A 57,671-nucleotide genomic window follows, 5' to 3' on the forward strand; every position below is an offset into this window, starting at 1 on the left:
GTTTCGCGCCGCCTACTCCTCCGGCACGTACCGGCGCCGCACCGGCGCGGTGGTGCGGGCCCGGGTGGCCAGCCAGGTGGTGCCGTGGACCAGTGGCTGGGTGGTACCGCGCACCTTGGAGGCCCCTCCCGAGCCGGAGACCGAGGAGGCGGGCGACGAGGAGGTCCTGCTCGACGTGGCCCTCGACCGGCTGCGCGACTCCGGCCCCGCCGCCCACCAGGTGTGGCTGCCGCCGCTGGACGAACCCTCCCCGCTGGACGCCCTGCTGCCCGGCATCGCTCCCGACCCGGCACGCGGCCTCAATGCCGCCGGCTGGTCCGGCACCGGCAGGCTGCGGGTCCCGGTCGGCCTCGTGGACAAGCCCTTCGAGCAGCGCCGCGACCCGCTGGTCGTGGACCTCTCCGGAGCCGGCGGCCACGTCGCCGTCGCGGGCGGTTCACAGAGCGGCAAGTCCACCCTCGCCCGCACACTGATCGCCGCCCTCGCCCTCACCCACACCCCCGCCGAGGTCCAGTTCTACTGCCTCGACTTCGGCGGCGGCGGCCTGTCGCAACTCGCCGCCCTTCCACACGTCGGCGGCGTCGCGGCGCGGCTCAACCCGGAGCGGGTGCACCGGGCCGTCGCCGAGGTGATGACGCTGCTCGCCCACCGCGAACAGTTCTTCGTGGACCACACCCTCGACTCCATGCAGTCCTACCGCCGCCGCAGGGCCGCCGGGGAGTTCCCCGACGAGCCCTTCGGCGACGTGTTCATGGTGGTCGACGGCTGGTCCACGGTCCGCCAGGACTACGACGACCTTATCCCGAAGTTCAACGAACTCGCCGCCCGCGGCCTCAACTACGGCATCCACCTGATCGTCACCACCACCCGCTGGGTGGAGCTGTCCGCCCAGGTCCGTGACCAGGCTGCCACCCGCCTCGAACTGCGGATGGGCGACCCGATGGACTCCGAGATCGACACCCGCAAGGCCCGATCGGTGCCGCGCAGCGGCGGTCGCGGCATCACGGCCGACAGCAAGATGCACTTCCTCGCCGGCCTGCCCCGGCTGGACGGCAGCGGCTCCCTCGACGACCTCGGGGAGGGCGTCGCCCACCTGGTCACCGAGGTCTCCCGGCACTGGCCGGGCGCACCCGCCCCGCAGGTCCGGATGCTGCCGCACCGGCTCCCGCTCGCCGAACTCCCCGCGCCCGAGCCCACCGAGGGCGGCGGTCTGCGCCTTCCGCTCGGTATCGACCAGGACGCCCTGGAGCCGGTCTGGCACGACTTCAGCCGTACCCCGCACCTGATCGTGGTCGGCGACACCGAGAGCGGCAAGACCAACCTGCTGCGCGGCATCACCCAGGGCATCACCACCCGCTACACCCCGGAAGAGGCGAAGATCATCGCGGTGGACTACCGCCGCACCCTGGTGGACGCCATCCCCGAGGAGTACCGCATCGGGCACGTGATCTCCCTGGACAACCTCAACGAAACCATCGAGGGCGCGGCCCGCGCGATGAAGACCCGCGTCCCCGGCGCCGACATCGCCCCCGCCCGCATGCGCCGGTGCGACTGGTGGACCGGCCCGCGGCTCTTCATCCTGGTCGACGACTACGACATGATCTCCGGCAACTCCTTCCAGAGTCCCTTCGAGCCGCTCTTCGAGAATCTGACCCTCGGCTTCGAGATGGGCCTGCACCTGGTCGTCGCCCGCAGCGCGATGGGCGCCGGGCGCGGCCTCGGCGACGGCCTCATCCGCCGCCTCGACGAGGCCAACAACCCCGCCGTCCTGCTCTCCTGCCCGCCCACGGAAGGCCGTCTCTTCGGCAACGCGAAACCCCTCAACCTGCCGCCGGGCCGCGCCCTCCACATCGCTCGCCGTCGGCCGCGGTTGATGCAGACGGCGCTGGCGGAGGAGAGCCAGGGGCAGCAGGACTGAGAGAACGCGAGGACGGAGGGCTGAACCCCTTCCCATTACGGGAAGGGTTCAGCCCTCTCCCGTTACACGCGCTCCCGCCGGACGCCATCCCCGGGCGCGGGCCCGGGAAAGGGCGAAGGTGCCCCAGAGGACGGCGAGGACGGCGGCGGAGCCGAGAAGGACGAAGAGCGTGGCCCTCCCAGTGGCGCGGTCGGCGGCGGAGGTGTCGCGGACGGTCACGGGATCTGCGGCAGACTCGGCGCGGGCGGGCGCGGCGGAGTCGCCGAGAACCGTGGTGACGGCGGCGTAGGCGTCCAGCTGGGGGATGTCCGCGGGGTAGGCGGTGGCGGTCAGACGGCGGATGACGGCGTCGGGCGAGTCGTCGGGGTGGGCGGCGCGGACCACCGCGGCGGCCCCGGCGGCGTAAGCGGTGGCCACCGCGGCACCGCCGCCGAGGTAGTGGCCCTCGCCGCGCGGGCCGCCGGAGACCACCCCGGCACCGGGGGCGGCCAGGTCGATGCCGCGGGTCGGCAGGGAGCCGTCCGGGCGCGCGCCGCCGGGCAGCATGTCGGCGACCGAGAGGACGCCGGGTTCGCCGGCCGGCCAGTAGGTGCGGGACGGGATCTCGTCGGTGGAGCCGCGGGACGGCGGGTCCGGGGTGGCCGCGGCGACCACCACCGCGCCCGCGCGGCGGGCCTCGGCGACCGCACGGGTCAGCGCCGCGTCCCGCCGCGGCAGGGCCACCGCGACCGCGATCACTCCGGCCCGGGCTGCGGTCGCCTCACGCAGCGCCTCCACGACCGGGCCGGGGCTCGCCTGCCCGCGCCGGTCGGTGCCGCGCAGGGCCAGGATCCGCGCGTCCGGGGCGACCCCGGCCAGACGGGGGTTGTCCCCGCCGGTCCCGGCGATCAGCCCGGCCAGGAACGTACCGTGCCCGACACAGTCGTCACCGGCCGTACCGCGGGCGGTGACCCGGCCGCTGAGCCCGGCCGCGCCGGGAGCGACACCGGTGCCGATCAACGCGACGGTCACGCCCGCACCGGTGCTGTGCCCGTGCAGCCGGTCCAGGTCGAGGCGCTGGCGCGACCAGTCCTGCTTCTTCGCCTTCTCGCGGGAGGCGGGGGTGCAGGCCACCTCGTCGGCCCCCGGATCGAGCGCGGAGGGCATACCGGGCAGTTCCTGGCCCTTCTTCCCGTCGGCCGCCGGGACGCCGGGACTCTTCCCGTCAGTCGCCGGGACGCCCGAGAGGGGCGCCGCCTGGGCCGCGACGGCCGCGGGCAGAAGCAGGACGGCGGCGATGCCGGCGCCGGACAGCAGGCGGGCGGCCCCGCGGACGGGCGGCCTCACCGGGGAGCCACCTTCGGTGCCGCGGCCGTGACGTCCCCGGGGAGGAGGACGCGCAGGTCGTCCAAGGTGGGCGCGGCCAGCGAACTGAGCCGTCCCGCTTGGCGGGTGACCATCGACTCGACCACCTGGCGGGCCAGGCGGGCGTTGCCGAAGGAGCGGTCCCGGGGCAGCGCGTCGAAGTACTCCTTGAGCAGCGGGCCGGTGCCGGGTCCGCACTCGTAGCCCATGTTCGCGGCCTGGGCGCGCACGATGGTGACCAGCTCGTCGGAGGAGTAGTCGGCGAAGGTGATCCGGCGCGGGAACCGGGAGGAAAGGCCCGGGTTGGAGGCGAGGAAGCGCTCCATTTCCTCGGTGTAACCGGCGACGATGACGACCACCTCGTCGCGGTGGTCCTCCATGAGCTTCAGGAGGGTGTCCACCGCCTCCTGGCCGAAGTCGGCGCCGCCGCCGCGTGGGGTGAGCGTGTATGCCTCGTCGATGAACAGCACGCCGCCGCGGGCCCGTTCGAAGACCTCGCGGGTGAGCTGGGCGGTGTGGCCGATGTAGCGGCCGACCAGGTCGGCGCGGGCCGCCTCGATCAACTGGCCCCGCTCAAGGACGCCGAGCTGGGTCAGGACCTCGCCGTAGAGGCGGGCGACAGTGGTCTTGCCGGTGCCGGGCGGGCCGGTGAAGACCAGATGACTGCTGAGCGAGGGGACCGGGAGACCGGCCGCGGCACGGTGGCGGGCCGTGGTGATGAGGTTGACCAGATCCGCGACATCGCGCTTCACCTCGGCCAGGCCGATCATGTCGCCGAGGCGGGTCAGCGGGTCGTCGTCCGGTACGGCGGTCCCGGCGGCCGTCGCGGCGGCAGTGGCGACAGCGGTGGCGGAGACGTCGTCCGGCAGCAGCAGTCGCAGATCGCGCTCACCGACCTGCGGCTGTGTGGAGAGCCGGACCGCCTGCCTGTCCACCATCTCCTCGAACACCCCCCGCGCGGCACGGCCGTTGCCGAAGCCGGCGTCCCGCGGCATCGCCTCGAAGTGCGCGGCCAGCGCCGCCGCGGTGCCCTCGCCGAGCTCGTACTGGTGCTGGGCGCACATGCTGTCCATGATCGCGACCAGGTCGGGCACCGAGTAGTTCTCGAATTCCACGGTCCGTGAGAAGCGGGAGGCCAGGCCCGGGTTGGAACCGAGGAAGGAGTCCATCTCGCGGGAGTAGCCGGCCGCGACCACCACCACGTCGTCGCGGTGGTCCTCCATCAGCTTCAGCAGCGTGTCCACGGCCTCCCTGCCGAAGTCGGCGCCGCCGTTGCCACTGTCCGCGGTGAGCGTGTACGCCTCGTCGATGAACAGCACACCGCCGAGGGCCCGTTGAAAGGTCTCGGTGGTCTTGATCGCGGTACCGCCGACAACCTGCGCGACCAGGTCGGCGCGTGAGACCTCCACCAGGTGCCCGCTGCGCAGCGAACCCAGCTCGGCCAGGATCGCGCCGTAGAGGCGAGCGACGGTGGTCTTACCGGTGCCTGGCGGACCGGCGAAGACCAGGTGTCTGCTCATCGGCGGTGCGGTCATGCCGAGTTGTTCGCGGCGCTGGGCGAGCTGGGTCAGGTTGACCAGGGTACGCACCTGTAGTTTGACGTTCTCCAGGCCGATCAGCGCGTTGAGGGCGCCGAGCGGGCCGTCCGCACGGTCCGGCGGGGGCGCGTCCGCGGCGCCGGATCCGGCCGGGTCGGTGTTCTCGGCGCTGCCGGTGCCCCAGGCGTCCCGCTTACCGTTGCCTATGCTGTTCAGCCCCTCCACCGCGAGCCGTTCGCCGTGCGCGGTCTGCACCAGGCCACCGCCCTCGTTCTCCCGGGCGAGGCAGTTGACGAGCGAGACCGGCTCGGTGGACTCCACCCGGAAGCCGTCCTGGGCACCGCCGGTGGCCTCGCAGCCGCTGAGCGAGGCGAGCGCGCCCTCGCGGAGCAGGAAGCCGTGCCCCTTGGCGGCGTGCGCCACGGTGCGGTTGGCGGTCAGCTCGCCGCCCGCGGCGACCACCACGCCCTCCTCGCCCGACATCTCGACGCGGAAGTCGCGGACGGTGACGTTGCCACCGTCCTCCACGACCAGGCCGCTGGTGGCGGCGTCGGAGGCCCCGCCACCAGCCAGGTAGAGGGTGCTGCCGGAGGCCACACGTACGCCCGCGCCCTTCGGCCGGACGATCTCGCAGTCCTCGGCGCGGCCCCGGGCATCCCTGGTCGCCGCGATGCCGTCGCCGGAGGGCTCCACCAGCCGCGCCCGGCGCAGCAGCGGGTTGGCGCCGCCGAGCACCGCGACCGCGGGCGAGCCGCCGATCACCTCCAGGCGGTCCAGTTCCGGCGCCGAATCCTCCTCGATGAGCAGCCCGACCCCATCGCAGTCGCGGACCGTCAGGCCGGTCAGCGCCGGGGAGGCCGCCCCGGCGACGCGCAGCGCCGCGCCCTGCGAGCCGTCCACCCAGCAGTCCTCGAAGGTGCCGCGCGCCCGGTCGGTGACCAGCACGCCGTGGCCGCGGACGCGCGAGACGCGGCAGCGGCGCAGCACCGGGTCGGTGCCTCCGGCCAGCGCGATCCCGTTCCCGGAGGCGCCGGTGACACGGACGTCCTCCAGCGTCGTACGGCCCGCGCTGCTCAGGTGCACGCCGGTGCTGGTGTCGTGCACCACGGTGCGGACCACCGAGACGGCGCAGTTCTGTTCCAGGGCGATGGAGGGCTTGTCGGTGGAGGAGATGTCGCAGTCCTCGACGCTGGCCCGGGTCTCGCCGTTGGCGAGCAGGCCGTTGCCGCGGGCGTCGCGCACCGTGCAGTCACGGATGCGTGCCTCGCCCTGCTCGGCGAGGACCAGGCCACTGGTACCCAGGTGTTCGAACGTGCAGGACTCCACGGTGGTGGGTGCGGCGGAGGTCACCACGATGCCCGCGCCCTGCGGGTTGCTCACCCGGCAGTCCCGCAGCGCGAGGGAACCCGTCCCGCCGGCCAGCATCGCGGTCCAGGCGGCGCCGACGATCTCGCAGCCGTCGAGCGCGGCCTGCCCGCGCCGCACGTCCACGGCGGGCAGCTCGGCGTCGCCGCCGCGCAGGGTCAGCTCGGAGAGCATCACGGCGTCGGCGCGCAACGCGACCACGCTGCCCGAACGCGGCCGGATCTCCACCGTGCCCCGTCCCTCGGCGGCGGTGAGGGTGACCCTGGTGTGGATCACCAGGTTCTCCGCGTACGTCCCGGGCCGGACGCTGATGAGCGCCCCGGTACGGGCAGCGGCGAGCGCCTCACCGATCGTCGAGAAGCGGTCCCCGGGGCCGACCGACAGTACCTGGCGCGACACGCACCAACCTCCTTGCTACGGCGTCGTCTTCAACGAACGCCCCTCTTCGCCGGGGACGCGGGTCGGCGAGCCGACGGTGCCATCATGCCTCGTCCGGGGGCTTACGGGCTCCCGGAGCAGCGCTCCCTGCACAGAGGCGTCCGGGTCAGACGCTCCACTTCTGGTTGTCGAGGCCCGTACAGGGCCACAGGATCAGCGGGGCCCCCTTGTCCCGGTTGTGGTCCTTGATGTCGACGCACTTGCCGACGACGGTGTTGACCAGGTCATGGGCGCCGTTCAGGGCGAACTTCTGGGCGTCGGCGCCGTTGCACCAGGCGATCTGAATGGGGGTGCCGTCGTTGAAGTTCGCGTTGGCCACGTCCAGGCACTTGTCCTGGATGCGGATGGTCCCGTCCGAGGCGAACCTCCACTTCTGCGCGGGGGCGTTGTTGCAGTCCCATACGATCAGCTTCTTGCCGTCCCCGAAGTCGTGGTTCGGTACGTCGACGCAGCGGCCCGAGAGATGGCTGCGGAAGGAGACGGGGTCGCTGAAGGTGACGGCCGGACCGGCCTTCCCGGGCTGGTTCTTCCCGCCGCCGGACTCCTTCCCGCCGCTCTCCCTCTTCGGCTGGTCCTTCGAATCGGCGGCCTTCTTCGGCGCGCCCTTGGCCGTGTCCGGCACCGGGGTGGGCGCGGGCCCCGGCCGCTCCGGCTCCTCGGCCTTGTCCGGCTTGTCGGTGTCCTTCTTGCCGTCGCCCGGGGAACCGGTCTCGGGCGGGGTCACCGCGAACTCCCCCGGCGCCTCCTGCGTACTCCCGTCGAGCACGGTTCCCGCCGCCGCCACCGACGGCTGCCCGGGGCCCTTGTCGTCGTTCCCGGCGAGTACCAGGAACGGCACCGATACGAGCAGTGCCCCTGCGGCCGCCGCCCCGGCCAGCACCGCCTTGCCCGGCCGGCCCACCGGCCCGGCCTGTCGGGGCCGGTCGATCGCGGTCGCGGTCATGGTCCGCACGAACGCGGGCAGCCGGCTCTGGGCGGCGGCAGTGGCACCTGGGTCGGCCTCGGACTCGGGCTCGGACCGGGCGCCGGCGGAGGCCCCGGTCCCGGGCTCGGTGGTCCTGCCCTCTCCGGGTTCCTTCTCGGCCTCTCCGGACTTCTTCTCGGCCTCCGCCGCCGGGGCCCCCGCACCGGCCCTTCCGGCCGCCGACCCGCTCTTCGCCTCCGCCGGCTCGGACTTGGGCTCCGCGAGGGCGGCGGGCTCGGCGGTGTTGGCAGGCGCGGCGCCGGTGGCGGGCTTGGTGCTGGTGGCGGTCTCGGCCGTGTTGGTGGTCGCGGCCGGCTCCTCGCCCTCGGAAGCGGATTCCGCGCGAGCCCTCGGAGAGGCGGGGGGTTGCTGGGACGAACGCGTCACGGGGTCCTCCCTGTGGTGTGGGGCCAGAGTTCATCGGAAGAGCTGTCGGTCCGGTCCGCTGAAGGGGTCGTGGCCGGAGCACCAGCAGGGTCCGCCGTACCGGCGCGGGCGCCGAGAAGGCTGTCCGCCGGGACGAGCAGAGGGGCCGCGGCCCCGGCGTTGACCATCAGCATGGTGCCCGGACCTCTCAGTGAGCGGGCCAGCTCCCGTGCCGACAGCGTGTCATGGTGAAGTGCCGCAGACATGAACTCATGTGCGGGTGAGGTGAACAGCAGGACCACCGGAGCCCCGTCCCGTCCGGTGGCCGTGAGCGGCCCGCCGTCCGGCCCGCGTACCACGGTGATGTCCGCCTCCGCGAGCGCCGCGAGCGCCGCTTCCACCGAGCCGTAGCCGGTGGCGGCCCGTTGTGCCGCCGCGTCCACCGGGTCGGTGGGCTCCGGCCAGCCGAGGACCCGCGCCGAGGGCCGGTACGCCGGGTTGGCGCGGTACTCCCCCACGCTCCCGCTCTCGTCCGACTGCCACTCCCCCAGCACCGCCCACTCGGGCGGCGTCCGCACCTCGGTCCACTCCGGGTCCACCATCCCGATCCAGTGCCCCGGTGCCCGGCGGGCAGCCGCCCTCACGGCCTCGGGTATCCCGGAGGTGTCGGTGGCCGCGGTGTTGCCGGAGACGGGTGACTCGGGGCCGGCGGTGGGGCCGAAGCCATCGGGAAGGGCGAACGGGGCTTCATTCCTGCCCTCTTGCCGTTCTCCGGGCCGCATCTCCACCTGAACTCTTGGGTCTGTACGCATTGGATCGGGGGCCACCAGGATGTCATACGAGCCCCCCGCGTGGGAGCTCGACGAAGATCCAAATCGGGCTCCCTTGCGCCCGGCCACTGCCCGGAACGAGGAACTTTCCGGGAGCAGCGAGGCATGGGAGGACAAAGCGGTGGGGACGTTCGGGGCAGGAGAGCGGCCGTCGTCCCCACGACGGGCTACGTTGGGTACGCCATCGGCCCCTTCGGCATACAGCGCCTTTCGGCCCGGACGTCCGGGCGGGGGCAGGGGCCGGGGTCGTACGGGATACCGCGCAGCTCGGAGGCGTCGGACCGGCCGTCGGCCACCACCGCGCCGGGTCGCGCGGATTCGACCACGAGGGCCGGTCCGACCTCGCCCGTCTCGACGCGGCACGCGCCAACACCCCCGGGTCACCCCGGTGTTCATCCGGCCGGACCACTGCCCATCGACAACCCCGCCACCGAGGAGCAACAACCGCATGTCCCCCCAGCAGCCCACCCCCGGCGCGAACGCGGCGGCAGCCGCCGCCCCTGACGTACAGGAGGCCGGGTCCCCGCCCCCGTCCACCGCACCGGCCGAGGAGGCGCCGGGCCCGGCCGCCGCTCCCGGGGCGGAGCCCGGCACCACCCCGGCCGCGGAGCCCGCCGCCATCCCGGCCGGGAAGGCCGCCGCCACCCCGCCCCCGCCCTCGGCCGCCGCCAGGACCGCCCAGCCGCCCGAGGAAGGCATCGGCGTGGCAGCGGCCGTCGGGACGGTACCGACCACCAGGACCGGCACCGGCGTCAACAGCGGACGCCCCCGCAGGCCGATCCTGGCGGGGGCCGCCGCCGTCGGCGCCGCCTTGATCGCCATACCCCTGCTGCTGACCGGGAGCGCGAACGACGAGGGGCACCACAACACCGCCAAGGGACGGGCGGCGGAGGGTGCCGACACCGTCCTCAACCCGGACTCCGCCCCTGCGGCCCTCGACGACTACGTGGCGCAGAAGCCCAGTTCGTCCCCGAGCAAGGAGAAACCGAAGAAGATCGAGACCCCGAAGGCCACCGTGCCCAAGCCCGTCGTGCCCACGTCGGAGCCGAGGCCGAGCAGTCCGCCCGAGAAGAAGCACACCACCAAGCCCAAGGCGGCCCCGAAGCCGAACTGGACCACCGTGACCGTCTTCGCGCCCAGTGTCCTGGAGGTCAACCAGGCCTGGACCACCAACCGCATCCGCATGGTCATGCAGACCGACGGCAACCTCGTCGTCCTCAACGAGCAGGGCAAGCCCATCTGGGCATCCATGACCTTCGGCGACAACCACCGGGCGATCTTCCAGCCCGACGGCAACCTCGTCATCCACAACGCCGCCGACCGCCCGATCTGGGCCTCCCGGACCCACGACCACGCGGGCGCCCAGCTGATGCTCCGAGCCGACGCCAAGGTGGTCATCATGCACAACGGCGGGGTCATCTGGTCGACGTGACACCGAAAGGCAGCGCGCCGAGTCGTCCTCCTGCGGGTGGCCGCGTTCCCGTGGCTGCCGGAGCAGCGGACCGGCCCGTCCGGCGCCCCCGGAGATAGCCTCCAGCTCCACGTCGGTCCGAGCCAACGCCCGTGCGAGGACGTCATCGGGACCGGGTGGGTCGCCGCACGCCCGGTCGAAACCGACACGTACCTGCGAGGGGCCTCGTGGTCACCGACCCGGTGGACCGCAGGGAGCCCGCTGCCTGGATTCCGAGTGCCGTGCTTCAGAGAAGAGCCGAGGATCAGCGTCACCGCTCCACGTCTCCGGGACCCGCATCCCGCCCCGCAACAACTCAGCAGGCATCGAACCCTGTCCGCGCATCACACTCCGCGCGCGACCGAAGGGCAGCCCACGCCTCGCGGTGTCCTCAGAGAGCCCACCCGGCGAAGGTGGTCCTGCCCGAGCCGGGCATGCTGGATTCCGATCACCCGGGTACGCGATCACTCCATCGCGCGAGGCGCGTGGAGCGCCATGAGCACGTCAGCCCTGCCGCAGCACCTCGTTCAATAGCCCGACGGTCTCGTCCACACCTATATGCGAGTTGTCGATCAGCGAAGCTCCACTGTCTCGCCAGCCACTCATCCGCTCATGGATGATCTCGATCATCCCGGAGGAGAGACGACGACGGCCGCTGCGTGCGCTGTTGCGCTCCTGAAGGGCGTCGAGCGAGGGAATGAGGACGACCAATTGCACCGCGATACAGCCGAGTTCACGCTCCCACCCGGCAAGACTCACGGCCTCCCAGTCAGGGAAGACCGCATCGTCCACCACACAGCTGTAGCCGATCCGCGCGTATTCGTGCACGGCCCGGGCCACACAGCGTCTGGCCACGGCGTACTGACGTTCCGACAGCACGCCCCACCCGTCCTCGGGGTTCGCATAGCCCGACTTCACCCAGTCCCGTACATCGTCGAGAGAGATATGAACGGTGGGGGTCGGCCGACTTCTGGCCCAGGCATCCGCCAGGGTGCTTTTCCCCGCACCGGCAGGCCCAGTGATCATAAGCATGCTGGAGATCTCGTCGACCTCATCGAGTTTCCCGCACTTCACTGTTTTCCTCTTCCTTTCAGGGGATATCGGGTGCCCTTGACCGGGCGCACGGCCACCGCGACCCGCTGCTCCCCCGGCGGAACCGGCCGACTCGTCGTGGCATGCTGCCCCTGTCTACCACCGGATCGATCGGGCAGTTGGTCGGCTACCGTGTTGGCCCATGAACGTGGACGGCTGGTTGGCAGACACTCGGATCTCCTACGACACGGTCGCGGTCAGCTACGCCGACCAGTTGCGTGAGGCCCTGGCAGGGAAGCCGTACCTTCGGGCGGCGCTGGCGCTGTTCGCCGAGATGGTTCACACGGCCGGTGGCGGGCCGGTGGCCGATGTGGGCTGCGGACCGGGACACGTCACCGCCCACCTGCATGAGTCGGGCGTCGACGCGTTCGGTATCGACCTTTCACCCGTGATGATCGACGTGGCTCGGCGTGACCACCCAGACCTGCGGTTCGAGGTGGGCTCGATGACCGATCTCCCCCTCGCCGACGCGTCGGTCACCGGCCTGCTCGCCTTCTGGTCGTTGATCCACGTCCCTGACGAGGCGATCCCCGCGGTCCTCGCCCATTTCCGGCGGGTGATGCGACCTGGCGGACCGCTGCTGCTCGGCTTTCACCTCGGCGACGAGTCGAGACTCAAGACGCAGGGCTACGGCGACCACCCGATGAAGGTCCACGTCCACCGCCGCCGGCCTGCCCGAATGACGGCCTGGCTCAGCGATGCCGGATTCACTGTCGAGGCTCAGCTGCTGACCGACCTCGACGAGAGCTTTCCAGGAGCGGTCCTTTTCGCGCGCCGCCAGTCCTAGTGCTGCTGTTCTGCTGCAGGAGGGCGGTGGTGTCGGAGGCGAACCGCAGCATGATCACAGTCGCATTGAATTCGGCGACCGTACCGCGTCCCGCGGACGGGGCGCCGAGGAGCTCCGCGCGGATCTCGTCGGGAAAGTGATGTCACACCCATCATGACAGGTCAGAGGCTGTTTTCGTAGGAGGAACGGCACAGCTGACCAGCCTTGTTCGGCCTTCTCCGGACACCCAGAATCTCCGTTATGAATCACTCGGGGAAAGTCGATCAGGACGACATCGTGCGAGCGCGGAATGTGCTGCTCGCGTCGGGACGCCGCACGCCGCGCGAGGAAGTCGATGCCTACCGGGTGCTCGCTCAGGTCAGCCCCGCCCCGTACCTGCCGCTCTTGGCCGGGGCGCTGCAACGTCTGAGTTACGACAGCGGCTCCGGCAAGAAGCATGTGGCCCGCCTCGCGCTGCGCGAGGAGGCGGTGGCCGCGGCGCGGTCCATCGATCCGGCGGAACCTGCCCGTGGGGACGTGTTGTACGGGGCCCTCGACGCGTGCCAGACAGAGCTGTACTGCCTGGGCCGAGGCGCCGAGGGTCTCGCCATGCGCGCCGAGATGCTCGCCATCGGCCGTGCGCAGGCCGAACTGTCCGGAGACCCGGTGGTCAAAGGGCTGCGTCTGTGGGCTGCCGGACTTTCCGAGGCAGGCCGGTATGCCGAGGCTGCCGATGCCATGACCGACTTGGTCGCGGCGATCCTGCCCGGCGGGCCCGACAGTGGGACTCTCGCCTGGTCACTCCTGGACTGGACCGCCGCTCTCCGTCACGCCGGGCGGTCCGGCGAAGCACTCGCCGCGTTCGAGACGCTCGTCAGCATGGAAGCGGCCGAAGCCGCGAGCGACCGCGGCCCGATGGCCTGCCATCTCTACTCGCTCATCGGGTACGCGCAGATGCTGGACACCTACGGCCGGGGTGGGCAGGCGGCCCTCGTGCGGCAAGAGGCGCTCGCGTTGCTGACGGAGTTGGCCGATACCGGTGAGCGGAGCTCCTGGAGTGGCTACCAGGCATCGTTCTGGGCGGTGCTGCTGACCTTCTCCGGCGCCGAAAGCGATCGGCCCGCCGCGGACGGACCGCGTCCGCCTTCGGGTGCGGCGCCCATGCAGTGGTCGCCCGATGCCAAGCGGCGCTACTTCGACAGCCGTCATGCCCTCCGCGAAGAGGTGGACGCCCTTTCTCCGCGAGCCGCCGCGGATCCGGACCAGCATCTGGCCGAACTGGTCCGCCTGCATCGCGTCCTCACCATCCGCTCCGCCGTCCACCGGGAGAACCGCACCCATCTGTTCGCGGAGCGAGTGCGCTCCCTGTTCGACGAGGGAGTGGGCCTGGCCCGCCGGCTGTCTGAGCACGACCCGGCAGAGGGAACACGAACACTGGCCAGGATCCTGATCGACCGATCGACCTTCCACACCGCCGCCCGAGAGTTCAAACCCGCCCTCGATGACTTCCGCCAAGCCCTGAGCTACCTGGGGGAGGCCCACTGACCCGAGCCAGGCCAACGTCCGACGTCCGCCCCAGGACTCGTACACACAAGCGGCGGCGAGCCCCATGCTGCAGGCTTTGTTCAGCAGTAGTGGTTCTGGCTCAGATTCCGTGGTCTGGCTACTGAGCGTTCGGGTGCCCATGAAGTTGGGCTCGGAGCGAGTGGGCTATTTGGTCTGCCTGGTCAGCTGTTACTCGCTCCTGCTCCGGTCGCCGAAGCAGCTCGAAAATGCCCGGCCCACGATGCTCTGGTTGTAGATCTGCCATGCGCGGAACGATATGGAAGTGCACGTGCGCGAAGCCTTCGGCCTCGGCGAATTGGACGACGTAGGTCTTGGCGCAACCAGTCATGCTCTGGAGAGCCCGGGAGAGCTTGACCTGCCACACTCCTAGGGCAGATGCCTCAGCGTTGGTGAGGTCATGAACCGCGGCAACGTGGCGTCGAGGCAGCAGCACCAGCCAGCCGGGCACTGCGGTGTTGAAGGCGTGGGCCACCCGCCAGTGCTGGTCATATACCACGCACTCGCGTGGTGGGAGGTTGTCGAAATCTGCTTCCTTGCTGCATGTGTAGCAGTCGGGAGTCGTCATGAACTGAGATCGTAGAACTGTCTCTCTGCGAAACGCCTGTCGGCCTCAGTCACCAGTCACCAGTCACCAGTCACGCCAGGAGAACTCTTTTCCGAAGGAGTTGGAACCCGGCACGTCCGAACATCTGGCGCTTGAACATCTTGATTCGGTTGACGTGTTCCTCGACGACGCCGGAGTTCCAGGGCAGGGTGAGGCCGGCGATGACGGCGTCGCCGTCTCGGTCGATGCCTGCGGCAAGGGTGTGGAGGCCGGGCAGGTCGTCTCGGCGGACCGCGTCGAGCCACTCAGAGCGGGTGGCCCTGGTGCTCGGTGAGAATCTGGGCGAAGGACCGGACATGTTCGGTGAGCGCATCCAGCTCGGGACAGTGGGCCAAGACGGCCTTGAGGCGGAGCTGTTCCACCTCGGTGAGGGAGTCGGGGTGCCTCAGTATCCAGCCGACGACGGTGCGGGGCGACGGCGGGGACGCGGGGAGTGGGACTGCCGAGAGACGCTTGGTACGGAAGGAGGCGCGAACTCGCTGGTAGCTACCGGTGTAGCCGAGTGGCACGATCTCCTCCCCCACCTTCCAGACGTTGGTGCAGCCCTGGTTCCAGCGGTCGTCCACATAAGGCTTGAACTCATCCAAGACCGAGGGGCGGCCCCGCCACTGGCCGTGGAAGAGGTCTTCCGGGGTGACAGCGTCAGCGAGGAGCTTGACGGTGCGGTAGGTCATGCCGAGCTGGCGTTGGATCGCGCGGCGGCTGTGGCCGACGGCCAGCAGCGCGTGAACGGCGGCGTGATTGGCTCGTGTCCGGTCGGCGAACCGGTGGCCGTAGGCCACGGGGAGCCAGGAGTATCCGTGGGTTCTTCGGGCTCCTGGACCTGCCCGGGTGGCTCGGGCGCCCTGTGCAGTCAACAGACGCCGTGGTCTGCAACGCACCGCTCGGCGGCTTCGCCAAGGTCGTGCCACAGATACCAGCGATCAGCGGCCTGCACCGCCTGGGGCGCCCCAGGCGGTGGCGCCCTCGGCGAAAAACGGCGCCCGGTCCCGACAGACCACCTCGATGCCTGGCCGCTCGGCCGGCCAAGCCGCCAGGCTCGACGCCTCCCGGTCGGGCAGCAGGCCCATGCGACGCCGCGTCTCGACATCGACCAGCACCGTGCCCTAGTGACGGCCTTTGCGAGTCGCGTACTCATCGACGCCGACCACCTGCGGCGCTGGTAAGTCCGGTTCGGGCAGTGCCGCGACCAGCCACAGCACGGTGCTGCGCTGACGGACACCCCGAAGACGCTGGCCATCTGGGCACCCGCCCGCAGTACTACAGACCTCGATCCGTACCTTCTCGTTCGTCACACCCACCGCCAGCACCGACACGTCCGCGGGCGACGGAAACAGCAGCTCCTTCAGCCGGAGCACCATCTCTTCCACGGACCCGAACTGTCAGCCACTCAAGATGGCCACTGATCAATTTCGGGCAACTTCCCGAAGCCCGCACGACGGTCAACCGTCACTCACCGTGGCGACGTCACGGAATCTGAGCCAGAACCGGAACTCGTCGACAAACGCTGTCCTTACAAGTTGACGAAGCCAGGCTCGGCTGATCGGCATGCGGAGCCGACGTCAGGGGCTCGTGAGGATGACGAGTCGCTGGGTGGCTCGGGTCATCGCGACATAGCGGTCGACCGCTCCTTCGATGCCCTTGCCGAACGTCTCCGGGTCGATGAGGACTACCAGGTCGAACTCAAGCCCCTTCGACAGTTCCGGGGTCAGCGACCGCACGCGGGACGTCGTCCGGAATGCGGGATCGCCGATGACGCAGGCGACCCCGTCGGCATGTGCGTCGAGCCAGGTGTCCAGGACCGAGTTCAGATCCGCGGTGGATCCATGGAGGACGGGCACGTCGCCGCCGCGGATGGAGGTCGGCACGTTGGCGTCCGGGAGCACGGCGCGGATGACCGGCTCCGCTTCCGCCATGATCTCTTCCGGTGTCCGGTAGTTGATGCTCAGGGAGGCCAGGCTGATCCGGCCGAGCCCGACCCGCTCAAGCCGTTCCTGCCACGTCTCCGTGAACCCGTGCCGGGCCTGGGCACGGTCCCCGACGATGGTGAAGCTCCGGGACGGGCACCGGAGCAGCAGCATCTGCCACTCCGCGTCGGTCAGTTCCGGGGCCTCGTCCACGACGACGTGCGCGAACGGGCCCGCCAGCCGGTCCGGCTCGGTGCCGGGCGCTGCGGCCCCGTCGGCCAGGGCGTCCCGAATGTCCCGTCCGTGCAGCATCGTCACCGCGCCTTCGCCGTCGTCATCGGCCTCGATCAGGGCGTCGACTACGTAGGCCATGTGCTCGCGTTCGGCGCCGACAGCGGCGTCGTGCCGACGCTTGCGTCGCGACGCTTCCGGATCGCCGACCCGCTGTCGTGCCGCGTCCAGGATCGGCAGGTCGGACACCGTCCATGCCTGGGCGTCCTCGCGCCGCAGCCGCTGCATGTCCTCGCGGCTGAGCCAGGGAGCGCACATGCGCAGGTAGGCGGGTACCGACCACAGGTCTCCGACGAGGTCCGCCGCTTCGAGCAGCGGCCACGCGCGGTCGAAGGCCGTGAGCAACTCCCGGTCGCACAGCAGCGACTTGCGGAGCAGGTCGGCCGAGCCGTCGCCGTCGTACTTGGCCATCAGGATCGTGAGCAGTTCCTCCCAGACCTGGTCGCGTGCCTCGTTGTGCGGCGCACCGGGTCCCGCTGACGCGAAGACCACGGCCCAGTCGTCGGCGCTCAGCCGGATGTCGGACCACTGGGTCGTGACCGTCATCCCCTTGGTGGGCGGCTCCTCGTAGAACCTGACGGCCGTCTCGATCGCCTTCACCAGATCCGCGGACGACTTCAGGAGGGCCACGTCCGGGTCGGTCTCGGTCGTCGCCGCGGCTCCCTCGGCGACGAGGTCGCGCAGGGTGCGGGTCTGCACGCCCTCCTCTCCGAGGCTGGGGAGGACATCGGCGACGTAGCCCAGGTAGGGCTGGTGCGGACCGACGAACAGTACGCCGCCCCGGCGGTGACCGAGGCGAGGGTCGGAGTAGAGGAGGTAGGCGGAGCGGTGCAGAGCGACGACGGTCTTGCCCGTACCCGGACCGCCGTCGACAACGAGCGCGCCGCGGGATCCCGCGCGGATGATGGCGTCCTGGTCGGCCTGGATGGTGCCGAGCACATCGCGCATCCGTGGCGACCGGTTGCTGCCCAGGCCGGCGATGAACGCGGACTGGTCGTCCAGCGCGGCGTGCCCGGCTACGGGCCGACCGGCACCAACGGCACGCCGACACCGGCCAGCCGCCGCGCGAAGTCCTCGTCCGGCGGCGCGCACACCCGCACCTCCGCGCCGAGCGCCCGCAACCGCACCGCGAGACCCACCAGCGGTTCGACGTCTCCGCGCGGCCCATACGTAGACAACAGCACGCGCATTGACTGACTCTCCCGTTTCCGCAGGTTCTGGCTTTCCGCAGGTTCTGGCCTCGGCCGACGATTCTGCGGCATCACCGGGGCCTTGCCGCAAGGCCCCCTGTGCGCTATACGTTGAGAGTGGAAAGGAGTGGGTGCTCCCCCTTTCCCGATCTCGTCCACTGCGGACGGACCCCCTTCCTCCTCCTGAGCGAAGCAGCGCCGCGCCGACGCGTGGTGACGCGGCGCGGGTCACCGGCTGACGTCGGGGTCCTTCACCACCGTGGTGGGCGGCGTCCGCGACGCGCGGAATCCGGCCGGCGTGCAGTTCGCCTGCCGCAGGCGGAACGGGTGTCCGAGATGGTGCTGAAGCCGGGCGCGGCGGAACTGATAGACCGCACCGGTTCGGCGCAGCACGCCTCGGCGGTAGGCGTCGTCGAGGAAGGCGCCCGTGTTCCAGGGCAGTTCTCCGGTGAGCGGCAGCCAGATGCGGACCAGGATCAGCCACTGCCCCCACGCGGTGAAGCACAGTGCGTACGAGAGGGCACCGCCGAGCCCTCCGACGGCTCCGATGAGGATCCCGTTCGGCAGGCTCCAGCTCATCGGCCCGAATTCGGCACGGCGGAGATTCGCGTGGCCGTCCTGGCCACGGAGCTCAACCTCACCGGCGCGTGGTGCGCGGTGAGCAGCTTCACCCCGTCCGGCACCGGCCGGTGTGCACCGGCTACGGGTCCTATGCCGACAGTGACGCGCTCTTCGGCTCCCCGTACCCCGTCCTCGACGCGGACCGCGTCTGGAAAGCGGTCAACCCCGCCGCCCCGGCCAACCTCGCCGCTCCGACCGGGACCGGTGTCACGCTCTGCACCAGTAGTCAGGGACCCATCGGTCACTTCACCGAGATCGCCGCCAAGACGGTCAAGGACCGCCTGGACGGGCTCGTGCTCCCCAGTCCGCCTCATCAACTACGGCAACGGCTTCACGCCGGCTCCCACGTGCGACGGCGGCCACAACTACGGCTGCTGGGCCCCGCGCTCGCCGACTACATTCCGTACCTCGCGACCGAGTTCGCCACAGCGAGCCGACCTCGCGGAGCCGCGCCACGCGGTTCCCCTGAAAGACGCCGGACCGATCACCGGGGTGAGTTCCCTCGGACACGTCCGGTACGGGGAGGAGACGCGCGAGACTGGGTGCATGTCTCTTCCCCGTACCGAGTGCCCCGAGCCCGGGTGCGGCCGCGATGTCGCGGTCAGCCGCAAGGGTCTCGTCTACCGCCACGATCCGGCGTCGGGCAGGACCGCGGAGCTGAAGTCGTGCCCCGGGAGCCTGAAACCGGTCCGCGCCCCGGAGGGCGACCCGGTGCTGTTCGTGACCCCGAGGATGCCGGAGCCGGCCCGGCTGTTCTGACCCCGCGGGGCCCGGCTGTTCTGACCCCGCGGGCCCGTCCCGTGCCCAGCGCGAACGCCTTCCGTCGCGCTGGGCACAGTTGTCCCGGGCGTGCGGTCAAACAGGGCCTGGAGATCATCGGGCGCCGGGCCCCTTCTTCGACGCGCTCAGCCCGCGAACCGGGCCATCCATGCCTCGACGTCGTCCGCCGACCGCGGCAGGCCCGCCGAAAGGTTCTCGTTGCCGTCGTCGGTGACGACCAGGTCGTCCTCGATCCGGACGCCGATGCCGCGCCACTCCTCGGGCACCGTGAGATCGTCCGGCTGGAAGTACAGTCCCGGCTCGACGGTGAGCACCATGCCCGGCTCCAGGACACCGCCGACGTACTCCTCGTGCCGGGCCTGCGCGCAGTCATGGACGTCCAGGCCGAGCATGTGACCGGTGCCCGCCATGGTGAAGCGGCGCTGGAGGCCGAGTTCGTACGCGCGGTCGGCGGGGCCTTCGATGAAGCCCCACTCGACCAGCCGGGCCGCCAGGTGGCGCTGGGAGGCCTCGTGGAAGTCGCGGTAGGCGGCGCCCGGCTTGACGGCGGCGATGCCGGCCTCCTGCGCCTCGTACACCGCGTCGTAGACCTTGCGCTGCAGCGGGGTGAAGGTGCCGCTGATCGGAAGAGTGCGCGTGACGTCGGCGGTGTAGAGGGTGTGTGTCTCCACGCCGGCGTCGAGCAGGAGCAGGTCCCCCGCTCGCACCGGACCGTCGTTGTCCGTCCAGTGCATGATCGTGGCGTGTTCGCCCGCCGCGCAGATCGAGCCGTAGCCGACGGCGTTGCCCTCAAGGCGTGCGCGGCGGAAGAACGTGCCCTCGATCCATCGCTCGGACGACGCGATCGCCCGGGAGAGCTCACCGATCACATCGGTGAATCCGCGCACGGTGGAGTCCACGGCCTTGCGGAGCTCGGCGATCTCCCAGTCGTCCTTGACGAGGCGGAGGTCGCTGAGCGCCTCTTCCAGTTCGGCGTCGCGCTCCTCCTCGGTGGTGACCGCGGTCTCCAGGGACGGGTCGATCCCGCGGACGATCCGGGTCGGCGCAGCGGTGGCGGCGGCCAGGTCACCGGCCGCCGTGCGGACGTCGCGGCAGGGCAGACCGAGCACGAGCTGCGACTCGGCGAGGGAGCGGCGCCGGCCCATCCACAGCTCCGCCGTGGGGCCGGTCCAGAATTCGTCGTTGTTCCTGCTGTCCCGCGGCAGCTGGTAGCAGTAGGCGTCGTGGCCGCCGTCGGCGCGGGGTTCGAGGACGAGGGCGCCGTCCCGGGCCTGGTCCCCGGTCATATGCACATAGCCCGAGTACGGGCGGAACGGGTAGGCGTCGTCGTTCGACCGGACCTTGAGGTTTCCCGAGGGAATCACGAGGCGTTCGCCCGGGAAGCGCGCGGAGAGCGCGGCGCGGCGGCCGGCCGCGTACGGGGCCTGCTCGGCGAGCCGCAGGTCGTGCCGCTCGGTGTCCGCCCACCCTGTCCGCATCAGAGCGGACAGTTCCTCGGAGATCCCTGAGTAGAGACCGTTCTTTCGGCCTTTCGCCACGTCGTACGCCTTCCTGTGGGGTGAGTGCCTCAGCGGCGAGGGGCTGCGGGAACCGCGCGGACCGCTTCCGTTCGCGGTGCGTCCAGGGCGCCCTCGCTGCCGCCGGTCGTCGACGGCTTCCGGACGGTATCGCGCACCGTGAGCGTTCGGTGCCGAGGACCGCCACTGGCACGGATCCGCCAAAACCCCGGCGGAGCCGTCGATAATGTGGCCCATGACGAACGTGAAACTCGGCGAGGCCCTGCGGCTTCTGGGAATCGATCACGCGGCGGTCCGGGTCTATCTGGCACTGCTGGAGCTGGCCCCCGCGCCGCTGAGTGCGATCGGAACCGCGGCGGGTCTGGACGGTGCGGATCTCGCCGCGTCGTACGGCACGCTGGTCGACGCCGGGCTGGCCAGTGCCGCCGAGGCGGGCGAGGACGTGGTGGCGCCGGTTCCGCCCACCGCGGGCCTGGAGATCCTCGCCCGGCACCGGGCGGCCGAGGTCGAGGAGTCGCGCATCGCCGTCGGGGGCGCGTTCGAGTCGTTCCGGCGGCAGCGGCTCGCCGCGTACAACGACCATCTCGTCGAGGTCGTCACCGGCGACGCCATCGGTCCCAGGATCCGTCACGCCTGGGCGAGTGCCCGCGACCGGATCCGGCAGTTCGAGTCACCGCCGTACTTCCCCCTGCCGGGGGCCACGGACGACGCGCTGGCCACACTCGCCCGCGGTGTGACGCAGCGCGTCGTGTACTCGCGGGAGTCGCTGGAGCATCCGGGCCACCTGAAAGACGTCATCGAGCCATGCATCAAGGCCGGTGAGCAGGCGAGGGTGCTGCCGTCGGTGCCGGTCAAGCTCGTGATCATCGACGAGGCGTACGCACTCGTGTCGTTGTCGATCAAGGAGGCCGACGTGCACAACACCATGCTGGTCGTGCAGCCGTGCGGTCTGCTCTCCGCGCTCGTGGCACTGTTCGAGCAGTCGTGGCAGAACGCCCTGCCGTTCCACGGCCGCACCACCCGGCCGGGCGGTCTGCCCGCCGCCGACCGCCGGCTGCTGTGGCTCCTCGCGGGCGGCGCGAGCGACGATGTCATCGCCCGCGAGCTGGGAATCAGCCGCCGTACGCTGTTCCGCCGCCTGCAGATCCTGATGGCGCGGCTGGGCGCCGCCAACCGCTTCCAGATGGCCCTGCAGGCACAGCGCTCCGGCTGGTTGTGACCGGCCCGCCGACGGGCGAGGCCGCTCCCGGGACGGAGTGGCCGCCGACGGCTGTTCGAGGGTGTCGGCGGCCGTACGAAGGTGTCGCGAGCCGTGCGAGGGTGTCGGCGGCCGTGCGAGGGAGCGGAAGGAGCGCCTCTGCTTTCGGCCAATCATGGGGCCGGGGAGTGTCGCGCGAACGATGTGTGAGCGGACCGGCCCCGGCCGGACCTCAAGATCGCGCCGAGCACGGGCCGGTCACCGGCTCACGGAAGCGGAGGTCCACCGTTCGCCTCCGAGAACGCGGGGAAGCCGACTCCCGTGAGTGGCGGCACCGTCGATCCGTACGGTCCGGGGACGGCCCACTCCCGAAACATGACCTCTTTCCGCGCCGCATCGCCCGCCGGACACCCGAGGTGAGAGCACACGGGAGCCTCGGCGCCGTCCCCGCGCGCGTGCGTGGCGCGGCCGGGCGGGGCGCCCGGCACAGGGCGATCGGTCGTGTGCCGGAGCGAATTCACCGGGGGTGGCGCCGGAGCCTTCCGCCGCACATCACGCGCTGCCGTACGGCCGTGGGCCGGTAAGCGGCACACGACCCCTCGGGCTCGTACAGGGATCAGGTCTACGGCCGGATTGCGCCGTGGGGCCGGTAATTCCGCACCCCGTACTGGCCTTGTGGCGCTCGGTAACGCCTGGCTAGGCTCCGGCTCGTTTCAATTCCTTGGCATTTTCTTCAAGTTCTGGACGAGTCGTGAACAACTACCGGTCGTCACCGCATGCGGAGAGGGGGCGTGGATGGCAGGGACGTCGGCGTCCCGGGCGGACAACAGCCCGGCCACTCCGCCCGCGGCCGAGCCCCGTGCTCTGCCCCGCGATGTGCGCCTCTTCTGGTGGGCCAGCACCGCCGATGCCCTCGGGAGCCAGACCTCGGGCATCGTACTTCCCCTGCTGCTGCTCACACTGGGGTACTCGCCCGCCGCGGTCGGTCTGATCGCGGGTGCGTCCACGGCCCTGGGAATGGTACTGGGCCCGCTGGCGGCGGTCCCCGCCGACCGGGGGGCCCGCAAGACGGTGATGCTGTGGTCCGCGAGCGGGGCCGCTCTCGCCATGGCGACCGTGTCCGTCACCGTGGCGTTAGGACGGCCGCCCCTGGTCCTGCTGCTGTGCGCCGTGCTCGTGGAACGCCTTTGCACCGCCTCCTACGAAGCCGCCTCGCGCGGAACGGTCGCCATGATCTGCCCGCCGGATGGCTACCCCCGCCTCGTGGCCCGGTTACAGGTGGGAGACAACGTCGCCCTGGTCCTGGGGCCCCTGCTCGGGGGCGCGCTCTACCAGGTGAACCGCGCCCTGCCCTTCGTCGCCGACGCCCTGTCCTACGCGGTGACCGCCGTCTGCATCCGGTTCATGCGTGCGGATCTGCGTGCCCCCGCCACGGCGGACACCAAGGCCGCGACAGCCCTCACGGACGGGCCCGAGGGCGGGACACCCGGCGCGGCAGGTCCCCACGGCAGTGGCGACGGCCGGGAGCGGCACGCCCGCCGGCTTCGCCGCACGGAGCTGCTCGCCGAAGTCGGCGCCGGGCTGCGCCTGGTGGGTTCCTCCCCGCTGCTGCGCCTGGTCATGCTGTGGACCGCCGTCGTGAACGGGGCGCTGTCCGCCCTCTACTTCGGGGTGCTGTTCTCCCTCAGGCACGACGGCCACAGCGGGTCCGCGACCGGCGTGGTCCTGGCCGTGTCCGGGGCGGCGGGCATCGCGGGCGCGCTCGCGGCACCCGCGCTGGCCGGCCGACTCGGTGCCACGCGCACCTTCCTCGCGGTGACCTGGCTGCTCGTGCCGCTCACCGCGGGTCTGGCAGCGACCCGTTCGCCATGGGCCTTCGCCACATTGTTCGGCACGGTGTGCCTGATCCTGCCCGCGGCCACCGTCGTCCTCCAGTCCAGGACCATCGCCACTACTCCGCCGCACCTCCAGGCACGGGCCGGGGCCGTTCTGGCCGCCGCCGCGGGCGCCGCCGCCGCACTGGGGCCCGCGGCGGCGGGGCTGCTCGCCTCACGGGCGGGCACCGCCGGTCCGGCCCTCGGGTGCGCGGTGGCCCTCATCGCCCTTGCCGCGTATACGAGTTCGGCCCATCCGCGTACGCTCAGGAGCACCGGGAGCACCTCGTGACGGGCCCCTCAGCCGCCGATTCCGGGAGCAGCCGCACGGCGGTCGAAGCACCCCCTCCCTACCTGGTCTCCCGGGACGCGCTGCCCGAGGTGTGCGCGACGGATCCGCTCCGGATGGTCTTCACCGCCGACGCGGGGGGCCGTTGCGAGGTCTTCACCTGGGACGCCAGGGCCGCCGCAGCCCGGCAGGTGACCGACCACCCCTTGGGCACGTTCCACGGTTCCATCGACGGCGACGCCCATGTGTGGTGGTTCGAGGAGGACACCCACGGGGTGGGCCGTTGGAAGTTCCAGCCCTTCGACGGCGGGCCAGCGCGGGACGGCCTGCTCGGCGTTCCCGCCGGTCCGGCGCGTGGTCTGAGCGTGAGCCGCGCCGGCACCGTCGCGGTCGCCCTTGGCGACGCGGAGGGCACCACCGTGCACTACGGGCAACGCGGCGGCGAGGCCCGTCCGGTGACCCGCCTCCCCCATCACGCCACCCTGACCGGGATCACGGCCGCCGGTGACCTGCTCGCGGTGAGCGCGCAGGCCCGCTCCACGAACGCGGTCACCGTCCTCCGCACCGACGGCACCCGCTGCGCCGTGCTGTCCGAACCCGGTGGAGCCCTGTGGTCCCTCGGGTTCGGGTCCCGTACCGGGCAGCGGGATCTGCTGCTGATACGGGAGTGGCAGGGACGCTACCTGCTCGCCACCTGGTCCCCGGGGCAGCCGATCGTCACCCACGAGTGGTGCGCGTTCGACACGGAGATCACCGGGCGCTGGTGCCCGGACGGCCGCGCCGTGCTGATCCGCCAGGACCGGCACGGCCGCAGCATCCTGCACCGTGCCGACCTCACCGCCCGCACGCTGACCGTGCTGCCCACCGACCCCGGCACCCTGCTGGACGCCTCCGAGCACGTGAACGGCGACGTCCACACGCTCTGGACCAGTACCGCCACGCCGCCGCGCGCGCTCTCCACCGCCGGCACGCCGCTGCCCTCCGCCGCGCGCCTCGCCCCGCGGGTACCCGGCGTGCCCCACGATCTGTGGACTCCGGGCCCCGACGGACCGGTGCACACCCTCGTCACCCTGCCCGAGGGGACGTCCGCACCCACGCCCACGGTGTTCCTCGTCCACGGCGGCCCCGCCGACCACGACCGCGATGCCTACGACGGCGCCGTGCACTCCCTGGTGGCTTCCGGGTTCGCCGTCGCCCGGGTCAACTACCGCGGCTCCACCGGGTACGGGCCCGCGTGGCGGGGCGCGATGACGGAGGGCGTCGGACTCACCCAGGTCGCCGACCTCGCGGCGGTCCGTGCGGACCTGGTCGCGCGCGGCTGGGCCGACCCGCGGGCACTCGCCCTCTGGGGCACGTCCTGGGGCGGGTACCTCGCCCTGCTGGCGCTGGGCACCCGGCCCGGCCTGTGGCAGGCGGGCGTCGCCGTGAAACCGGTCGCCCATCTCGCCCATGCCCACGCGACCACCACGCCCGCCCTGCGGGCTCTGGACGAGCGGCTTTTCGGAGGGACGCCGCAGGACCTCCCCGAGGTCTACGCGCGGAGCTCGCCGCACACCTACGTCCCGCACCTCGACGCGCCGCTGCTGCTCGTCGCGGCGACGCACGACGTGAAGTGCCCACCCGGCCAGATCCGGGAGTACCTGGACGAGCTGACCACCCACCACAAGCGGCACGAGGCGCTCTGGCTGGACACCGGCCACGACGGATACGACGGGCGGGACCACGTGAACGTTCTGCGCGGTGCCCTCGTCTTCCTCGACCGCGAACTGCGCGGCCGTCCGCGCACCACCCCCACAGCGCCCCCCGCCACCCGGCGGGGGGAGTCCGTCCGGCCGACGGGCGATTCCGCACCGGCCGCGAACGGCACACCGTAACGCCTCACGGAAAGGCAGACCCATCATGCAGAAGGACATCATCAACAACGACCCGCTCACGGGTGACGAGGAAAGCCGCAAGCCGGGCATCGCCATCACCATCACGGTTCCCATCCGCAACGCCGAGGACTCGGACAACGAGAGCTAGTCCTCATGGGGCCGGCCCGGTGCCCCGCGCACCGGGCCGGCCCTCCCCTCCGGACCCCCGGTCCCTCCGGACCGCCGGACCGTCCCGGGGTCCGGACCCTCGGACCGTCCCGAGTGCCTTGGTGCCCCCGCACGTCCCCGCCCCGCCGCCGCGACGCCACCGCAAGGAGCCCCCGTGCGTGTTCTGCTGGTCAATATGCCCTGGTCGCCCATCGATCTTCCGTCACTCGCCCTGGGGATCCTCAAGCGCAGCGTGGACGAGCGTGTTCCCGGGGCCTCGGCGACGGTGCTCCACGCCAACCTGGAATTCACCGACTGGATCACCTCACGCACCGAGTTCACGGCCGACGACTACGAGTACTACGCCCTCTCCTCGTACTTCATGGGCTGCGGCGACTGGGTCTTCTCCTCGGCCCTCTACGACGACCCCTCCTGGCGCGAGGCGGAGTTCACCGAGGCCATGCGCACCCGGTTGAAGAAGTCCCGTATCAAGATGTCCCACGAACTGCACCGTCTGGCCCCGGACTTCGTCGCGGAGATAGCCCAGCGGATCGTCGACGAGGAACCCGACGTCGTCGGGTTCACCTCCACGTTCCAGCAGAACACCGCGGCACTGGCCGCCGCCAAGCACGTGAAGCGGCTCGCCCCGCACATCAGGACGGTCATGGGCGGCGCCAACTGCGACGCCGAACAGGGGGCGGCCCTGCACCGCAACTTCCCCTTCGTCGACTATGTCGTGCGGGGCGAGGGAGAGGCCGCCTTCCCCGAGTTGCTCAACGCGCTCGCCACGGGGGAGAGCCCGGCCGGGGTGTCCGGTCTGTGCCACCGGACGGACGACGGGGTGAGCACCGTGAACGCCATGGCATCGAGCCCGCTGCCGCCCGCGACCATCCTGGCGCCCGACTACAGCGGCTACTTCGAACGGCTGGCCTCCTCCGCCGCCCGCAACTGGGTCGAGCCGAAGCTCGTCGTCGAAGGAGCGCGCGGCTGCTGGTGGGGCGAGAAGCACCACTGCACCTTCTGCGGACTCAACGGCTCCTTCATGCAGTTCCGCAGCAAGAGCCCCGATGTCTTCTACGACGAGATCATGGAACTGGCGCGCAAGCACCGGGTGCTCGACATGTACGTGGTCGACAACATCCTCGATATGGGCTATCTCTCCACCGTGCTGCCCCGCATCATCGACAGCGGGTACGACCTGCGGCTGCACATCGAGATCAAGGCCAACATGCGGCGCAGCCAGCTGCGCACTCTGTCCGACGCCGGCCTCATCTACGTGCAGCCCGGCATCGAGAGCCTCAACAAGCGCGTCCTGGACCTGATGGACAAGGGCGTCAGTGGCTGCCAGAACGTCCGGATGCTCCGGGACGGAGCGGAGACGGGGCTGTCCATCTCGTGGAACTACCTCCATGGCTTCCCCGGGGAGAGCCCGCAGGACTACGAAGCGGTCATCGGCCAGATTCCGGCGCTGGAGCACCTCGACCCGCCTGTCGATCTCTCCGCGCGGATCGCGATCGAACGTTTCAGCCCGTACTTCAACAAGCCGGAACTGGGGTTCTCCGGGCTTCGGCCCGAGGCGCACTACCGCTTCACCTACGACCTGCCGGAAGAGGAACTGTACGACCTCGCCTACGTCTTCGAGGCACCCAAGCGGGGGATCGGCGAGACCACCGTCTCGGCTCTCAACGATGCTCTGGCGCTCTGGAAGGAGCACCACGCCGACGCCCGCCTCACCCAGGCGGACCTCGGTGACCGGATCATCCTCGTCAGCAGGCGGCGCGCCTTCGACTGGCGGGTCATGGAACTGTCCGACCCCTTCGAGATCGCGGTCTTCCGCCTGCTGGACCAGCCCCACGCACCGGCCTCGCTCCTTCGCAAGGCGACGGTACGGGTGCCCGGCCACACCCGTACCGAGGCGGACGTCGACGCGCTGCTGGCCCACTGGCAGGAGCGCGGGCTGCTGTTCACCGACGGCGGCCACTATGTGCACCTCGCCCCGTCCGCCGTGAACGAGGACCTGCTGCGCCTGGGCTTCATGCGCACCGCGCACGCGGCGCCCGCACCCGATTCCCCGCCGGAGTCCGACTCCGGGGCCGAGCGCGGAACGGACAGCGGCGCCCAGGCGGACCGCGACGCCGTCCTTGCCTGACGTCCCCGCTCCCCGTTCGTTGCTCCCCCCGCTCCTCCCTGCCCCCTGACCCGCTGACCCGCCCGATGTGGGCGAAACCCGACGAGCCGGAGACCCCCTGCCATGGACTCAGCCCTCGACACCACCGCGGACACCCTGCGCGTCACGGCCTGGCGCGACTACGACGAAGCCGCCTGTGCCCTGCCCGGCATGTTCCTGGGCGAACTCGATCTGACCGGCCCCGTGGCGCTGGAGAGCGACCGGCTCTGGGATCTCGGCGTCCGCCGCGTCATCCTGCCCGCCGCCGTGGACCTCACGGCTACGGGGGACCTCGACAGCGCCCGCCGCACCGTGCGGGCGCTCAGCCTGGTGCGGGACCTCACCGCCCGCGCCGTGCTCGTCGAGTGGGACCTCCGGCTGGACCCCGCGCGCCCGGACGACTGGCTGACCCTCAGTCACCTCCAGCCGCCCCGGACCCTGCACGGGGCACCTGACCCGCTCGCCACGCTCACCACCTGGCGCAACGGCCACTACCTGGGCAAATGCCTGTGGCGCAACGGCCCCGGCTTCCTCCAGATCCGCGATCGCCGCTGGGGCAACCTCCAGCGCTTCACCGCGGACGAGCCGCACTACCGCAGCGCCGTCGAGGAGCTCTCCTACGGGGCTCCGAGTCGGTCCGTGCCGAAGGACGCCCTGGACGACTTCACCGAGGAGAAGCTCGTCCTTCATCTCGGACCGCTGGCCTGGTGGGTCCCCTACCGTGTGAGCCGGTGGATCCAGGAACCCATGGCGATCTGAGACCGGAGAACGAACGGCGGACCGTCCGGGTGCCGACGCGCGCTGTCCCGTTCCCGGTGCGATTCCGGGAACGGGACAGCGGCCTTACGTATCCGGCGAGGTCAGAACCCCTTCTGGAAGTCGCCGTGTTCGGAGAGCCACCGATGAACCGCGAGTGCGGTGGACTCGGCGTGTTCCTCAAGCATGGAGAAGTGGTCCCCCGCCACCTCCGTCCGGACGTGCTCCAGGGTCCAGCCGGCGCGGGCGTCGTTGCCGAGCAGTTCGGGCAGGGCCTTGTCCTCCGCCGCCCCTACGAGCAGGGTCGGGGTGGTCACGGGCTGCGGGCGCCAGCCGTCGAGCAGCTCCGCGTACCACGCCATCGCCGTGAGCTGTTCGTCGGCGACGGGCAGTTGCGGGAACCGGTCGAGCAGCCTTCGTGTGATCACGGACATTCCCCGGACCATGGCCGCCCCGGTCGACCGGGGGGTGTCGAGCAGCACCAGTGCGACGGGCGGAACGCCCGCCGCCTCCAGCCGTCGTACGAGCTCGTGAGCCAGCCAGCCTCCGGAGGAATAGGCCGCGAGCGCGAACGGCCGGTCCTCGAACCGTCGGAGCAGCGTCTTGGCCAGTCGGTCCGCTGCCGCTTCCAGGTTCACGGGCAGCGGCTCCCCAGGGGCGTATCCGGGAGCGGCGGCAGTCCAGACCTGGCGGCGGCTGCGCAGAGCGGCGGCGAACTTCACGTACTGGTACGCCCCGGTGGGTGCGATGAGGGAGGACAGGCAGACCAGTGCCGGTTCCTGTTCACCGTCAGACAGCCGCATGGTTTCCGGCTCGGCCCCCGCACCCGCCTCGAAGGTCGGCCGGAGCCGGGCGGCGATCGACAGGAGGTCACCGGCCTGCTGCGGCGTGCCGGTCTGCAGCGCCGTACGGAAGAGCGCGGCAATGGGGTGGGCCGAGGACGGCGAGGGCGGCGTTGCCTGCTGCGAGGACGCGTTCGGTGGCCGGGACGCGGTGTCGGAGGCGGGCTGCTCCGCTGCCGCGGGGCTCAGGCGCGCCATGAGGGCGTCCACGTACGAGCCGCCGGTCTCCAGGAAGTGGTCGGCCAGTTCCTCGACTGACTCGGCGTCGAAGAGCAGCGTGGACGACACCTCGCCGAGATCCTCGCGCAGCGCGTTCGTGAGCTGAAGGACAAGGATGGAGTCCATCCCGTAGTCGCTGAGCGGCGCCGAGAGAGCGATCTTGTCCGCCGGAATACCGAGGGTCCGTGCGGCCCGGTCACGGAGGTACGTGGTCATCATGTCGGCCCGGCTCGCCGCGTCGGGACCGGACGTCGTTCCGGTCGGGGCAGCGGTCAGGGGTTGCGCAGGTACCGGGACCGGGACCGCCACCGCCGCCGGAGCCGGGGCCGATACAGGGGCCGTTGCCGGAGCCGGAGCAGATACCGGGACCGTTGCCGGAGCCGGGACCGATACCGGAGTGAGGGCGGGTTGCGGGGGCGCGGTGGTCCTGGCCGGGGACTTCGGGAGTGTTCGCCGGGTCGCGGGCCCCCGCCGCGCCGGCGGGGCCGCCGCCTGCCGCGCGATCCCGTCGCTCTCGGCGGCGATGATCTGCTGCCCGAGCTCACGTGCCTGTGGCAGCACGGAGACGACCGACGGGAAGCCTTCGCTCGCCAGCACCTCACGCCAGTTCTCCGGCGACAGCGCGGGCGAACCCGGCACGCGCAGCGAGTCGTCCTCGAAGAGCCACCAGCCCTCCAGCAGTCCGAACGTGAGGTGGCTGGAGACGTCGAACGCCGCGAGTTCGTTCATCAGGAGCCAGCCCCCGTCGCGCAGGGCCGCCTTCGCGTTGCGGATCGTGTTCCGGGTGTCGCGCGTCGCGTGCAGCACGTTGGCGGCGATGACCAGGTCGTAGCTCCCGCCTTCGACGCCCTGCCCCGCCAGCGGCTGCTCGGCGTCGAAGCGGGCGTACGCGAGATACGGAACCTCCGGTCCGTACTCGGTCCGGGCGTGGTTCAGGAACGCCTTCGAGAGATCGGTGTACACATACGTCTCGATGTGTTCCTGGAAGGGGCGCAGCGCGGCGAACATCCCAACGCTCGTGCCGCCCGTGCCGGCTCCGATCTCCAGGACGCGAAGGCGTGCGCCGGGATCCAGGCGCAGCCGCTCCGCGACGACGGCTGCCGCGGCGTCGCTCATGGCGCGGTTGTACATGTCGGCCACGCGGTTGTTGCGGTACGTGCCTTCGACGAGCGCGACGGAGCCACGCGGGAACAGGATGTCGGTCGGCCTGGTTTTGCCGGTGAGGATGTCGGGCAGCGCCCGGAGCGCGGCGTCGAGCAGGGCGAGTTCGGCCGCCTTGTCGGGATCCGTGGACCACTCCGCGCGGCGCAGGTCCCATTCGCGGTCGAGAACCTCCAGCGACGGGGCCGACTGGGGGACGATACGGAGCGCGTGGTCGAGCCAGATGTCGTACCGGTCCAGGATTCCGGCACGTCGGCGGAGTCGGACGATGTCGCCGGGGGACGACGGGGTGCCGGGGCCGCGCAGGCCGCCGAGCGCTTCGAGGTGTCCGCGGACCATGCGCGCGAGGAGCGGATCGCGTTCGTTCCTGCGCCAGGCGGCGATCGCGCGCATGGTCTCCCACTCGGACGGTGCCGTGGGGGCTGCCACGACGGCGGCGGCCGGGACGTGGAACCGCGCCCTCGCGTGGACCGTGAGCCGGGTCGCCGGGTCGATCCCCTCGATGGCGTCGGGCTTCCTCAACTTGATGAAGCTCACCTGACACTGCGGTCCGCCGAGAAGCGTGTCGAGCGCCTCCATCGCCTCCGGCGGCTCGATCGAGACCAGGCCCCAACGTGCCATGCTCTCGCGGTGGCGTTCGGACGAGGCGCTGCCGATGCTCCCCCACCACCCCCAGTTCATCACCTTCACCGGGCACTCCCAGTGCCGGGCGAGGAAGTCGGCGTAGGCGTCGCTGAAGGTGCATCCGGCCGCGTAATTGCCCTGGCCGGCGGCCGTCGTGAACGATTGGACGGACGAGAAGAAGAGGACGAAATCCAGGCTCTCGTCCGCGAAGACCTCGGCCATGGCCACGCTGACGTCGATCTTCGCCGCGAGGCTCGCGCGCAGCGTCGCCTCGTCCATCCGGGCCAGGCTCTGGTCCCGCAGCACGAGTGCCGCCTGGATGACGCCGTGGATCCGCGGGTGCTGCCGCTTGATCTCCTCGTAGGCACCACGCAGCGACGCGGGGTCGGCTGCGTCGGCGGATATGTAGCGCACACTGCCGTTGCCGTTGCCGTTGCCGTTGCCGTTGCCGTTGCCGTTGCCGTTGCCGAGCTTCGCGTCGATCGACGCGTCCCGCGGGCGGCGACCGATCCAGATCACATGGGCGCCGTAGCGTTGGACGACGTGCTGGGTCCATACGGTGCCGAGTCCGCCCGCACCGCCGATCACGACGTAGACGCCGCCTTCGCGGTACGCGTTCTTCTCCACGTTCCCGGCCTCGTTCGGCACCCAGCGCCGGACCAGCCACTGGCCCGTGCGGCGCACCAGGGTGTCGCTGTCCGCCCGTTCGGGGAGCGTCAGCAGGTCATCGGGCAGCTCGGGGGTGTCGAGGTCCGTCCGGCGGACCGACCAGTTCGCGTACTCCTGCCCGAGCGACCCGAAGAGGCCGTGCAGCCCGGCGTGGGCGGGTGCTGTCGACTCGGTGTCGTACGTGGCCAGGGCGCGCCGCGTCACCAGGGTCACGATGAGCGGGCGTGCGTCGTGACCCGTGCGGACGAGGGCCTTGATCATGCGGAAGGCCGCGATGACGCCGTCCTCCTGGGCGGCGGTGAAGCCTGCGGTGTCGGTCGGCAGGAGCGCCGCCCGTCCTTCCGGTTCGGTGTCGGGCGCGATCCAGACGAGATGCCCGATCGGAGCCGAGGCCCGGAGCCGGGACGCGACCTCGTCCGTCGACGCGCTCGGCGGCAGGTCCCACACAGTGGCACGCGGGTACTGACGGGCGAGTGCGGACCGCTGGTCGGTGGTTCCTCCCACGACGAGGACATGGTCCGTGGACGGCAGGGCACGGTCGCCCGACGTCTGCGCGGGCACGGGTTCCCAGACCGGTGCGAACAGTGCGGGTGCCGGTTCCTTCACCCGGCGCGAGGTGTAGCCGGTCATCCGGACGCAGACCTCGCCGTCGCCGTCGACGAGATCCACGTCGAGCCGGCTCAGCGCGGTCGGCGTCCCCGTCGCGTCCGCGACCCGGACGACCGCCCACATCGAGGCCGGGCACGGGGCGAGGAGTTCGAAACGGTCGAGCGCGAACGGCACCACCGTCTCCATGGTGGCCTCGCCGTCGGTGAGGTGCAGCGCGATCGACGCCTGGATGGCCGAGTCCAGCAGCGCCGGGTGCAGGACGTACGCCGCGTCGGCCGGGTCGGCGTCGGCGGGCAGTTCGAGTTTCGCCACGACGGTGCCGGTACCGACGTGTGCCTCACGGATGGCGCGGAGCGACGGCCCGTGGACGATGCCCATCGACGCGAGCGCGTCATGGATGCGTGCGGCGGACACGGTCGTCGCGCAGTTCGCGCGGAGCGATGCGAGGTCGACGGGGTCGGGACGGCCCGTGTCGGAGGGCGCCATCCGCCCGGTGGAGTACACGACGGGTCGGGCGGCTCCACCGGTGTTCGAGGCGATCTCGAAGGTGAACTCGTCACCCTTCGCGTACTTCACCAGGACATCGACGCTCAGGGGTGCGCCGTCGTGGGTGACCGGCCGTACCCAGGTGATGTCACGCATCCGCAGCCGCGCCGACGCGTCGGTGCCCCACAGCCGGGCCGCGGTCTCCCGTGCCATTTCGAGATGGGCGACGCCGGGGAGGACGCGCTGCCCGCGCACCGTGTGATCGCGGAGGATGGACTCGTCGCCCTTGAACTCGGCGGATGCGCGCAGGGTGCCGGGGCTGCCCGCCACCAGCGAGGACTCCTGGATCAGCGGGTGCTCCGTCAGCGGGTGGTCCGTCAGCGGCCGGCGCACCGCGGCGCGGCTCACGACGGACGGAGGAGACAGGGGCGGCGGCCCGGCCCAGTAGCTTTCCGCGGCGAACGGGTAGGTCGGCAGGGGGACCCGCAGATGGGCTCCCGCGGCGAACGCCGCGCCGTAGTCCAGGGCGACGCCCTGGGTGAAGTATCCGGCGAGAGCGGTGAGGTCCGCGCGGTACGCCTCGGCGTCCGCGCCGGCCCCCGTCGGGTCCGAGCAGCGCAGGAGGCACGCGTCGCCATGGCTGCTCCCGGTTCCCGCACCGCCCTTGCGGGACGGCACCGCGTGGCCGGTGAACGCCTCTGATCCGTCGGGCCCTTCGTCGAGTATCCGGAGCAGTTCGGCGCGGTCCGCCACCACGCAGGCGAACCGGTGGGCGAACCAGTCCCTTCCCACGGCGAGCGTGTAGGCGAGGTCGCCCAGGTCGGGGGCGTCCTCGCGGCGGCAGCGCGCCGCCAGCCGCGTCAGCTGTTCGGCCAGTTGCTCGCGCGAGTGTGCCGAGAGGACGACGAGATACGCCGGGCGCGGCGCTCGGTCTCGGGCACGGGCACGGGCGGCGGACGGCGCCTCCTCGATGACGATATGCGCGTTGGTGCCGCTCGCGCCGAAGGAGCTGACGGCGCCGCGACGCGGTCCGCCGTCGGACGGGCTCTCCCAGCGGTGGTTGCGCGTACTCAGGTAGAAGGGGCTGTCCTCAAGGCTGATGGCGGGGTTCGGCTTCTCGAAGTGGAGTGAGGCGGGGATCTGTTCGTGCCTCAGCGCGAGGAGGATCTTGAGCACTCCCGCGACGCCTGCGGCGAACTGGGTGTGCCCGACGTTCGTCTTGATCGAGCCCAGCGCGCAGTAGGCGGATTTCTCCGTGCCGGCCCGGAACGCGCGGCTGAGCGCCGAGAATTCGATGGGATCACCGAGCGGGGTGCCGGTGCCGTGTGCCTCCACGAGCCGGATCGACTCGACATCGACGCCGAAGGTCTCGTACGTCTCGCGGAGCAGACGCTCCTGCGAGACGGAGCTGGGCGCCATGATGCCGTTCGTCGCGCCGTCGTGGTTGCTCCCCGTGGCGCGGATCACGCCATGGATGTGATCGCCGTCGGCGAGGGCGTCATCGAGCCGCTTCAGTACGAGGACACCGACCCCCTCGCCCGGTACGAACCCGTCGGCACGGTGGTCGAAGGTGTGGCAGTGCCCGGTCGCCGAGAGCATTCCGGCGCGCCCGGCCAGCTCGTAGAGCCGCGGTGTCGACTGGACGAAGACACCGCCCGCCAGTGCCATCGTGGTCTCGCCCGACCAGAGCCCCCGGCACGCCAGGTCGATCGCGACGAGCGAGCTGGAGCACGAGGTGTCGACCGCCAGCGCGGGGCCCTTCAGGTTGAGGACGTAGGAGATGCGGGCCGGGATGACGGACGCCATGCTCCCCCAGAACGCCTGGGCCGGCGCGTCCTCCCCCACGATCTCCTGGTAGTCACCGTTCCAGCAGCCCACATACACACCGCAGCGGGTCTCCCCCAGGTGCCGCCCGGCGTACCCCGCGTCCTCCAGCGCCGTCCACGCCTCTTCCAGTAGCAGGCGCTGCTGGGGATCCATGGCGGCGGCCTCGACGCCCGAGATACCGAAGAACGACGGGTCGAACCGATCGATCCCGTGGAGGAATCCGCCCTGTGTGCAGAGCGCCGAACCGTCGGCCCCGGTGTCCGCGAGCTTCCAGCGGGTCGCTTCGGCGACAAGGTCGTCGCCGTTCACGAGGTGGGTCCAGAGGTCGTCGAGGTTGCCGGCCCCGGCGAACCGACCGCTCATCCCGACGATGGCGATCGGCGCGTGGCCGGTGGGCCGTTCGGTGGGGACGGGGCCGGGAGCGATCCGCGGACGTGCTTCGACCGTGTCGGCCCGCGGTGAGGCGAGGGCGCCGATGTCGCCGTACTCCGCGAGCAGATGCGCGACGAGACGATCGGCGGAGCTGTGGTCGAAGACGATGCCGGTCGAGAGGTCGAGACCGAACGTCTCGTTGAGCAGATGGACGAGACGGACGGCGAGGATGGAGTCGAGTCCGTAGTCGGCGAACGCGAGCCCGCCGTCGAGCTCGTCCGGCGACATGACCAGCACTTCCGCGATCTTCTCGCGCACGGTGCGTGCGACCCGTTCATCGCGGGTGATGTCGGGCGCGGCATCGGGTGTGATGTCGGGCGTGGCACCGGGTGTTGTGCGGGGCGCGGCATCAAATGTCAGGTGAGGCGCGACCTCGGGCGTCAGGTGAGACGCGGTATCGGGTGTCAGGTGAGGGACGACCTCGGCGGGCTGCCGCGCGGGGGCCGCCTGCGTGCCGCCGGGAATCTCCGCCCGGACGGGCTCCAGGTCGCCGATCCAGAACCGGTCCCTCGCGAAGGGGTAGGTGGGCAGGGAGATCCGGCGCGGCGACGTCTCCCCGTGAAGCGTCCGCCAGTCCAGCGCCACGCCGTCGGCCCAGAGCGCGGCCAGCTTGTCGAGCTTCCCCGCGCGGGCCCACCGTTCGACCAGGAGTTCCCGGAGATCCTCGTCGGCCGAGATCTCGGCGACGGCGCCCGATGACTGTCCGGCGCTGCCCCGGTGGAGGCCCGGCGTCCGCGCGCCGTCCCCGGTCTCCGTAAACGCACGCAGTACGCGCCGGAGCTCGGGCAGTGAGGACGCGGTCACCGCCAGGCGCTCCTTCATCGCCTCCCGCCCGACCTGCAGGGTGAAGGCGAGATCCGCCAGACCGACCGGTTCGCGCCCCGCTTCCCCTTGTTCGAGGAACGCCACCAGACGCGCGGCGGAGTGCCGCAGCCGCTCCGGTGTCCGCGCCGAGAGAACGACGATGTGCTCGCCCCCGTCGGGGGCCGCCCGGTCCTCCGGGGCGGCCTGCGCCACGTACTCCTCAAGGATCACATGGGCGTTCGACCCGCCTGCGCCGAAGGACGAGACCGCCGCGACCCGCGGCCGTTCGGACTCCCACGGTGCGAGGGTCCGCTGGACGAAGAACGGCGTCTGCTCGAACTTGATACCGGGGTTGAGCTCCTCGGCGTGCAGGGACGGTACGAGCGTGCGGTGCCGGAGCTGGAGTACGGCCTTCGTGACGCCCGCGATGCCCGCGGCGGCCTCCAGATGCCCGATCGCCGACTTCACGGAGCCGATCGCGCAGAACTGCCGCTCGTCCGTGGTTTGTTGGAAGGCGAGCGAGAGACCCTTCACTTCGATCGGATCACCCAGCTCCGTACCCGTGCCGTGCGCCTCGACATAGCTCACGTCCCGCGCCGGGACGCCGGACCTGGCCAGCGCGTCGCTGATCAGTTCCGCCTGGGCGGTCGGGCTCGGCACCGTGTAGCCGTTGGACCGCCCGCCGTGATTGATGCTCGTCCCGCGGACCACCGCGAGGATCCGGTCGCCGTCCGCCAGGGCGCGGCCCAGCGGCTTCAGCAGCACAGCGCCCACACCCTCGCCGGGTACGAACCCGTCACCGCCGTTGCCGAAGCTCCGGACGTGTGCCCGCGAGGACAGCATGGTGGAACGGCAGAGTTCGATGTAGTCGGAGGGATGCAGATAGAGGTTCACCCCACCGGCGATGGCCACCTCGCAGGAGCCTTGGCGCAGGTGCTCGCAAGCCTCGTGGATCGCGGTGAGGGAGGACGAACACATCGTGTCGATCGTCAGGCTCGGTCCGTGGAGGTCCAGGACGTACGAGGTCCGTGCGCTGAGCGAGGCGAAGGAGAGCGAGGGCAGGACGCTCTCGCCCGACGGCAGGCGCGCCTCACCGTGCCGTGCGTGGCCGGACTTGGTCACGCCGGCGAAGACGCCGACCCGCTGCCTATGGCGACGCGCCAGTTCCTCGCGGGTGTAGCCCGCGTCCTCGATCACTTCCCACGAAGCCTGGAGGAAGAGGCGCTCCTGCGGGTCCATGGCGTAGGCGTCGCGCGGTGCGATCCGGAAGAACCGCGGATCGAACGCGTCGAAGTCCGCCAGGAATCCGCCCCACTTGCTGTAGCTGCGCCCGGTGGCGACGGCGGTGGCGCGGTCCGGTTCGTAGAAGCCGTCCAGGGGCCATCGGCCGGGCGGGATCTCCGTGATGGAGTCGCGTCCCGCCTTGAGGTTCTCCCAGAACTCGTCGGTGTTCTCGGCCTGCGGATAGCGCCCGCTCATTCCGATGATCGCGATGGCCTCGTCCTGGGCGGGCGGGCCGGAGGGCTCGACCGTCCCGGGGGTGGGCAGGCGTACCGGCGTGGAGACGGAGACCGACGGTGCGTCGTTACGCCCGACGGGAGCGGCCGGGCTGCGTTGCCCGGCGAGTTGCCCGGCTGATTGTCCGGCTAGTTGTCCGGCGACGGCGCGCAGCGTGGGGAACTCGTAGAAGAGTGTCGTCGAGACCTCGCCGTACACCGAGGACAGCTCCCTGTTGAGCTGCACGACCATGACGGAGTCGAGGGCCATGTCGTCGAGCGGCCGATCGGCGTCGACTTCGGGCAGGGGAAGCTTCGTGACCCGCGCGAACAGCTCCACGACGGACCGGAGCGTCTCCCGGTCGGGGTGCCCGCCTGCCGTCCCCGGCGCGGAAGCGGACGTGGAAGCGGACGTGGAAACGGGAACAGAAGTGCGTACGGGAGCGGTCGCATGAGCGGGCGCGGGTACGGAGCCGGGCACGGCCTTCGCCGTCTCGCCGTGGTGCACCCATATCTGGTCCTCACCTGCCTCGCCGAGCCGCCAGGCGCTCAGGAGTGCTTCGATCCCCTGCTCCGACTCCATGGGGACGAGGCCGCGGTCGCGCCGGAGGTACGCGGCGGTCGCGTCGTCCACCGTCATTCCGCCGTCCCTCCAGAGCGGCCAGGCGATCGAGACCGTGCGGCCCGACCGTTCGCCCGCCACGACGCGGGTGTTGCGCCGGGCGGCGTACGTGCCGAGATAGGCGTTGGCGGTGGCGTAGTCGGACTGACCGGGGTTTCCGGTGATGGCCGCTCCGGACGAGAAGACGAGGAAGGATTCCAGTGGCGTGCCCGCCGTGGCCCGGTCCAGGTGCGCCGGGCCGTCGACCTTCGGGGCGAGGACCTTGTCCCAGTCCTCCGCGGTCTTGTTCGTGAGGGTCGCGTCGTGGATGACGCCCGCGGCGTGGATGATTCCGTGGATCGTGCCGCTCTCCTCGCCGACCCGCGCGACGAGGTGGCGTACCTCCTCCCAGCGGGAGACATCCGCGAGGGCGTACCGGGCGACCGCCCCGGCTTCCCGCAGTTCGGCGAGCAGCTGGTCGATCCGTGCGTCCTGTGCCGACCTCCCGACGAGGACGAGCGTCGGGCGTACGACGTCCCGTGCGATCCGGCGGGCGACGACGGCACCGATACCGCCCGCGCCTCCCGTGATCAGATACACGCCTCCCGAGCGCCAGGGCGTGCCGGTGCTGTCGGACGGCATCGGCGCCCAGGTCCGTACAAGGCGCTCGGCGCCCCGGTGAAGAACGAGTCCGTCGTCCGCGTGCCGTGCGTTGTCGCCGACGATCGCCGCGATGCCTTCCGCGTCGCGCTCACCGTCGAGTCCGATGACCTGCCCGGCGATCTGCGGGTTTTCGAGCGTGGCCGTCCGCAGGAGTCCCGCGAGGGCCAGCCCGGCCGCGTCCTCCCCGTCCGTGGATGTCACCAGCTGCACGAGGGTGGAGCCCTCGTGCGCTTCCCCGGCGAGGGCTCGGAGGATCTCGAAGACCTGCCGTGAGATGTCGGAGAAACGGCTCTCCGGACGCTGCTTGCCGGTCGTGACGGTGTGGCGGCGCACACCCGGCAGGCGGCGTTCGACGCTGTCCCGCGCGGACGCCGTCGCTCCGCAGAGGATGACGGCATGACGCGTGTACGGGGTTGTGCCGGAACCGCCCGACGTCACGGGTTTCGGTGTCCAGCGGGGCACGAGCAGCGTGGTGCCGACCGAGCGGGCGGGTTCCATGGGGCTGTTCTCCCTCGGGCCGCTTCCGGGGACCCAGTACCTGTCGCGTGCGAACGGGTACGTGGGCAGATGCGCGCGCCTCGGCAGGGCGGCACCCGCGGCACCGTACAGCCGGCGCCAGTCGACCTCGGCCCCTCCGGTCCAGCGTGCGATCACCTCGGCGAGGCCGTCCGGGGCAGGCCCGGTGCCGCCCTGCGGCCCGGATGTCGGGCCGTTGAGGAACGCGCGCAGTTCTCCGGCGAGTTCCCGGTGGGAGGTGACGACCCAGCCCGCCCGTACGTCCATGGCTTCGCGCCCGGCCTGGAGCGTCCACGCGATCGAACGGAGGGGAGCGGGGCGGGCATTGTTCTCCAGGTGGGCGAGCAGGTCCTTCGCCCGCTCGCGGAGCTGCTGTTCCGTACGCGCCGAGAGGGGGACGGCGACACGGCTCCCGGCGCCGTCGTTGTCGTCCGCCGGGTTCCTGTCGGCCGCTGCCCGCCCGGCGTAGTCCTCGACGACGACATGGCAGTTCGCGCCGCCGAAGCCGAAGCTGCTGACCCCCGCGCGCCGTGGAGCGGGCGCTCCGTCGCGGTCGCGCGGACGCTCCCAGGGTTCACTGGCGCGCACGATGCGGAACGGGCTGCCGTCGAGCTGGATGTAGGGGTTGATCTCGTCGCAGTTCCGGGTCGGCGGCAGGGTGTTGTGTTCCATCGCGAGCAGCACCTTGAGGAGCCCGGCGATACCCGCGGCTGCTTCCAGATGCCCGATGTTGGTCTTCACCGAGCCGAGTCCGCAGGTGCCGACGCCGTCGCCGCCCAACTTCTGGAAGGCGCTCTGGAGGGCGCGCACCTCGACGGGGTCGCCCAGGGCCGTGCCGGTGCCGTGGGCCTCCACGTAGCCGATCGTGCGGGGATCGATGTCTCCCATCGCCCGCACCACGAGTTCCGACTGCGCGGAACCGTTGGGCGCGGTGAGGGAGTTCGCGCGCCCGCCGTGGTTCTCCGCACTCCCGACGATCACTCCGAGGATGGCGTCCCCGTCGCGCTCGGCCGCCGCGAGGGGCTTCAGTACGACGGCGCCGACGCCCTCGCCCCGTACGTATCCGTTCGCGTCGCTGGCGAAGGTCTTGCACCGGCCGTCCGGGCTCAGCATGCCGGCCCGGTCCGCGCTGACGAACGTGTCAACACTGAGGAGGAGGTTCACCCCGCCCGCTATCGCGGCGTCGCACGCCCCGGAGCGGATGGCTTCGACGGCCCGGTGGACCGCGACGAGCGAGCTGGAACAGGCCGTGTCGACGGGCTCGCTCGGACCGTGGATGTCCAGTACGTACGAGATGCGGTTGGCGAGCATGGAGTGGGCGTTGCCCGTGGAGGTGAACGCGTCCGGCGGGGTGCCGTGGGCCGTGAGCAGGGTCGCGTAGTCGGTACCCGAGACACCGAAGTACAGCCCGGTGTTCCCCGGCAGGCCGGAGGGGGTGTAGCCGCTGTGCTCCAGCGCGTTCCAGGCCGTCTGGAGCGCCAGCCGGTGCTGCGGGTCCATCAGCTCGGCCTCGCGCGGCAGGATGCGGAAGAAGGCGGCGTCGAAGGCATCCACATCGTCCAGGACGCCCGCGTGGCGCGGAAACTCGGACTCCTCCACGACGCGCGCGTACGCCGCGTCGTAGCGGTGCAGCGGGAACGCCGTGACGTTGTCGGTCCCCGCCGCCAGATTCGCCCAGTACGCGTCCAGATCGGGTGAACCGGGGAATCGGCCGGCGGCCCCGATGACGGCGATCGGCATGAGTGCGTCCTCGGGCGCCGGGCGCGGGGTGGCCGCCACGACGTCGGGAACCTCGGCGGTCTCCCCGCGGGCCCGGCCCGCAGAACTCGGAACAGGCTCCTCGGCATGGTCAGCAGGACTCGGAATCAGCTCCTCCGTACGCTCCGTGCGAGTCGGAACCCGCTCCTGGGTACGGTCCGCCGGGAGTGATCGCTCGTACGCCGCGCGCAGAGGGCCCGCGTACTCCGTGACGAGGTGCCTGCCCAGTGAGTCGAACGTGTTCCGGTCGAAGAAGACCGCGGGGGTCAGATCGATGCCGAGCCGCTCGCTCACCTGCTTCGACAGGGTGATCAGCGAGATCGAGTCGAAGCCGAAGGCGTCGAAGCCGGTGCGGGGGTCGAGTTCACCGACCTCGAACTTGAGGATGCCGCCCGCCATTTCACGGAGTTCGTCCACCGCGAAGGAGACGATGTCGTCGCCGCCCTCCCCCGGCCTCTCGTTGTCCGCGCCTTCGGCTCGGTCCAGTGCTCGTGCGCTCACGCCGGAGTCCTTTCGCGGTGCTTCGTCATCGCCGCACCACATGTCCGAGAGGACGGCGAGCACCTCGCCGTGCCGGTCCAGCAGTCCGACGGACCCGCCGAGACCCTCGCCGTCGGCGGTCACGTCGAAGACGACGTACGCCACCGGTTCACCGGCAGTGCCGCTCGCCCCGGCGAAGAGCCGGATCTCATCGATCCGGTGCGGTGCCGTCCGCGCCCAATGGAGTGAGCCCGTCCGCTTCGCTTCGTACTGGAGGCCCTGCGCGACGGCGGCGAGGACGTGCGGAGCGAGGGTGACGTTCGGTTTCACATGGTCCCGTTGGAGTTCGGGTGCGGTGACCTTGAGCACCAGTCGCCCGTCCCGCATGCGGTGCGCGCTCTCGGTGCCGTTGAGTTCCGGTGTGTATCCGAGGCCGCCCTCGGCGAGTTCCGCGAGGAACTCGGTCCGGGAGAGCGGGTCCGCCGGGCCGGAGGTGAGCGCCCCGACAGGGATTCCCGTGAAGGGTTCCGTACGGGGACGACCGGGCGACGACATACGGTCGTCGTCACCCACCCGCACGTCGAACGCCGCTACGGGCACCTGTGCCCCCGACGCGTCCTGCGCGAACACGGCCGCGGAGGCCGTCTTCCCGTCGACGGCGTCGACGGACGTCACCAGACGAGTGGCGGTCGCCCAGGGAACCGGGCCCAGGAGGCGCAGCCCGCGCACGAGCGACCCGTCGGCGAATCCGGACACCTTCGTCGCGGCGATCGCCAGGTCGACGGCGAACGTGGGGACGATGCCGCGTTTCCTGTCCTGCCGCTCTCCCGTGGCGCAGCCGTAGTCGAGGAGGTCGTCCAGGTGCACGTCGAGTGCGTAGCGCAGCCCGTTGACGTCCGACTCGTTCCTGCCGAGGAACGGGTGGAGTTTGTCGCGGAGTGCGAGCGGCGCGATCACGGACGGCGCGCCCTCCTCCTGGGCGACCCAGCAGCGCACGCGCTCGAAGGGGTAGGAGGGGAGGGAGACCCGCCGGGGCGCGCGTGCGCCCTCGTCGGCCCGGCGCCAGTCGACGCTCTTCCCGCCCACCCAGGCGGTCGCGAGGCTCCGCAGGCCCTCGGTCCCCGGGCCGCCGCTCGCGAGCGCGGCACCGAGGTTCCGGTCTCCCGCGAGATAGCGGTCGACGGCGGCGACGGCTTCGCCGGTGGTCTTAGCGAGGAATGCCCAGCGGTGCGGGAGTTCGTTCTTGCCCACGCGGAGCGTGAAGGCGATCGCCGCAGGGTCCGTCTCCGTTCCGGCGGCCAGGTAGGTGCGGAAGCGGGCGAGATACGCCTCAAGGGCCGTATCGTTCATCGCCGAGAAGACGAACAGTTCCTCGCGCCCGTTCACCGTGCCGTCCGGGTCGCCTCCCGCCTGCGGGTACTCCTCAAGAATGATGTGGGAGTTCATCCCACCCGCACCGATCGACGTGATGCCCGCTCGCCGCGGATGGGTGATCCGCCGTCCGTCGACGGTCGTCACCGCCGGCTCCCAGGTGGCGAGCTGCCGCTGCACACGGAACGGTGTACGGGAGAAGTCGATGTCCGGGTTCGTCACCGAGCTGTGCAGCGAGGGTGCGAGTTTCCCCTTCTGGAACTGAAGGATGACCTTCGCGATGCCGATCATCCCGGCGGCGTGAAGAAGATGTCCCATGTTCGACTTGACCGAACCGATCGCGCAGAACTGCGTCTCGTCCGTGTATTTCTGGAAGGCGGTGGTCAGCGCCTTGACTTCGATCGGGTCGCCCAGTGACGTCCCTGATCCGTGGGCCTCCACATAGCTGATGGTCCGTGGATCGACGCCCGCGTCCTCGATCGCCTTCTCGATCGCCCGTGCCTGCATCCGAGGGCTGGGGACGGTGAACCCGTTGCGTACACCCGCGTTGGCGAGAGCCGTTCCCTTGATGACCGCGTACACATGGTCGCCGTCGCGCTCGGCCTCGACGAGCGGTTTGAGGACGAGGGCTCCGATGCCCTCCCCGAGGATCGTCCCGTCCGCGCCCAGACCGAAGCTCCGGATCACGTCGGAGGTCGCCGTCGTGAAGTGCTCCTGAGACGAGGTGATGAGGTTGTACGGGTGCAGCAGCAGGTTCACTCCGCCCGCGACGACCATCTTGCACTCGCGGGCACGGAGCATCTGCACGGCCTGGTGGACACAGGTCGAGGACCCCGAGCACATCGTGTCCACGAAGATCGAGGGACCGGTGAGCCCGTAGAAGTACGAGAGCATGTTGGGCAGCGTCCCCGTGTAGCTGCCGCTTGCCGGGGACCCGCGCGTCAGACTGTTCTGAAATCCGTACAGGCCGTAGTGGTTGCTCATGGAACCGGCGAGTACGCCGACATCGCCCTCGTACCTGCGCTGGATCGTCTCGCGCGAATAACCCGCGTCCTCCAGTGCCTCGACACCCGTCTGAAGGAACAGACGGACTTCGGGCGACATGCTCTCGGCATCACGCTTGGAGATGCGGAAGTAGCGGGGATCGAACATGTCGATGTCCCGGAGGTAGGTCCCGGTCCGGATGGAACTCTTGCCGAGGACACTGCGGTCGCGGCTGTAGACCGCGTCGTAGTCCCAGCGTTCGCGCGGCACTTCGCGGAACTCGTCGCGGCCTTCTTCGAGCACCGACCAGAGGTCGCCGAGTGTGTCCGCTCCGGGGTACGTCCCCGAGATGCCGATGATCGCGATGTCGTGGTAGTCGTCGCGCGGGCCCGGTACGGCGTCGCGCCGGTCAGGGGCGGCGGCGGGCGTACCGGTGACAGGAGCGGTCCGAGCGGGTGCGACGGGATCGGGCCGAGCGGGGCCGGCGGGAGCCGGCGCCTCGTCCCGCCGGGCCGCGGCGGGGACGAGGGCGGGGGCGGGGGCGGCGGACACCTGAGGCGGGTCCTCGGCAGCGACGAGGGCGCGCAGCCTGTCGCCGTGCTCCGCGATGAAGTGACCGGCGACGCCCTCGATGTTGGTGTGCTCGAAGAAGATCGTCTTGGGCAACGGGCCGAAGAGCTCTTCGAGCGACGCGGTCGTCTCAAGGATGGCGAGCGAGTCGATCCCGTACTCGACGAGGTTGACCGTCTCGTCCAGCGTGCGGGGATCACGGTGCAGCACATCGCCCACGATGCGGCGCAACAGTGCGGTCGTACGCTCCGTCAGCTCTCCCTCGGCGATGGCGGGAGCGGCGTCCGTGGGTACGGAGACGGGCGCGTGCGGCGGCGGGGGCGGGGCTGCCGTGAGCGTGGCGGCGGCGCCGTACGCGACGACGACGTGTTCGGGCGCGTCGCCCAGTACGCGGCCGAGGACGCGAAGTCCGTCCTCCGTCGGCAGGGGCTCCCAGCCGCGGTCGCGGCGCATCGACTCCAGCGTCACGGGGTCCACGGACATCCCGCCGTCGGCCCACAGCGGCCAGCTGACGGCGCGGGTTCGCCCGGACCGCTCGCCGATGTCGACCAGCGCCCGGCGGTGGTGGGCGAAGGCGTCCAGGAAGGCGTTGGCCGCCGCGTAGTCCGACTGCCCCGCGTTGCCGAACACCCCCGCCACCGAGGAGAAGGCGACGAAGAAGTCGAGCGGGAGGCCGCGCGAGGCGGCGTCGAGGTTGAGAACGCCCGCGACCTTCGCCTCCAGCACCGCCCGGAGATCGGACGCGTCCTTGGTGAAGATGTACGCGTCACGGAGGATGCCCGCCGCGTGGACGATGCCGTCGATCGTTCCGTGGTCCCTTGTGATGGCGCGGACCGCGCGGTCCACATCATCCGTCGACCCCACGTCGACGGGGAGGTAGTGGGCGTCGGCCCCCGCCTCCCGCAGCTCTCGAAGGGCCGCCTCGCTCGCGGTTCCGGGTTCCGACCGTCCGCTCAGGACGACGGTGACGCCGGCACACCGCCCGAAGTACCGCGCGACATGCAGCCCCAGGCCGCCGAGGCCGCCCGTGATCCAGTAGACCCCGCCCTCCTTGAGCGGCGGTGTCCCGGCTCCCTCGCCCAGGTGGAGTTCCCCGGGCCGTGACGCGAGACGTGTGCCGTCCGCCCCGTAGCGGATCTCGCAGTCGGCCGCCCGGTCCGTCGCCTCCGCCCGCAGGATCTCCGCGATCCGCTCCGGCGACGCGGTGTCGAGTCCCGCGACGCGTACGACCCGGCCCGAGATGCGCGGGTTCTCCAGCACGACGGTCCTGAACAGGCCGGTGAGCGGCGCGTGGTAGTGCCTCGGTATGCGGTCGTCCACCAGTACGACGAACTGGTGGGCTCCCCTGGGCTTCGACCGCACCAGTTCCGCGATGTGGCCGAAGACCAGGTCCACCGCCGCCCCGACGCCATCGGCGACATGGCCGGGGGCGACATCGGGAAGGGGCGAGACGGTGAAGCCGGTCGTCTCTGCCACGGGGGCCGTGTGCGCGGCGGATTCTCCACCGAGGTACCCGCGCACGGAGGGCGGGGCGGCTGCCTCGCCCTCGTGCGTGTCGAGGTGCGTGGCAAGCGGCGTCGGCACCCAGTGAACGGTGGCGGTGACGATGTCCGCGCCGGGTCCGCGGGCGGGTTTCGCCGGGTCCGTCCGCTGGACCAGCCCGCGCAGGCTGACGCTCACGATGCCCTCGCTGTCGCAGAGATCGATGTCGAACATGGCGAGCGCGCTGTGCCCGTCACGGCGCCGCACCCACGCCCAGGTCTCGGGCGCGCAGGGGCCGTGGACCGTGAGTTCCTCGAACGCGAACGGCAGGGCGGGGCGGTCGGACGGCTCGGGCGAGGTCTCCGCCAGGAGGACGAGAGAGGACTGGAGCGCCGCGTCCAGCACGCTGGGAGGCAGAACGAAACCGCCGCGCTCCGCTTGGCCGACGTCCTCGGCTTGGCCAGGGTCCCCGGCTTGCCCGGTGCCCGGCTCCGCGATACGCGCGAGCAGTTCCCGCGTACCCAGACGGAGTTCCCTCAGCCCGCGCATGGCCGGTCCGTACTCCAGCCCCCGTTCCTGGAACGCCGCGTACACGTCCGCCGGGCCGCGCTCCCCGGGGCAGGCCGCCAGCAGCGTGTCGAGGTCGAGCCGATCCGGCTGCTCGGGTGCGCCGATCTCGACGATGCCCGAGCTGTGCACCACGGTCGTGGCCGTGCCGGTGGAGACCTCGAAAGCGATGGCGCCGCTGTCCTGCGGGGTGAGCCCCACACTGACGTCGACCGGTGAGTCCGCCACGACGAGCGGGCGCGGCCAGGCGACGTTGCGGAGCCGGATGACCGCGGGCTCCTCGGCATCGCGCCCCACCGCACGCGCCACCGCGGCGCGGACCATCTCCACGTGGGCGGCCGCGGGCATGACACGGGTGCCGCGCACCACGTGCGAGGCGAGGAACGGTTCCTCCCCGGTGAATGTCGAGCTGTAGCGCCGCCCGGCGGGTCCCGAGGCATCGGAGGTGTCGGCGTGAACGAGCGGGTGAGGCACGGCGCTTCGGCCCACCGTCGGTGGCGTCACCGCTGCCGCGGCGTCCTTCGGCGGAGTCCTGAACCAGTGCCGCTCACGGGCGAAGGGGTAGCCGGGCAGGCACACACGCCGTGGACGTGCCGCCGCGGGGCCGGGACCGGACTGCTCCGCCCAGTCCACCTCCCCGCCCCCGGCCCAGAGTGCCCCTGTCCCCTTCAGCTCGGTGATTTGCTCGTCGGCGGCAGCCACCGTGCCGCCCAGGTGGACTTCACCCTCGGCGCGGGTGCCGTCCATGAACGCCTGGAGAGCGACGTCGAGTTCGGCCAGGTCGGCAACGACGAAAGCGACCCGTGCGGGCATCGGCTCGCGGCCGGACCGCAGGGTGTACGCGATGTCGGCGAGCGCCTGCGAGGGCTGCTCGCGCAGATGGGAGAGCAGGTTGCCCGCGACCGCGCGCAATCGCTCCGACGTCTTCGCCGAGAGCGGCACGAGCTGCGCGCCCCGGACGGGCTCGTCCCGCGTGCCGTCGTCGGTGAGGTGTTCCTCAAGCACGACATGCGCGTTGGTGCCGCCGAATCCGAACGAGCTCACCCCGGCACGGCGTGGCAGGGTCTCACCATCCGTCCCGGTGGGCGGCGCGGCCCAGGGCTGGGTGTCGCGGATGACGTGGAAGGGACTGTCGTCGAGCCTGATGAGCTTGTTCTGATTCTGGAAGTTGACGGTCGCGGGCAGCGTCCGATGTGCCAGGGAGCCGATCACCTTGGCGATGCCGGCGACTCCCGCGGCCCCTTCCAGATGCCCGATATTGGTCTTGATCGAGCCGATCCCGCAGCTCGACGGCTGAGCGACGGTGCCCTGCGCCGCGTGCAGGTTGCGGAAGGCCCGCTTCAGGGCCATGATCTCGATCGGATCGCCCACGGGCGTTCCCGGGCCGTGCGCTTCGATGTACGTAACGGTCTCGGGGCGGATTCCGGCGCGGGTGTAGAGCCGCTCGATCAGATTCGCCTGTGCTGTCGGATTGGTGACCGTGAGGGAATTCGTCCGGCCGCCGTGATTCGTGGCGACCCCCTTGATGACCGCCTGGATGGGATCACCGTCCGCGACGGCCTGGGCGAGGGGCTTCAGGAGGAGGATCGCGCCGCCTTCACCGCGCACGTAGCCGTCGGCGCTCTCGTCGAAGGCGCTCGCGCGACCGGTGCGGGACAGCATGCTCGCCTGGCTGAAGGCGACGAAGTGCTTCGGCGACCAGATCAGGTTGACCCCGCCGGCCAGCGCGAGACCGCACTCGCCGTTGCGCAGCGCACGGACCGCCTCGTACACGGACACGAGCGAACTCGAACATGCCGTGTCGTTGGTGATGCTCGGACCCTGGAAATCGAAATGGTAGGAGACCCGGTTCGCAATGATGGAGTAGGCCGTGCCGGTGGGGAAATAGACGTCTGTTCTGGCCCCTTCACGTTCCATCATTTCCGCGTAGTCCGCATGGCAGACCCCCATGAAGACGCCCGTCTCCGTGCCCGCGAGTCCACTCGCCGCGTAGCCCGCGTTCTCGATGGCCCGCCAGGCGAGTTCGAGCGCCATTCGCTGCTGCGGATCCATGCTCTCCGCCTCGCGCGGCGAGATATTGAAGAAATCGGCGTCGAAGCAGTCCGCGTGCTCGATAAAACCGCCCCAGATGCTGTTCGTCTTCTGGGCCCCGCGCTTCGGATCCCCGAAGTACGTCTCCTTGGACCAGCGCTCGGCCGGAACCTCCGAGATGAGCGACCGGCCCGCGATAAGGTGCCCGCTGAGTTCCTCCAGTGTGTCGGCACCGGGGAATCGCAGGGCAAGCCCGATGATCGCGACATCATCGGTCGCGGGCGTCGGTTCGACCGTACTCATCGGAGTCCTCCTGCAGAGGGGAAGGCTTGGTCCGCTGACGTCGATCGCCGGGATGTGCGATGGTCGACGATCGTTCTCACCGTGAAACCGTCCTCCGGGAAAGCGTGCTCGGGCAGTCCCTGCCCGAGCACGAACTGCTGGTTGAGGATCGCGGTCGTGAGCAGGTAGACGAAGGCCTGGTCCTCCTTCGTGCTGATCTCCCCCTGGGGCGTGGCCATGATCTTCGTAACGAGCTTCCGTGCGAACACGGGGTCGACGCAGTCGATCTTCTTCAACTCCGTGTCCGAGAGCAGCAGGTCCAGATAGTCGGGCCGCTGCTCCTTGAACACGGTCGCGCCGGGCGCGCGGTACGGCTGCTTGCGCCGGGTGAGGCTCGATTCCGGCAACTCACCCCAGAAAGCCTTCTTGAGAATGGCCTTCTCCTCGAAACCGTCGTCGAATCGCAGGTTGATGGACGCCGCCGCGCGGACGACAGCGGGATCGAGAAATGGGCAGCGGTTCTCGACCCCGTGCGCGAGGCTCATGCGCTCCCCCTGGGTCGAGAGGAGATAGCCGGGCAGAAGGGTCTTGTATTCGAGCCATTGCGCCTTACGGACCGGGCTCAGAGCGGCATAGCCCGGTGTCGTGTCCGTGAGCGCCAGGATGTCCGTGAAAGGATCTTCACGCTGTTTCAAAAGGCGTGCGGCGAAACGGCCGTTCTGGTAGCGGAGTTCGTGCGAGAAGAGTCCCGGCAGCCGCTCGACGGCGAACTGCTCGAAAAGGCCCTTCAGCCGCGCCCGGTTCGCGGGCCCGAAGTGGCTCAGCTCCGGGTGGAGACTGCTGAGCCCGGTCATCCGCTCGTCGTCCGACAGATCGTTCCATGAGGCGCGCAGGAGTGTCTCGCGGAAGAGCGAGTATCCGAGGAACGCCTCATCGGCGCCTTCGCCACTGAGGATCACCTTGATTCCGGCGTCCCTGGCGTGCCGGGACAGGAGATACATGGGCACGAACGCCGCACGGAATGCGGGCACTTCGGCGTGATATACGGCCGCCGGGAAGTTCGCGGCGATGTCGGCGCTCGACACGGCGATGGACGAGTGGCGCGTCCCCAGGTGCGAGGCAACGACCTGCTGGCTGCTCGACTCGTCGAAAGCGGCCTCATCGAACTCCACCGAGAACGTGCGGACCTCGTGCGAGGAGAGGTCGGTCGTCAGCTTGGTCACAATGGAGGAATCGAGGCCGCCGCTCAGGTAGACGCCGACCTCGACATCGCTCCTCAGCCGCATCTCGACGCTCTCACGGAGGGTGTCGCGGACGAATGCGGCCGCGTCGCGTTCGGTACCCACGAACGGCGGTACGTCGAGTTCCAGTTCGGCGTAGTCGTGCAGCACCGTTCGTCCGCCGCGGACGGTCAGGCAGCTGCCCATGGGGAGCTGGCGGATGTGCTTGAAGGGAGTCCGGTCGGGCAATGGCGTCCACACCGCGAAGGTGGAGGCGAGTTCACGGGAGTCGAGCTCGAATCGGAACCCCGGGAACGCTTGGAACGCCTTCATCTCGGAGGCGAAGAGGAATTCTCCGCCCCGGTCTCCCCGGCCCTCGCTCCCCTCGCGGTCCACGTAGAAGAGCGGGCGCTTGCCGTATCGGTCACGCGCCAGAAAGAGATCGCCCGACAGCACGTCCCGGACAGCGACCGCGAAGGCGCCGTTGAAGCGGGGCAGGCAGGCGAGCCCCCATTGGGCCCACGCCTGCAGGACGACCTCGGTGTCCGAACGCGTACGGAACCGGCGGCCGAGCCCTCGCAGCTCCTGGCGGAGTTCGACATGGTTGTACAACTCGCCGTTGAAGCAGATCCAGTAGCGTTCCGTCGGGTCGGCCATCGGCTGTGCGCCGTTGGGGAGGTCGACGATCGACAGACGGGCCGTGCCCATGGCGACGCCGTCGTCCAGGTAATACCCCGCCTCGTCCGGCCCGCGGTGGCGGATGAGCGACAGCATCGAGGTCATGACCTCGGGCGTGGCTCCGGCGTCGAGCGAGGGCGAGACGAAGCCTGCTATTCCGCACATGCGAGTCTCCTTGCTTCAGTGGTCGTCGCGCTCGGCGAGTTTCTTCGCGATGAAGGCGTCGATGGCTGCCAGTGAGGTGAAGACGTTCGTGAGGAATTCCTCGTCCGTCAGCTTGAGCGAGAAGTCCTGTTCGAGGGAACTCAGGAGCTGAATGTATCCGAATGAATCCATCACCCCCGCCTTGAACAGATCGCTCTCGGCCGTCAGTTCGCCGTCGAACTCCACGAGAAATTGATCCTCGATGAGTTTCTGTATGTGCTGCGCTCGGTCCATGTCTCACACCCCGCTTTTGCTGAAAGTGTTATGTGCATCGGTCCTTGCGAGACTCTTCACCATGCGGAGCAGGGAGTGCCCCCCCACCTCTTCGCACTCCAGCCCGGCGTCGAGAGAAAGGAGATAGCGAACGCTGTCGGCCCACAGGACCGGTTCGACGAGCTGCCTGCTCAGCATCTCCGGGATCGTGCCCCTCTCGTAGGGACGCCCGCTCACGTTGGAGATCACGGTCGTTCTGGGCTCGGCGAACGTGAACCCGTCGAGAAATCTCTCGAATTCGGCGCGCACCGGTTCCATGTGGCGGGAGTGGAAAGCGGCGCTGACCCGTAGCGCGGCGAAGCGGATGCCACGCTCCTTGAGCGAGGCATGGGCGGCACGCAGGGCTCCGTCGCTGCCCGCGATCACGACCTGGGCGTCGGTGTTGAAGGCCGCGAGATCCACTCCCTCGACGCCGTCCTCCCTCAGCATGTCGAGCAGGCGCGGAGCCGGGGTGTCCATGACCGCGGTCATCCCGCCGCCCGACGCCTCGGCCATGAGCTCGCCGCGCTTCTTGACGAGCCGGAGCCCTGTCTCGAAGTCGAAGACCCCGGCCGCCAGCAGCGCGTTGTACTCCCCGAGGCTGTGCCCGAGATAGCAGTCGGCACGCCGGTCCTCGCGACGCTCACGCTCGAACGTATGCAGCGCGTTGACGGTGAAGAGGGCCGGCTGCGTGCACTCCGTTCGCGCGAGCACGTCGTCCTGATTGTCGCGGCAGCGGGCGACCAGGTCATACCCCAGGAGATCGCAGGCGTATCGCGAGATGCCTGGATAGCGGCCGAAAACATCTGCACCCATGCCCCGGAACTGCGCCCCTTGCCCAGGGAAGAGAATCGCAAACACCGTGATACCTCCAGGGTCTGCGCCGGTGGCGGGCCCACGGCCACTCGGCGATGTCGGTTCCGCACATGCTGTGCCACCCCCCTTGCGGCGCGCTGGCCGGAATGCTGATCCCCCGACTCAGCCCCTGGTCGGGATCCTTGCCATCCGATTGCCGTCCGCTTGCCGGTTCCATCGGTATACACGGGAACCACTTTGCCAATTCCGTGATCGTTTATTGGCCATTCATCGGCCCTCAATCATTGGAGGAACATCCGCTGAACTAGGATTAATTCGCCGGAGATGTCTCAAGCGTGGGAACGAATGGGGCCGAATATGTCTGTACGTCAGGCTCAGAGCGCACCGCAGCCTCCCCAGTCGCCCACCCCCTCCGGACCGGTGCTGCAGGTCCTGGGGCCCATGTCGGCCCAGTTCGGGGGGCAGGACGTCCCCCTCGGTCCACCACGTCGTCGGGCGCTCCTGGCGCTCCTGCTGATACGGCTGGGCCGGGTCGTCCCCACCACGGTTCTCGTCGAGGAGCTCTGGCGGGACGATCCGCCGCAGCGGGCCGTCGCCACGCTGCAGAGCCATATCTCCCACCTGCGCCGGGCGCTGGCCCCCGCGGCCGGCCCCGGCAGGTCGGCGGTACTGCGCCACCGGGCCCCCGGATACGTCCTTCAGCTGTCCCCGGAGCAGGTGGACGTCCACCAGTTCGAGCACCTCTTCTCCACCGGGCGCCGGTTTCTCGCCCGCCAGGATCCCGCCGCGGCCCGGGACCGGCTCACCCGGGCGCTCGCGCTGTGGCGCGGCTCCCCGTACGCCGAGTTCGTCACCCACCAGCCGCTCGCCGACGAGTGCACACGGCTGGAGCAGGTCCGGCTCACGGCCCTGGAGGCATCCGCCGAGGCCGGACTCGAACTGGGGAAGACCGCCGAGGTGGTGACCGAACTGGAACGCGAGGTGCGTCAGCATCCGACGCGGGAGCGTCTGGTGGGCCATCTGATGACCGCGTTGTTCCGGTCGGGCCGTCAGGCGGAGGCCCTGGAGGTGTACGAATGGACGCGAAGCTATCTGGTCGAGGAGTACGGCGTGGACACGACCGCCGAACTCCAGCGGCTCCACACCGCTCTCCTCCGGCAGGAACTCGGCGATCAACGTCCCCACACCGTGCTGAACGTCGAGCTGCCGTCCAGGGCGCCCGAGTTCACCCGGCCCGTTCGGACCGGGTTGTCCGTCGAAGCCGAGCCGGTGGCCGCGGTGACTCCCGCGGCCGGGGAAACGGTCCTGCGCGGTCCGGAGAAGCCGAAGGGTCAGGGCCGTACGGCACAGACCCGGTCCCTTGCCACCGGGCTCACCCTCGGTGAACCGGTGACGCCCCCGCCCTTGACCGGCCGGGAGCGGGAGCTGAGGCGCCTGGTCGCCGCGACGGCCGGAGCGGCGACCGGCCGTGGGCATCTCGCCTGTGTGTTCGGCTCTTCCGGGCTCGGCAAGACCCATCTGGTGATGGAGCTCGTCCAGCGCCTCCAGAGCATGGACGAGGACATCGAAACGATCCGGAGCGGCTGCTTCTCCGGTGAGGGGGTCCCGCCGTACTGGCTGTGGACCCAGGTGCTGCGCCGGCTGTCGGCGGCACGGCCCGACGCCTTCCGCGCCGCCGCGGCCCCCTTCGGCTCGCTGCTCACCCCGCTGCTGCCCGGGTGGCAGACCGGTCCGGACGACAAGGGCGAGGGCGAGCCGGACAGTTCTCAGGTCCCCTTCCGGACCCACGACGCGCTCTGCGAAGTCCTGCTCGCCCTGGCCGCCCAGCGGCCGCTGGTGCTGCTTCTGGAGGACGTGCACTGGGCGGACAACGTTTCCCTGGACCTGCTTCGCCTGCTGACCACTCGCCGTCAGGGCCATTGCCTCAGCATCGTACTCACCGGCTGGGACCTGGAAGCCTGGCCCGACGCCTCGCGGTTCCGGGTGATGACCGAGGTGCTCAAGGGTCCCAACACGGAGATTCTGCGGCTGGCCGGCCTGACCCGGTCGGACGTCGCCACCCTTGTCGACGCGCACGCCGGGCCCGGCGTCGACGAGCGGGTCATCGACGCGCTGCACCGCCAGAGCACGGGCAGTCCGTACTTCGTCCTTCAGATGCTCTCCCTGCTCTGTGACGCCAGGGACCTGCGCGATCCCGGCGCCGTCGACGAGCTCCTCGGCCTCATCGTCACGTGCGCGCGCAAGGTTCTCCGCCAGGAATTCGCCATGCTGCCGGAGCCCGTCCTGCGGCTCCTCCGGCTGTGCGCGGTCGTCGCACCCGATATCGAACTGGACCCGCTGTGCCGTGCCACCGGCACCAATTCGGCCATCGCCATCGTGGAGTCGGCGGTCCGGTACGGGCTGCTCGCCGCGGACCGGCACCGCAGCGGACGGCTCCACCTCGCCCCTCCGCAGGCTCAGGAGGTGCTCACCAGCGAGCTGACGGAGGAGGAGCACCAGCGGCTGCACGCCCGGTACGCCGACGCCCTGTCCCCGCATGTGCACGAGGACAGCGACCCGGAGGAGATCGATCGCGTCGCCCATCACGCCTGGCGCGCCAAGGGCGCCATGCCCCCGGAGCGGGTACTGCCCTGGCTGCTGCGCGCGGCCGAGAACGCGGAGCTGCGCCTGGCCTCCGAGGAACGCGAGATGTGGCTGCGCCGCGCGCTCGGGATGGCGGGCTCACTGCCCGACGACCCGTCCGCCCGCGATCTGGAGCAGCGACTTCACTTGGAACTGGGCCATCTACTGGGCCACGTACGCGGATTCGGCGACGCCGAGGCGGAGGCGGAGGTCACCCGGGGACACGCCCTCCACTCGACCCCCCAGACCTCCGACGACCCGGCGGTCCTGTCGATGCTGGGCGTGTCGCTTCTCGTCCGCGGCCGCTACGACGAGTCGAGGCAACTGTCCATCCTGCTGCGGAACATCGCCGAGCGCACCGACGGCCCGACCGCCCAGCTCGGTGCGGCGTACGGCGAGGGTGCGGCGCTCTTCGTCCGCGGTCTCCTGCCCGACGCGCTCAAGGAACTTGAGCACGGCGTCGAGCTGGCCGACCGGCTCGCGCGCGAGGGCCGACTGCCGGAGGGCACGTACCGGTCCGACCCACGTGTCTACTTCCGTTGCTACGACGTGTTCGCCCGCTGGCTGCTGAACGACCGTGCGGCGGCCACCGAACAGCGTCGGCGCCTGCTGCGGCTGACCCGGTACGAGAGCAGGCCGTGGGACCGGATCGAGGCCCTGTACGCCGACGCGATCGTCGCCGCCTGGGAGGGCGATGTGGAGACGGCACGGTCCTCGGGCTCCGAGGGCATCGGGCTGGCCGTCGAACACGGGCTGGACTACTGGAAGGCGATGCTTCAAATGCCGCTGGGCTGGGCCCTCACACACACCGGCCACCGGGAGGGGATCCCCGAGATGAGGAACTCGCTGGCGGAACTGCGACTGTCCCGGACGCATATACGCCTGCCCCTCCACTTGGGGCTGCTGGCCCAGGCCCAGCACCACGCCGGACAACGGGAGGACGCGGTGGACACCCTGCGCACCATGGTCGCTGTCATCGAACACCGGAGCGAGTACGTGTACCTCCACTCCGCCCTGCCCGCGACGCGCCTGCTCCACGAACTCCTGGGCAAGGACACGACCGAACGGTTATTGCCGGAGTGAGTCGTCAGGTGTGCGCGGACAGGGAGGACGGGTACACGGCGAGGGAGAAGGAATGCCCGGCGGGGTCCGTGTAGACCCTGACATCGCGCGGACCGCTGTTGTCCTTCGTGTCGACCGGCCTGGCACCCAGACCGATCACCTCGCGCTCCGCTTCATCCATGTCGCCCCGGCCCACCAGGATGCGCAGATGGGCCTGTTGGGCGTCCTCCGGGCGCGGCCAGCTCGGCGGCGCATAGCCGTGGTCGCGACGGACGGCGAGATGCACGCCGTTGTTCCCGACCACTTCCACGAAGTCGGGGTCGCTCCCGATACGGGTCTCCGCGCCGAGCAGGCCGGAATAGAACTCGGCCAGTTCCAGGGGTTCGGCGCAGTCCAGAACCAGAACACTCGTCTTCTCGACAGTCATATTTCCCGGATACCCCGGGTGCGGCCACCCACTCCGGCCGACCCGGCTTCGAGCGACCCGGCTTCGGGCGACCCGGCTTCCGGCGACCCGGCTTCCGGCCGCTACGACGCTGTCCCCTCCCCCGCCGCGTCCAGGACGTAACAGCCGGCCACCGCGCCGGGTCGGATCGCGGCCCTCAGCCGCTGCCCTCGCGTCGAAGCCGGGCCGAGAGATGGTGCTGGAGGGGCTGCCCGACCGCGGCGAGATCGTGGACGAAGGTGAGCGTGTTCCCGTCGGTCAGGGTGTAGCGGCGGCGGGTGGCGCTGACCTCCTTGGCGGTGGGAGCGAGAGCGACCTGTTGGGTGGCGAGGTCGAGGGTGCCGTCGTCCGCATGGCCGACCGAGATCTCCGCGATACCGGTGGGCTGGGTGATCAATGCCTCCACCCGCCCGTCGGGCTGCATGCGCCACCAGCCGCCCTCCCGGGCCGAGGGCCGCAGCGGGGTGCCGTCCGCGTCGATCAGCCAGGCTCGCGCCTCGTAGCGGAGGAAGGGCCGCCCGTCGTGGCTGAACGTGACCTCCTGCGCGTACGCGAATTCCTCGGCGAGCGTCGGGTACTCGCCGCGGCCCCGGCCGACCCAGGTGCCCAGGAATCCGATCAGCGGCGCGAGCAGCGGGTGCGGCGCAGGTGCTTCGTCGGGGCGAGAGGTGTCGGGATACGGGTGCTTGCGAACGGACTCGAACATGCGCGCTCCTCGGTCGGGTTCGGTGCCGGTCGCAGCCTAAGGGCTGCCCCGCGCGTCCGGCTCAACGGCTGAACCGTACGTCGAGGCGATGCCCTGGTCAGCCCTGCGGGGGCTGCTGGGGCGGATGTGGCGCCGATCCCGGGATGTTCAGCTTGATACGTGTGGTGAGGGTGCCCGCGTCGGCGTGGGGCCAGGGCCATGCCACGCCGCCGGCGACAGCGGTGCTCCACGGCGCGTTGTGGGCCTGGCCCGATGGCCGATGCCCGGATGTGTCCTGTACCGAAGGCTCGTAGAAGGAGTCCAGTGCTTCCAATACGTCCTGCACACGGGCGATCTCCAG

Annotated in this window: 29 protein-coding genes and 3 pseudogenes (2 of these 32 running past the window's edge); 12 read left to right on the plus strand and 20 right to left on the minus strand. The window is 70.7% G+C overall.

The window, feature by feature from the left end:
• Nucleotides 1-1,918: the 3' end of a type VII secretion protein EccCa gene (eccCa, locus tag OG413_RS29965; protein ID WP_266811080.1), read on the plus strand. Its footprint begins 2,129 nt before the window's first position; only the last 1,918 of its 4,047 coding nucleotides appear in the window; its start codon lies off the left edge, out of view; the stop codon is at nucleotides 1,916-1,918.
• 48 nt (nucleotides 1,919-1,966) lie between these two features.
• Here eccCa and OG413_RS29970 read toward each other — a convergent pair whose 3' ends face one another.
• The 4 genes from OG413_RS29970 to OG413_RS29985 form a co-directional block, all read right to left on the minus strand.
• On the minus strand, nucleotides 1,967-3,244 hold the full coding sequence (locus tag OG413_RS29970) for a S8 family serine peptidase (RefSeq protein WP_266811081.1): 1,278 nt from the start codon (nucleotides 3,242-3,244) through the stop codon (nucleotides 1,967-1,969).
• A complete protein-coding gene (locus OG413_RS29975; RefSeq protein ID WP_266811083.1) occupies nucleotides 3,241-6,564 on the minus strand; it encodes a right-handed parallel beta-helix repeat-containing protein in 3,324 nt (1,107 codons plus the stop codon). The genes OG413_RS29970 and OG413_RS29975 overlap by 4 nt, the downstream gene beginning before the upstream one ends.
• A gap of 145 nt (nucleotides 6,565-6,709) precedes the next feature.
• On the minus strand, nucleotides 6,710-7,954 hold the full coding sequence (locus OG413_RS29980; RefSeq protein ID WP_266811085.1) for a ricin-type beta-trefoil lectin domain protein: 1,245 nt from the start codon (nucleotides 7,952-7,954) through the stop codon (nucleotides 6,710-6,712).
• Entirely contained in the window at nucleotides 7,951-8,715 is a 765-nt protein-coding gene (locus tag OG413_RS29985; RefSeq protein WP_266813153.1) for a type VII secretion system-associated protein, read from the minus strand. Before OG413_RS29985 ends, OG413_RS29980 begins: the two co-directional genes overlap by 4 nt.
• Nucleotides 8,716-9,211: 496 nt before the next feature.
• On the opposite strand from OG413_RS29985, the gene OG413_RS29990 reads away from it, so the two are divergent.
• Nucleotides 9,212-10,195: a mannose-binding protein gene (locus OG413_RS29990; protein ID WP_266811086.1), complete on the plus strand. Its 984-nt coding sequence runs from the start codon at nucleotides 9,212-9,214 to the stop codon at nucleotides 10,193-10,195.
• Between the two features lie 522 nt (nucleotides 10,196-10,717).
• On the opposite strand, the gene OG413_RS29995 is transcribed toward OG413_RS29990, so the two are convergent.
• Nucleotides 10,718-11,239 carry an AAA family ATPase gene (locus OG413_RS29995; protein WP_266811088.1) on the minus strand — a complete coding sequence of 174 codons (522 nt, stop codon included), beginning with the start codon at nucleotides 11,237-11,239 and terminating at the stop codon, nucleotides 10,718-10,720.
• A 208-nt stretch (nucleotides 11,240-11,447) separates the two neighbouring features.
• Between OG413_RS29995 and OG413_RS30000 the strand changes: the two genes are divergently transcribed.
• Nucleotides 11,448-12,092 (plus strand): class I SAM-dependent methyltransferase, encoded by a 645-nt coding sequence (locus OG413_RS30000; RefSeq protein ID WP_266811090.1) that lies wholly within the window; start codon nucleotides 11,448-11,450, stop codon nucleotides 12,090-12,092.
• 240 nt (nucleotides 12,093-12,332) lie between these two features.
• Entirely contained in the window at nucleotides 12,333-13,616 is a 1,284-nt protein-coding gene (locus OG413_RS30005; RefSeq protein WP_266811092.1) for a hypothetical protein, read from the plus strand.
• Nucleotides 13,617-13,734: 118 nt separating this feature from the next.
• Here the strand turns inward: OG413_RS30005 and OG413_RS30010 are convergent, their stop codons facing one another.
• From OG413_RS30010 to OG413_RS30040, 7 genes and pseudogenes are all read right to left on the minus strand, one after another.
• Nucleotides 13,735-14,202 carry an HIT family protein gene (locus OG413_RS30010; RefSeq protein ID WP_266811094.1) on the minus strand — a complete coding sequence of 156 codons (468 nt, stop codon included), beginning with the start codon at nucleotides 14,200-14,202 and terminating at the stop codon, nucleotides 13,735-13,737.
• Nucleotides 14,203-14,272: 70 nt separating this feature from the next.
• Nucleotides 14,273-14,539 carry a transposase gene (locus OG413_RS30015; RefSeq protein WP_266811096.1) on the minus strand — a complete coding sequence of 89 codons (267 nt, stop codon included), beginning with the start codon at nucleotides 14,537-14,539 and terminating at the stop codon, nucleotides 14,273-14,275.
• Nucleotides 14,487-15,023: a hypothetical protein gene (locus tag OG413_RS30020; RefSeq protein WP_266811098.1), complete on the minus strand. Its 537-nt coding sequence runs from the start codon at nucleotides 15,021-15,023 to the stop codon at nucleotides 14,487-14,489. The genes OG413_RS30015 and OG413_RS30020 overlap by 53 nt, the downstream gene beginning before the upstream one ends.
• Before the next feature lie 324 nt (nucleotides 15,024-15,347).
• Nucleotides 15,348-15,611, minus strand: a complete 264-nt coding sequence (locus OG413_RS30025; RefSeq protein WP_266811100.1) for a hypothetical protein — start codon at nucleotides 15,609-15,611, stop codon at nucleotides 15,348-15,350.
• 192 nt (nucleotides 15,612-15,803) lie between these two features.
• Nucleotides 15,804-17,453 (minus strand): annotated as a pseudogene (helR, locus tag OG413_RS30030) (RNA polymerase recycling motor ATPase HelR); the annotation flags it as partial.
• Between the two features lie 5 nt (nucleotides 17,454-17,458).
• Nucleotides 17,459-17,629 (minus strand): annotated as a pseudogene (locus OG413_RS30035) (glycosyltransferase); the annotation flags it as partial.
• 228 nt (nucleotides 17,630-17,857) lie between these two features.
• A pseudogene (locus OG413_RS30040) lies at nucleotides 17,858-18,214 on the minus strand (hypothetical protein); the annotation flags it as partial.
• Between the two features lie 582 nt (nucleotides 18,215-18,796).
• Between OG413_RS30040 and OG413_RS30045 the strand changes: the two are divergent.
• Nucleotides 18,797-19,009: a hypothetical protein gene (locus OG413_RS30045; RefSeq protein WP_266811102.1), complete on the plus strand. Its 213-nt coding sequence runs from the start codon at nucleotides 18,797-18,799 to the stop codon at nucleotides 19,007-19,009.
• Between the two features lie 146 nt (nucleotides 19,010-19,155).
• Here OG413_RS30045 and OG413_RS30050 read toward each other — a convergent pair whose 3' ends face one another.
• The gene (locus OG413_RS30050) at nucleotides 19,156-20,568 is read right to left on the minus strand and encodes an aminopeptidase P family protein (protein ID WP_266811103.1); all 1,413 of its coding nucleotides are present in this window, start codon (nucleotides 20,566-20,568) and stop codon (nucleotides 19,156-19,158) included.
• A gap of 214 nt (nucleotides 20,569-20,782) precedes the next feature.
• On the opposite strand from OG413_RS30050, the gene OG413_RS30055 reads away from it, so the two are divergent.
• The 6 genes from OG413_RS30055 (at nucleotide 20,783) to OG413_RS30080 (ending at nucleotide 28,855) form a co-directional block, all read left to right on the plus strand.
• Entirely contained in the window at nucleotides 20,783-21,766 is a 984-nt protein-coding gene (locus OG413_RS30055; RefSeq protein ID WP_266811105.1) for a LuxR family transcriptional regulator, read from the plus strand.
• Nucleotides 21,767-22,540: 774 nt separating this feature from the next.
• Nucleotides 22,541-23,911: an MFS transporter gene (locus OG413_RS30060; protein ID WP_266811107.1), complete on the plus strand. Its 1,371-nt coding sequence runs from the start codon at nucleotides 22,541-22,543 to the stop codon at nucleotides 23,909-23,911.
• Nucleotides 23,908-25,782: a S9 family peptidase gene (locus OG413_RS30065; RefSeq protein ID WP_266811109.1), complete on the plus strand. Its 1,875-nt coding sequence runs from the start codon at nucleotides 23,908-23,910 to the stop codon at nucleotides 25,780-25,782. The genes OG413_RS30060 and OG413_RS30065 overlap by 4 nt, the downstream gene beginning before the upstream one ends.
• Nucleotides 25,783-25,807: 25 nt before the next feature.
• Entirely contained in the window at nucleotides 25,808-25,930 is a 123-nt protein-coding gene (locus OG413_RS30070) for a hypothetical protein (RefSeq protein WP_266811111.1), read from the plus strand.
• Between the two features lie 174 nt (nucleotides 25,931-26,104).
• A complete protein-coding gene (locus OG413_RS30075; protein ID WP_266811112.1) occupies nucleotides 26,105-28,078 on the plus strand; it encodes a RiPP maturation radical SAM C-methyltransferase in 1,974 nt (657 codons plus the stop codon).
• Nucleotides 28,079-28,180: 102 nt separating this feature from the next.
• Complete coding sequence (locus tag OG413_RS30080) at nucleotides 28,181-28,855, plus strand: DUF5825 family protein (RefSeq protein ID WP_266811114.1); 675 nt, start codon at nucleotides 28,181-28,183, stop codon at nucleotides 28,853-28,855.
• A gap of 101 nt (nucleotides 28,856-28,956) precedes the next feature.
• Here the strand turns inward: OG413_RS30080 and OG413_RS30085 are convergent, their stop codons facing one another.
• Genes OG413_RS30085 through OG413_RS30100 form a run of 4 tightly spaced genes read right to left on the minus strand, consistent with a single transcriptional unit; the run spans nucleotide 28,957 to nucleotide 52,541 of the window.
• Nucleotides 28,957-49,347 (minus strand): SDR family NAD(P)-dependent oxidoreductase, encoded by a 20,391-nt coding sequence (locus OG413_RS30085; RefSeq protein ID WP_266811116.1) that lies wholly within the window; start codon nucleotides 49,345-49,347, stop codon nucleotides 28,957-28,959.
• Entirely contained in the window at nucleotides 49,344-51,389 is a 2,046-nt protein-coding gene (asnB, locus tag OG413_RS30090; RefSeq protein ID WP_266811118.1) for an asparagine synthase (glutamine-hydrolyzing), read from the minus strand. Before asnB ends, OG413_RS30085 begins: the two co-directional genes overlap by 4 nt.
• Before the next feature lie 15 nt (nucleotides 51,390-51,404).
• Nucleotides 51,405-51,662 (minus strand): acyl carrier protein, encoded by a 258-nt coding sequence (locus tag OG413_RS30095; protein ID WP_266811120.1) that lies wholly within the window; start codon nucleotides 51,660-51,662, stop codon nucleotides 51,405-51,407.
• A gap of 3 nt (nucleotides 51,663-51,665) precedes the next feature.
• On the minus strand, nucleotides 51,666-52,541 hold the full coding sequence (locus tag OG413_RS30100) for an ACP S-malonyltransferase (RefSeq protein WP_266811122.1): 876 nt from the start codon (nucleotides 52,539-52,541) through the stop codon (nucleotides 51,666-51,668).
• Between the two features lie 312 nt (nucleotides 52,542-52,853).
• Between OG413_RS30100 and OG413_RS30105 the strand changes: the two genes are divergently transcribed.
• A complete protein-coding gene (locus OG413_RS30105; protein WP_266811124.1) occupies nucleotides 52,854-56,201 on the plus strand; it encodes a BTAD domain-containing putative transcriptional regulator in 3,348 nt (1,115 codons plus the stop codon).
• A 4-nt stretch (nucleotides 56,202-56,205) separates the two neighbouring features.
• Here the strand turns inward: OG413_RS30105 and OG413_RS30110 are convergent, their stop codons facing one another.
• The 3 genes from OG413_RS30110 to OG413_RS30120 all read right to left on the minus strand — a co-directional run.
• Entirely contained in the window at nucleotides 56,206-56,607 is a 402-nt protein-coding gene (locus OG413_RS30110; protein WP_266811126.1) for a VOC family protein, read from the minus strand.
• A 175-nt stretch (nucleotides 56,608-56,782) separates the two neighbouring features.
• Nucleotides 56,783-57,331 carry an FABP family protein gene (locus tag OG413_RS30115; protein WP_266811127.1) on the minus strand — a complete coding sequence of 183 codons (549 nt, stop codon included), beginning with the start codon at nucleotides 57,329-57,331 and terminating at the stop codon, nucleotides 56,783-56,785.
• A gap of 97 nt (nucleotides 57,332-57,428) precedes the next feature.
• Nucleotides 57,429-57,671 carry the 3' end of a hypothetical protein gene (locus OG413_RS30120; protein WP_266811129.1) on the minus strand. 729 nt of this gene lie beyond the right edge of the window, so the window shows 243 of its 972 coding nt (coding positions 730-972); its start codon lies beyond the right edge, outside the window — the gene reads right to left on this strand; the stop codon is at nucleotides 57,429-57,431.

Source organism: Streptomyces sp. NBC_01433, assembly GCF_026340105.1.
Taxonomy (GTDB): Bacteria; Actinomycetota; Actinomycetes; order Streptomycetales; family Streptomycetaceae; genus Streptomyces.

Excerpts from the sequence above, each read along its gene's own strand:
- OG413_RS30015 (WP_266811096.1), bottom strand. The coding sequence starts at position 14,539 with ATGTCCGGTCCTTCGCCCAGATTCTCACCGAGCACCAGGGCCACCCGC.
- OG413_RS30060 (WP_266811107.1), top strand. The coding sequence starts at position 22,541 with ATGGCAGGGACGTCGGCGTCCCGGGCGGACAACAGCCCGGCCACTCCG.
- OG413_RS29995 (WP_266811088.1), bottom strand. The coding sequence starts at position 11,239 with ATGATCACTGGGCCTGCCGGTGCGGGGAAAAGCACCCTGGCGGATGCC.
- OG413_RS30110 (WP_266811126.1), bottom strand. The coding sequence starts at position 56,607 with ATGACTGTCGAGAAGACGAGTGTTCTGGTTCTGGACTGCGCCGAACCC.
- OG413_RS30055 (WP_266811105.1), top strand. The coding sequence starts at position 20,783 with ATGACGAACGTGAAACTCGGCGAGGCCCTGCGGCTTCTGGGAATCGAT.
- OG413_RS30115 (WP_266811127.1), bottom strand. The coding sequence starts at position 57,331 with ATGTTCGAGTCCGTTCGCAAGCACCCGTATCCCGACACCTCTCGCCCC.
- OG413_RS29990 (WP_266811086.1), top strand. The coding sequence starts at position 9,212 with ATGTCCCCCCAGCAGCCCACCCCCGGCGCGAACGCGGCGGCAGCCGCC.
- asnB (WP_266811118.1), bottom strand. The coding sequence starts at position 51,389 with ATGTGCGGAATAGCAGGCTTCGTCTCGCCCTCGCTCGACGCCGGAGCC.
- OG413_RS30005 (WP_266811092.1), top strand. The coding sequence starts at position 12,333 with ATGAATCACTCGGGGAAAGTCGATCAGGACGACATCGTGCGAGCGCGG.
- OG413_RS30000 (WP_266811090.1), top strand. The coding sequence starts at position 11,448 with ATGAACGTGGACGGCTGGTTGGCAGACACTCGGATCTCCTACGACACG.
- OG413_RS30080 (WP_266811114.1), top strand. The coding sequence starts at position 28,181 with ATGGACTCAGCCCTCGACACCACCGCGGACACCCTGCGCGTCACGGCC.
- OG413_RS29985 (WP_266813153.1), bottom strand. The coding sequence starts at position 8,715 with ATGCGGCCCGGAGAACGGCAAGAGGGCAGGAATGAAGCCCCGTTCGCC.
- OG413_RS30045 (WP_266811102.1), top strand. The coding sequence starts at position 18,797 with ATGTCTCTTCCCCGTACCGAGTGCCCCGAGCCCGGGTGCGGCCGCGAT.
- OG413_RS30105 (WP_266811124.1), top strand. The coding sequence starts at position 52,854 with ATGTCTGTACGTCAGGCTCAGAGCGCACCGCAGCCTCCCCAGTCGCCC.
- OG413_RS30085 (WP_266811116.1), bottom strand. The coding sequence starts at position 49,347 with ATGAGTACGGTCGAACCGACGCCCGCGACCGATGATGTCGCGATCATC.
- OG413_RS30010 (WP_266811094.1), bottom strand. The coding sequence starts at position 14,202 with ATGACGACTCCCGACTGCTACACATGCAGCAAGGAAGCAGATTTCGAC.
- OG413_RS30095 (WP_266811120.1), bottom strand. The coding sequence starts at position 51,662 with ATGGACCGAGCGCAGCACATACAGAAACTCATCGAGGATCAATTTCTC.
- OG413_RS30070 (WP_266811111.1), top strand. The coding sequence starts at position 25,808 with ATGCAGAAGGACATCATCAACAACGACCCGCTCACGGGTGACGAGGAA.